Here is a 55393-nt window from a genome sequence, read left to right on the forward strand (position 1 = left end):
AATGATTGGTAATATAGCGCACGGGGTCGATGGATTCCTGCGTGGGGCCTGCCGTGACCAGCACATGAAGGCCGGCCATATCCTTTTCGCAGGCCAGTTCCTGGTAGACGTATTCCAGAATGATTTCCGGGTCCGGGAATTTCCCTGCGCCCGTGTCCCCACAGGCGAGATAGCCGGTGCTCGGCTCGATGATCGTAAACCCATATTTGCGCAGGATGTCCAAGTTGTCCTGCGTGATGGGGTTTTCGTACATCCTGGTGTTCATGGCAGGGGAAACCAGCTTTTTGCACTGGCATGCCAACACGGTTGTGGTGAGCATATCGTCCGCCAGGCCATGCGCCATTTTCGCAATCACGTTGGCGGTTGCCGGTGCGATCAGGCAGAGATCTGCGGCCTTCGCGAGAGAGACGTGCTCCACCTGAAACTCAAAATTGCGGTCAAAGGTATCCACCAGGCATTTATTTCCGGTCAAGCTTTCAAAAGTGATGGGATTGATAAAGTTTGTGGCGTTCTGTGTCATCAAGACATGGACGATACAGCCCTGCTTATGAAGCGCGCTGGCCAAATAGGCGGCTTTATAGGCGGCGATTCCTCCAGTGACGCCCAATAGAATGGTCTTTCCCTGTAACATTTTTGTTCCCCCATTTCTTGCAATTCAATCTTTCCAGTTCCACCATTTTAATTTTTCGGGATCGTGCTCTTCCTGCCCGGCGAAATATACCGCTTCCCGGAACACATAGAGCTGGCAGCGGTCTTCGATGCGTCCCTTGCGCAAGCAGTCCTTCCGATAGAGCTCTTCGGGGTCCTGCCCTCTTAACGACTCCACAGTTGGATATCCCAAATCGATGAGATCCTGCGCAATATTCTTTCCAACGCCCGGGATCGTTTGCAGGTCGCTTTCGGCCCCGGCAAAACGCAGCGCACGAAAACGCGCGTTTACGGACTGCTGGAACTGTTCGTCCGATTCATCGGGATCTTTCAGCGTCTTCCAGCGTTCACATGGGACCTGGGGGCATTCCCCGCAATGCTTCCAGCCGTTTTGAACCGTACAACAATGGTAGATAGGGCAGATGTCCCCGCCTGTGTAGGGCGCCCAATAGACCTTTCCTTTCAAGGAATGGCATCCGGCGCATTCCTTCCCAAGATGCGGGCAGCCTCCGCAGGATAAGCCGCAGACATTATACAGCACGATACTCCCTCCTTTGTATTTGAAATCTTGCTTTTTTATAGTATACCATGATTTTACACCAGCGTACAGCGGGAGGTGTTCTGCCCGCGCGCAACGTTGGAAATATATTGTTGATTTTTTAACGATCTTAGCGTATAATAAAGGCGAAAATTTGCGCTGCATCTTTTGGAAAAGAGCAGCAGCAGGAGGTAATAAAAGTGAATCGTCAAACCGCAAAGTACCGTGATTTTGTGCTGTTGGCCCTGTTTGCGGCCATCATCCTGTTGTTGGCCTTTACGCCGATTGGATATATCCAGCTTCCAATCATCAAGGCCACCATCGTCCATGTGCCGGTGATCCTCGGCGCGATTATACTCGGCCCCAAAAAGGGCGCTATTTTAGGCGTTCTGTTCGGGCTGACCAGCTTTATCAGCAACACCTTTATGCCCACGGCGCTCTCCTTTGCATTTTCGCCGGCGATCCCGCTCCCAGGGACGCCGAACGGCAGCATTTGGAGCCTGTTCATCTGCTTTGTGCCGCGCATTTTGGTGGGGGTATTCGCGTACTATGTCTTTGCGCTGTGCCAAAAGCTGATGAAAAAAAGCACAAAGGGCGAGTTTTTGTCCCTTGCAATTGGTGCATTGGTGGGGTCTTTTACAAACACCATTTTGGTTATGGGGAGCATCTTTGTCATTTTTAAAGATGCGTATGCGGCCATCAAGGGCATCCCCGCAGATGCCGTTATGGGGGCCATCCTTGCCGTTGTTGGCGCGAATGGCGTGCCGGAGGCAGTGGCTGCCATTGTGTTGACAGTGGCGATTGGCAAAGCCCTGTTGGGGTTGCAGAGAAAAGGGCGCGTATAAACGCAAGGTAGAAAGGATGATCGACCGATGATTCTTGCCATTGATGTGGGAAACAGCAACATTGTTTTGGGTGGCATTGACAATGAAAAAATCTATTTCACCGTGCGGCTTTCCACCGACCGCTTTAAGTCGAACGATGAATATGCGGTTTTAATCAAGAACTTGATTGAACTAAACGGATATGACCCGGCCGATATGGAGGGGAGCATCATTTCCACGGTGGTCCCCGCGCTGGCCACGACCCTGCGGCTTGCTTTGGAGAAGATCACAGGGAAACCCTGCATGGTGGTTGGCAGCGGCCTGAAGACGGGCCTGAATATCCTGATTGACAATCCGGCGCAGCTCGGCAGCGACCTGGTGGTTGACGCCGTGGCGGCCATTGCGGAGTATCCCAAGCCGATCGTGATCTTTGACCTAGGGACCGCAACGACCCTTTCGGTGGTGGATAAAAAAGGCAATTATTTGGGCGGTATGATTATGCCCGGCGTCGTTGTGGGCGTTGAAGCGATTTCCAACCGCGCGTCCCAGTTGCCACATATCGGCCTGGATGCGCCAAAGCGTTTGGTGGGGACCAATACCATCGACTGCATGAAGAGCGGCGCAATTTACGGGAACGCCGCCATGCTGGACGGCATCGTGGAGCGCGTGACAGAGGAACTGGGTGAAGCGCCCACTGTGGTTGCGACCGGCGGCCTTGCCCGCGTGATTGTGCCGCACTGCCGCAGGAAGATCATCTGCGACGATAACCTGATGTTGAAGGGCTTGTTGATCGTCTACAATAAGAACAAGCGGGGCTGATCCCGTTAGAAACAGAGGACTTCTTTCCTGGATTGGGAAAGAAGTCCTCTGTTTCTATATGCATCCTTTATTCTTCGATCGTGATGCGTCCGCGTTCGTCCATGTGGATTCCCTGTTCTTCACAGACGGTGCAGTTGAGCGCCTGGAGACGGTCCATGTATTCCGCGTAGGTGGCGCTGAGGATGCGCAGGTTTGGCAAAAAGACATCATAATATCCCGCTTCGGTCAGCCGCCTGCGGAGGGTTTGATGGGCGTGCAGGAATGGATTGAGCCGGGCGGTCCACTTCCTGCGCTTTCGTGCCTCCTGTAAAACGGTCTTTTTAAAGGCTTCCAGTTCCGCTTCGCTGGCATTCAAAAGCCGGTTGATCCCGGCGTTTGGATCAAAGGCCAACCGGTCGTAAGCTTCTCCCCATAGGCGGTCGGCGATACGAATGGCCAGAGGAATCTGAAGTTCCAACCCATCCAAAAAGGCGAGGATTGTTTGGTAGGCGTTTTGCTGTTCCTCGGTACGGATGGGTTCCTGCAAGTAGGGGAGAAAATGTTGAAATAAGACCCGTCCAAAGAACCCCGGAAAAGCGCTTTGCAGTTTTTGGCCAATGGGAGCGCTGTTCCATTCCTGGCGCAATTGCTCGATGGCATCGGGGGTATAATTCTGCGACAATTTTCCCAGCAATTCCACCTGGAATTGCTGGGCTTCCAACGCTCTCTGCTTCTGCGCTTGGATGGTTTTTAAAGCGGCAGGCTTGTCGGAGGCCCGCAGCACGGTTTCAATTTCCTTGGCACTGAGACCCAGGCTGCGCAGCAAGCCGATTTCTTTCAGCTTTTGGATATCCGCGTCTTGAAAATCGCGGTATCCATTTTCATCCGTTGGGACGGCGATGAGCCCCTGCTCTTCGTACCAGTTGATGGCCTTCTTGGTCAGGCCCGTTGCCTGACAAACTTCGTGGATACGCATAACGGTTCACCTCACGCGCTAAGTGTACCGCGTTCCCCAGGGGAACAGTCAAGCCTTTTGATCGATTTTTCTCTATTTTGTAAAGTACCATGCATAAGCGCGCTTTTCCAACGCTTTTACGAAGGCGTCCTTCCCGTCGCAGTACTGTTCGATGTCCTCCGGAAATTGTTGCGCCAGATGCTGCTTTAGATCGCCATAGAGCTGTGCCTCCTTTGGATGAACCCGCAGGTAATCCCGGACCGCCAAGTGGCGGTCGATGTTCCAATGGTCCTCTTCCGAAAAGGCGTGGATTTGGTGGGTGCGGTTTTCACCGCCTTTCCGGTAATAGCGGCGGCCGGGGATGCCGAATTCCCCCATGGCCTCATAGCCCAACGCTTCCATCGCAGGGGCAAACGCATCGATTGCGTTCACATCCCGCACCACAGCCAGGATGTCGATGATGGGCTTTGCAGCCAGGCCCTCCACAGAGGTGCTTCCAATGTGATGAACCGCAAGAAGCTCCGCACCGAAGGCTTTGCCGATTTTTTCTGTCTCCTGAGCAAACAGGAGCGGCCATTCCGGACGATAGAGAACCACACGGACATGCATAAAAACTCCCCCTTATCCTCAGTTGGCAAATGGCGACAGATGGTCCGCCGGTTGTTCCTCCCGGTTGGTGGGCGCAACGATGGCTTTCTTCTTCCACCCGCCGTGGAGATAGGCCACCAACACAATGAGAATCCCGATGGCCCAGCTGATGGGATAGGAGTAATAGATGAACTCCTTCCCCCAAACGCCTGCGATCCAATAGGCGATGGGAACCCTTGCCAGCCACAGGGAAAGCAGGCTTGCTGCCATGGGGACGATCATGGAGCCTGCCCCGCGCAGTACAGCGCTTAGGATGAACAGGATCGCACATAGGAAATAGAAGGGCAGCAGGGCATGCAGATAGTATACGCCTGCCTCAATCACGTCAGGGCTTTGGCTGAACATGCGCATCAACACATCGCTCAGCGGATAGACGACCACACTGATCGCCACGCTCGCTACAACGCACAGGATCAGACCGGCGCGGGTACCGCGGCGAACACGCTCCATGCGGGCCGCGCCGACATTTTGCCCGACGTAGGTGGTGACAGCGCTGGACATGCTCTGGATGGGGAGAAACACGAAGGTGTCGATCTTATTGGCACCGTTGAATCCGGCGGTAAAGGTAGAGCCATAGCTGTTCACGAGCGCCTGCATCGCCATAATACCGACTGCAAACAGCGCCTGCTGAATGCCGGAGGGAATTCCCAGCTGAATCGCTTTCTTAAATAGGGAGCGCTGAAACTGGATTTTAAAGAGCTGAATATGTAGGAAGGTATAGTGACGGTTGATAAAATACACGCCAAACAGCCATGAGGCGATCTGGGCGATGATGGTTGCGAACGCGACGCCAAAGACCCCCATCCCACAGAGTGTAAAGACCAGATCTAAAACGATGTTGATGCCAGCTGCAATTGAGAGGAACAATAGGGAGGTACGGCTGTCCCCAAGCCCCTGTAGGATGCCGGCGTTGATATTGAATCCGAGCGTGCCGATCATGCCGACAAAAATGACGACCATGTAGGTATCCGCCATATCCAACGTGCCGTCGTCCGGCACATTCATCAGGAGAAGAAGCGGCCTGCTACATAGGACGCCCACAATGGTGAGGGGGATAATGCCAATCATCATGGAGGTATAGATGGTGTTCACAGTGGCGCGGACTTGCTCAATGTCCCTTGCCCCGTAATATTGCGAGATCATGATGGTTGCGCCGGTGCTCAATCCCATGAATAAAGAACTCATCATAAAGGTGATGGGAAAACCGGTTCCCACTGCGGCCAGCGCCTTTTCTCCGATGAAGTTGCCCACAACGATGCTGTCGACCATGTTATAGAGCTGTTGAAAGACATTGCCTAGGAGCAAGGGGGCCGTAAACAGGAACAACAGACGGTAGGGGCTGCCGCTTGTCATATCCGTGGCATTAGAACGAAGCTTTTTCACAAACAATCCTTCCTTTTATTTTATAAGTTGGGCATAGAAAAGCCCTTTCGGAGATGCCGGTCAACGGCGCTCCCAAAGGGCTCGAAATGAATAGCGCAAGTATTGAAGAAGAAAATTATAAAAGTTTTTCCTTCATTTCGACCGCCTGACAGATCAAGTCAATGGAGTTCTCAATGCCAAAGGCAGAGGAGTCCACCAACAAATCATAGTTTTCTGGGTTTCCCCACTTTTGGTTGGAGTAGAAATTATAGTAGTTGGCGCGCTGTTTATCCTGCTTTACAAGCGTGTCAGCGGCTTTGGCCGGATCGACCCCATACTGTTTAATGATACGGTCCATGCGTGTAAAATGATTTGCATAGACATAAACATGCAGGCAATTCTTATTTTCACGTAAGACATAATCGGCACAGCGCCCCACAATAACGCAAGGCCCTTTTTCCGCCGCTTCCCGGATGACTTGGGACTGTGCAAGAAATACTTTATCATTGATGGGAAGGTTGTCTATGGGGGATACCTGGCTACCGAATGTATAGTTTCCCATCATCAGGGAATACAGGAGGCTATTGGTGGCCTTCTCATCCGCCTTCTCAAGAATTTCCGGACTCATCCCGCTCTGTTTTGCGGCCAGAGTAATCAAGTCCTTATTGTAAAAAGGAATGTCAAAATGCTTTGCAACCCTTTCTCCGATTTCCCTTCCGCCGCTGCCGTACTGCCGTGCAATGGTAATAATCGTGTGAATACGCATATGCTCGACCCCTCCTAATCAAAAACAGATTTCAGAGACCTTTAAAAATTTGCTAAAAATTTGTTTTTTTGTGAATTTTCTTTATTTTACTGCTCTTCTATTTGTTTGTCAAACGATCTTTTCTGAAAAAATACGCCCCGGATGAACAATCCGGAGCGCTTATTAGTTCCAATGCCTGTTAATCCGCATCAAATACACCGGTGGAGAGGTAACGCTCTCCGGTATCCGGCAGAAGGACAACGATCTGTTTGCCCTTGTTTTCCGGGCGCTTTGCCAGTTGCGTTGCAGCAAAGACTGCCGCGCCTGCGGAAATCCCAACCAGGAGCCCTTCCGTGCGGGCTAGTTCCTTGGCGGTCGCGTAGGCGTCTTCATTTGTTACGGTGAGAACCTCATCCAGAATATCGGTGTTGAGAATATCCGGCACAAATCCGGCGCCGATACCCTGGATTTTATGCGGGCCGGCCTTTCCCTGGCTGATGACCGGGGAAGAAGCGGGTTCCACCCCGACGATCCGGATGCCGGGATTGTGGGCTTTCAATCCTTCGCCTGCGCCGGTGATCGTTCCGCCGGTCCCAATGCCCGCGACAAAGAGATCTACCTTCCCATCCGTGTCTTCCCAGATTTCCTGGGCGGTAGTCGCCCGATGTGCAGCAGGGTTTGCCGGATTGGTAAACTGGCCGGGGATAAAGGAGTTCGGGATTTCCTTGGCAAGTTCTTCCGCTTTGGCAATCGCACCCTTCATGCCGGCCGCGCCTTCGGTGAGGACCAGCTCCGCGCCAAGGGCGGAGACCAGCCGGCGGCGTTCCAGGCTCATAGTTTCCGGCATGGTCAGGATCAGCCGGTAACCCCGTGAAGCGGCTACAAACGCAAGCCCAACGCCCGTGTTTCCGCTGGTGGGCTCGATGATCGTCGTATCCTGATTGACAAGGCCGCGTTCCTCGGCATCTTGGATCAGGGCAAAACCGACGCGGTCCTTGACGGAGGAAAGCGGGTTGAAGGATTCCACCTTCGCGATGAGCGTGGCCTCCAAAGCATGCTTCTTTTCATAGTTGGAGAGTTCCAACAGAGGGGTGTGGCCGATCAGATCGGTTAATTTTTTTGCGATTTTCATTTGCAGTCGCTCCATTCCATTCAGATTTGACAAAGAAATTTAAATTCCTATTAAAATAGTCAGGATTAATTTTTCCTTATTATATTCCATATATATGACAAAGTCAATAGGAAAAATCTAGTTTTTATTGCATTGAAATCGAAACCATAGTATAATGGTAAACAATAAAATGGCAGTAGAAAAAGGGGAAGCGCAATGAAACTTTCAACCAAGAGCCGTTATGCGCTTGAGGGCCTTTTTTATATGGCAATTGCAACCTTAGACCGGGCGGCGAGTATCAAAGAGATTGCAGCGGAAACGAAGATTTCCCCCGCCTATTTGGAACAGATCTTTTTTAAACTGAAACAGTTTGGGATTATCCGGACGGTGCGGGGCGCGCGCGGCGGCTTTCTGTTTGAGAAGCCGCTTTCGGAAATCACCGTTGGACAGATTATCCGGGCGGTGGAGGGAAGCCTTGTGCCGGTCAAATGCGTGGAGTCCCTCTCCGCATGTACCAGCAAGGTGCGGGGAACCTGCATCAGCCGCCAGGTATGGGTGGATCTCTCTGATGCGATTGCGCGGGTAGCAGACAGCCTGACACTGGAACAGCTGCGGAACGAATGGCTCGCGGAACAGAGAGGGGGGCAAGCCCTATGAAAATATCGACCCGGGGGCGTTACGGCCTGCGCGCAATGATCGATCTTGCCCTCCATGAAGATGAAGGGCGGGTGACGCTTGCGGGGATCGCCGCCAGGCAGGACCTGTCCCTCAATTATTTGGAGAGCATTTTTTCCGCGCTCAAGCGCGCTGGGTTTGTCATCGGGACGGCTGGTGCGCAAGGTGGATATTCCTTGGCACGCCCGGCGGATCAGATTTCGTTGCAGTCCATCTTGGAGGCTTTGGAGGGCGATCTGTCCGTTTTTGAGGAGGCCGACGTTGGGACGCCCATTCGCGCCTTTCTCAAACAGCATGTGTGGGACGTCATCGACCGCGAAGTGGAGAATACCTTGTATGCCACCACACTGGCGGATATGGTGAAGCGCATCCAATTGCAGGAATCGTCTGCGGAGAGTTCCGCATTATAAACAAGAGACAAAAAAGCCGCCGCCAATGCTTCTAACATTGGCGGCGGCTTTTTGTAAAATGAGACGAATTTTTAGACGCGCCAACGGAGCGCTTCTTGAAATTTTGCGGCAAAACGGTGCTCCTGCGTCCGGCGCACTTCCCGCAGCTCTGGATTGGGCTGTGTTTCCAGGAGGGTATCGACCGTCCGGTCCACCTCCAAATATTGCATAGCCTCCGGGCATTGGATCATTGGCATCCCAAAGCCGAGCGGTGTTTCCAGCAATTCAATCACCCTCGCATAGCGTTTGCCGGAAGGGGAGAAATATGCGTCAGTCTTCTTCCATCATCGCTTCACGCCGCAGCGGGCAATGCTCCAGCCGCCCGCATTCCTGCGCATATTTGCAGCTGCTGCTGGAAAATTTCCGTCCACGGTGGGGGATCAGCGTGTATGTAGCGCGGATCGAATGCTCTGCTTGTAAATACGGGCAATAGCCCGAGATGATTTTGATGGTTGTTTGTTCCATAGTGAAATCCCTCTTTCTGGAAAGAATCATACGCTCCTCAAGAAAGAATGTCAATTCCCAAATGCCCAAAGAGGCCACGGTACTAGCCGGGGCGTGCGACGCATATATATGGATGAATTCATTCGTAATGGAGGATTTCTCGTGGAAAAACGTGACAAGCACATAGAATCCGTGAAGGCATTTGTCTCTCCAGAACCATACCCGCCCATTGTGGTGGCTGGAAAAAACCGGTTATACGCCGGATTGATGCACATGAATATGTGTGCCGCACATAGTGAACTGACCGCACTGATGCAATATCTTTACCAAAGCTGGGTGATGAACGCAAACCATGCGGAGGCAGCCCAGGACTTACAGCGGATCGCCATGGTGGAGATGCATCACCTGAATATTTTTGCGCAGCTCGTCCAGCAGTTGGGCGGGGATCCGGTTTATGCCGTTTCGTTCCGGCGGCGCAGGCGGGTCTGGGATGGAATGATGGTTTCCCCATGCAAAAACTTTTTCCATATGATGCAGAACAACCTGCTCGCGGAGCAGGAGACAATCGACCGCTACCGGCGGCAAGCCGCAATGGTACAGGATGCCTCGCTCGCCGCGGTTTTGCTGCGCATCGTCGAGGATGAAAAGGTACATGTAAAGATTTTTCGGTCGTATTTGGATGTGTTGATTCAATAGGAAACATCCCGCGGAAGGCCAAGAGGCGTTTCGCGGGATGTCTTCGTTTATTCAGCCGGCTGCTTTTTGGAGAGATTTTCTGCGCACTGCTTCAGCTCGGTTTCGGTGCTTGCCCCCACGCCGGTCTGCATGATGCACTCCTGCACAAAGAAGGGCTGTGCGGAGAAGAATTTCTTCATCTGTGGATTGTTCAAAGCGGCGTTTGCCTTGTCTTCCGGCATTTGATTCACCTCCTGTCTGTCCGCTTTTTCCTGGGATTCGCATCCATACGTATTACACAGACGAATCCCAGAGAATCAAAGCGCACGATTATTCTTTGCAGGTTTTTCTGAAATACAGAAGGGAATATTTTGTTTTACAAAATTTGCTTGCAGATTGCCGCCGTATCTGGATATAATGAATGGGAGAAAGGACAAACAGGGAGGAAGAGCGATGAGTACAGCCGATCTGGTTCAGGCGCAGCGCGCCTTTTTCGACCATGGGAGGACAAAGAACCTTGCATTCCGCGCCGTGGCCTTGGAGCGATTGGAGCGCGAAATTCGCGCGCGGGAACATCGGCTATTGCGCGCTTTGCGGCAGGATCTGGGAAAATCCAATATGGAAGCCTACATGACCGAGATAGGCCTCACATGCAGCGAGCTGCGCTATATCGCTGCGCACATCCACCGATGGGCGGCCAAAAAGTGGGTCCCGACGCCTCTGAGCCAGTTTCCGTCCAGAAGCTTCTGCCAGGCAGAGCCCTACGGGGTGGTTTTGGTGATGGCGCCTTGGAATTACCCGTTTTTATTGAGCATGGAGCCGCTCATCGGCGCGTTGGCCGCAGGGAATACGGTCGTTCTCAAGCCTTCTGCCTATGCGCCCCATATGGCCAAAGAGCTAGAAGAGCTGCTTGGGGCTTGCTTCCCGCCGGAATATGTGGCGGTGGTGCAGGGCGGCAGGGAGGCCAACACGGAACTCTTGGAGCAGCGGTTTGACTATATCTTCTTTACCGGAAGCGTGGCGGTGGGAAAGCTTGTGATGGAGCGGGCTGCGGCGCACCTGACGCCGGTTACATTGGAATTGGGCGGGAAAAGCCCTTGCATCGTAGACCGGACAGCCAATGTGAAGCTGGCGGCAAAGCGGATTGTATTCGGGAAATTCCTCAATGCCGGCCAGACCTGTGTTGCACCGGATTACCTGCTGGTGCATCGGGAAGTGAAAAATACGCTGGTCGCGTATATGCGGAGGTATCTTCAGTTGTTCTATGGGAAAAAACCGCTGGAAAATCCCGATTATCCCAAGATTATCAATGAAAAGCACTTCCTGCGCCTGAAAGGGCTCATGGAAAACCAGCATATCCTGGTGGGCGGCGACGACAACGGGACCGATAAGATCGCCCCGACGCTGCTGGACGCCGTTTCCCCCGATGCGCCGGTGATGCAGGAGGAAATCTTCGGCCCGATCCTTCCCATTTTGACGTATGCAACGTTAGAGGAAGCGATCCGCTTTGTAAAAGCGCGCGAGAAGCCCCTGGCGCTCTATCTCTTTACCACGGACCGCACAACGGAAAAGCGCGTGTTGCAGGAAGTCTCGTTTGGCGGCGGCTGTGTCAACGACACGGTGGTGCACCTCGCCACGCCGTACATGGCATTTGGCGGCGTCGGCAAAAGCGGGATGGGGAGCTACCATGGCAAAAAGAGCTTCGATACGTTCAGCCATTATAAAAGCATTTTGAAGAATTCCAGCTTTCTGGATATGCCTGTGCGGTATCCTCCGGCCACTGCGAGAAAGGAACAGCTCCTGCGTTGGTTTTTGCGGTAAGCCGGTTTTCCGTTTAACAGCATAGAACGAAACAAAATGAAACCGTTGCAAAAGAAAAGCGCAGCAGCAATCCGCACAAAAATGCGGCAGCACTCAGAAGAATCGGCCCTCAAATGAAGCTGTTTTGGCTTCGTTCGGGGCCGATTTTTGTGCATGATTGGGGAGTATGGGCTATTTAGCAACCGCCCTTCCTTCGTTATAAATGAAATCGCAGATATTACACGCGCACAAGGTTGAGCAGGACCTCCACCATTTTGTCCATGCTTTGGACCGGGATATACTCGAACCGGCCGTGGAAATTGTGCCCGCCGGTGGATAGGTTGGGGCAGGGCAGCCCCATAAATGAGAGGCGCGCACCGTCCGTGCCGCCGCGGATCGGTACGACCAGGGGCTCTACCCCGGCGTCCCGCATCGCCTGCTCCGCGTCTTCAATCAGGAACATGTGGGGCGCAATCTGCTGCTTCATGTTGTAATAGGTGTCTGTCAGGTTGAGGACAACCGTCCCCGCACCGTATTTGTCGTTGAGATAGTCCGCGATCTTTTGGAAGCGCGCTTTTTTGGCTTCAAATTTTTCCATATCGTGGTCGCGGATGATATAGTGCAGGCTTGCCTGCTCTTCATGGCCCTGGATGCCCTCCAGGTGGCTGAACCCTTCATACCCTTCGGTAAAGGCCGGGTTTTCAAAAACCGGAAGCATGGAATGGAATTCCATTGCGATCAAGATGGCATTTTTCATTTTGCCCTTTGCCGTGCCCGGATGGACGCTCACCCCGTTGATGGTAATCTTGGCGTCCGCCGCGTTGAAGTTCTCATATTCGATCTCGCCGAGCTTGCCGCCGTCCACCGTATAGGCGTACTGCGCCCCAAAGCCCTTGACATCGAAGCGATCCGCGCCGCGGCCCGTCTCCTCGTCCGGCGTGATGCCGACTTTGACGGTCCCGTGAGGAATGTTCTCCGCAACCAGGCGTTCCAGTGCGGTGAAAATTTCCGCAATGCCCGCTTTATCGTCCGAGCCGAGCAGCGTCGTGCCGTCGGTCACGATCAGATCCTGGCCTTTGTAATCCAGAAGGCTTTCAAATTCCGCAGGGCGCATGACGATATTCTTTTCCGCGTTGAGGACAATATCCCCGCCGTCGTAGTTCTCGACGATGCGCGCACGCACATTCTCACCGCTGGCAGCGGGAGCGGTGTCCATATGCGCGATCAATCCCAGAACCGGGCGGTCGGTTTCACAGTTGGCCGGCAAGGTCCCGTAGACATAGCCGCATTCGTCCATGTGGGCGTCGGCCAGCCCCAGGCCGCGCAGCTCCTCCGCAAGCGCAGCGCCCAGGACTTTTTGACGGTCCGTTGTAGGGCATTTGTCCTCCGGCGCATTTTCGTCGGAGGTGGTATGGTAACGTACATATTGCAGCAATCGCTCGTAAGCTCGCATTTTATAGATCCCCTTTCGGTGAAAAATCCTTTTTCCTCATCATACGCCAAAATTCTCTAAAGTGCAATGTGGTTTTCACAAGAAGCGCCCTCACAAACATGCAGCTCGGTTCCGTAATGCTCGCTGGAAAAACCATTGTCGAAGAAGATGGAGAAAAAGGGCGTCATTTTGTTGTAAATTTCGGTGTCGGTTGGCTTGGGCAGGCCGAGAAGCATTTGGAGAAATTCCGGTGTGACCGACCCGGAAACGATCTTGCCGAACGCCCAATCGGTTTGCTTGTAATTGCCGTATTGCAGCGCAAGCGCGATCCACTCTGTTTCTTCGTTCCAGCAGTGGATTTCAAAGGAAGCGGCGGTTTTGGCATACTGCTCCACGAGGGCTTTCCACCGCTGGTTGTCCGGTTCGGTGGCGTCCAGGGCGAGGATTTCTATGGCCTTCATCTCTGTGCATCCCCCTGTTCTAGCGCGGCTTTGCGTTCCACGCCTTTGCTTGGCCCGAGCAAATCGCTCCACGCTGCGTGAAGCTGTTCCACGGCGGGGGCGATGTCCTCCAAGGGGATACCTGCAAAGCCCAACGTTACGCTGCCCGGCTCGGTTTCTGCAATCACACGGACCCCGCGCTGTATTGCCCGGCGGCAGAGGTCCTCCGAGGGTGTATTGCAAGGCAGGTACAAGGTCAGCCGGAGGGCCGTTTCCTGCAAGAAGAGGCGGCAGCGCCGTCCAAAGGCGCTTCGGACGGAACGGCTCAGTTCCGCGCTTTTCGCGGCGTAGAGCTTGCGCAAGCGGCGCAGATGGCGCTCCAACTGGCCGCTTTTGACATAGTTGCTTAGGGCGAGCTGTTCCACTTTTGAAGCCGTTTGGTTGTAGCTTTTGGCGCGGGAACGGTAATCCGCGAGCAGTGCCGGTGGCAGCGCCATATAGCCGATACGCACAGAGGGGAGCAGCAGTTTGGAAAAAGAACCGATGTAGGCCACCAGTTCCCCGTCCGCAATCCCCTGCATCGCAGGGATGGGCCGGGCATTGTAACGCAGTTCCCCGTTGTAGTCGTCTTCAATCACGAGGGATTGATGCGCTTTCGCCCATTCCAACAGGGCAAACCGGCGGCTCATCGGCATGGCGGTGCCGCTTGAAACGCTGTGGGATGGGCGCACCAATACCGCCCGGACGCCGCTCGCCTCCAGAGCGTCCATCCGGATGCCGTCCCGGTCGGTGGGCAGGCGCAAAACCGTAAAGCCGCAGTCCGCAAAAACGCGCTCCGCCTGCGGGAATCCGCGCTCGTCGATCGCGACGGTCTTTTCGGGAAGAAGGCCGCACAGCAGGTACAGGAGCGGCTGGGTGCCCGCGCCGACCACGATCTGTTCCGGGCTGGCTTTTACACCGCGGACGCCGTAGCAATAGGAGGAGAGCGCTTCCCGCAGGGCGGGTTCCCCCTGGGGATCGCCATAGGAGGTGAGCACCTCCTGCTGGGTGAGGACGTCGCGGATATGGCGGCGCCAGATTTTGATGTCGATGCACCCGCTGTCCACCGAATCGCTGCCGAAATTGTAGCGGACGTTGGGGCCTGGACGTTCCGCTTGCACGATCGTCTGGGGAGGCTCCAAATGGCTGGAGCGCTCCGGCCGGATGGCCCCGGCCTCTACGAAAAAGCCACTCTGCGGACGCGCGCGTACATACCCTTCGACGCAGAGCTGCTGATAGGCCATTTCCACCGTGGTGCGGCTCAGGCGTAAATCTTCGGAGAGCTTGCGGATGGAGGGGAGCTTTTCGTTCGTTGTGAGATGCCCCCGCTCGATGGATCTGCGCAGCGATTCATAGAGTTGCTGGTACAAAGGAGTATCGGATGCGGGATTGAGCATAAGAAAATCGTATGTCATGGAAATTCCTCTTCAAACTGTACTGGTCAATTTTTTATAAACTTTATATTTTAGTATGAACACTTTTACGCTATGATTATACCACAAACGAGCAAAGATGCAAGACGCTTTGCGGAAGATGTCTGGAGGGGAAGACCATGAAACTCAATTTAAACGAACGCAACACCAGCGTCAATCTGGCGCTCACCGGTCTGATGGCGGCGTTGGTCCTGGTGGCGACCATGTTCTTCAAGGTGGAGATCCCAGTGGGAACCGATAAGACCATGATCGGCTTTGCAAATGTATTTTGTATTTTGTCCGGCCTGTTGTTGGGCCCGGTTTACGGCGGCCTTGCAGCGGGGATCGGTTCTTGTATTTTTGACCTGATGGGCGGATGGGCGGACAGCGCGCCGACGACCCTGATCTTCAAATTTATGATGGCGTTTGTATGCGGATTGATCGCATGGGGCGGCGACCGGACCGCAAGAAAGCTCTCCCGCGTGATTGTGGGTGCGGTGAGCGGTTCCCTGTGCTACTGCGTGCTGTATTTGGGATACTCGTTCCTGAAGCTGATCCTGGTGGGTTCCGCGCCGGAGGCTGCGGCCATCGCCATGGTGACGAAGCTGGCAGCGACGCTGACCAATGCCATTGTGGCGGACGTGATCGCGGTGCCGTTCTTCTTTGCCATCCGCAAAGCTTTGGAGCGGGCGCATTTGCCTGTTGGCGGTCCGCGCCGGGCATAAAATGTTGAACGATCTTGAATAGACAGACAGCCGGTTGTATTGCGTTTGTGCATACAACCGGCTGTTGTTGCTTTCAGGCGGCTGGGCGTGTTATGTGGCAAAAACGCCCAGCCGTTTTAAAATGGTCACGCCGTCGCGCAGCCCCTTTTGATAGAGGTGGCGTTCCTGGTGTCCGGAGACGTCCAGCAGGAGGGAGAAGCATTCTTCGGCGAACTCTTTTTCGTCTGCGGCAAACATGGAATCGCAGTCGCGGTGCATCCGTTCCAGCTTTTCGGCCAACAGCGCGTATTGTGCGGTAGCGTGGAAGTCGTCAACGGCGCGTTGCAGGAGTTCATCCAGGAAAACGTCAAAGATTTCTTGTTCCGTCATGTACAGGTTCCTTTCTCTGTGAATTCCAACAACGCTTGAAAGGAATCACCGCGCATGGTATACTATTTACGCAGCAATCCGCTTTCGCGGTTGTTGGTTTTGGGGGAAGCGGCTTCGACTTAGAGAGGGGAGGCCGTTTCCTTTCATTTTTTGAGGCCGGAATACTTTTCGTGGATAGCCCTGCGGACAAATTCAGAACGGTTTGTACGCTCTACTTTACAACATTCGTCCAATTCAGTTAATGTTTCTTTGTCCATCTTGACACGCAGCATAAATGTTTTTGGGCTATCCGTAGGGCGGCCTAGTTTTTTACCTGGCACTTGAAGAAATACACCTCCTTTTCGTAGCACCATAATCATATTATAAATTTCGTAGCAACGTAAGTCAAAGAAAATGGAAAAAGTTGGGTGTGAAAAATCTTGACATCTTGTAGAGCTGCTGGAAATGTTAAGGTACAGAAGCATGCTTTTTCTATCGTTTTCACCATTTGTGGCGTTCCATCCTCAGAATACGCAGAAAATCCGGAAAATCCCTTGTGGAACTGCCTGTCAGAATGCTATAATAATCTTTATGAATTTCGACCTTAAAAAAGGGGATCTCCCCTGGAATGGAGCTTTCTAGGATGAAGGATACAGAAAAAAAACCTAAAAGACTTCATAGCGACATTGTGCGGGACAGCATCAACACCTTTGGCACCAACGTCATTGGTTCCCTGCTGTCCATCATCTCGGCCTTTTTTGTGCTGGGTGTGTTGGACCCGGCGGTCAAGGGGCAATATAATCAGGTACAGCTGGTCGGCAACGGGCTGTTTACGCTGTTTGGATTTAGCATCAATGCCGCGATGATCTATTTTGTCTCCCGCTATAAGATCAAGAACACCAAAAAAGCGATTGCAAAGTTGACTGTGGCGATGTCTGCCCTGATTTTGGCGGCGGGCGCCGTTGCCGTGCTGTTTATGAAGGAAATCTTTTTCTCCGGCAGTACGGCCTTCTATTGCTGGGCGGCGGTCGTGTATGGCTTGTTCTCCTTTTTAATGAATGTTTGCCTGGCGATTTTGCGCGGGGAAAACAAATTTAAAATGTTTAATACGATCAACCTTTTGCAAAAGGTGTTGTTGACCGCGTTCATGTTCTCCATGCTTGTATGGCCAAGTGCCATGCTGCTGGTTACCTCCATGATCGGCATCCAGGTGCTGATGATCCTCTTCGCCATGTATGGCATCAAGCGCTGGAATGGAAAGGAACCGGACCCCGCGCCGGAAGACGACCACTCGGTGCAGACGGGCGCGATGTTCCGCTATAGCTTAAAGTCGCATGTCTCGAATGTGATGACCTATATCAATTCGTATTTGGGATCGTACATTGTAAACGCCGTGTATTCCCTTTCGACCTTCGGCATTTACAATGCGGCTGTCACCATGATGCAGCAGGTGTGGCTGCTGCCCGACGCGGTGAGCCAGGTCATTATGAGCCGGATTGCAGCCATGCATGAAAAGGACGATAAAGTCCGTTTGACCTTGATGTCCTGTAAAGTGGTCACCTATATCACCATTGTTTGTGCGGTGCTGTTGGTGTTGGTGGCGCAGGTGTTTGTGCCGATTGTGTTCCCGAAGTACGTGGAGGCCATTGCGCCTCTGCGGTATTTGATTATCGGTTCGATTTTTATCTGCTATGCAAAGGTGTTGGCCAATTCCATCGCCGCCTATGGCAAGCCGGAATTGAACATTTTGCCGACCATCATCGGGATTATAGTCAATTTGAGCTTGTCGTTTGTTCTGATTCCGCCGATGGGCGTCAACGGCATTGCGCTGGCGACCTCCGCCTCGCTGACCGCGCAGGGGTTCACCTCCATGGTGATTTTCTGCCTGTTTACACATACCCCGTTCTATCGCCTTCTGATTCCGAACGGGGAAGAGATCCGCTCTGTCAAACAGATCTTTAAAAAATAATTTGTGAATTCAAGGAGAGAGCATCCATGAAAAAATACCTTTCTCTGTTGCTTGCGCTGCTGGTGGCGCTCTCGTGTACGTCTCTGGCGTTTGCGGCCGAAGAGGATGAAGAAGAGATTTCGCCGGAGATGAAGGAGCTCGGTGAATATATCATGAACCACCAGGCCGAGGCGTTTGACCTGGCGGTCGAGGGATATACCTGCCAGTCGGAAAAGGTGGAAGCCGAACTGCTCACGGACGGCACGGTGAACGTCACGGAATATTGGACGTATTCCTGCCGGAACTTTGAGAAGATGACAAAGTTTGAGCGCACGCTCGCCAAATCCGAAGACTATGAGATTTCGGATATCCGCGTGGTGATGGGCTCGGAGGAGCTGGAGCGCTTCAACAGCTACGAGGAGATTCAGGCGGCGACAGAAAGCGAAGGGGAAAAATACCCGGAGCGGAAGTACACGCTGGATGAAACCGACACGGGCTATGAGATCAACGCATATTTGAAAAACTGGAATGCCACCACGACGATCAAGGTGCTCTATACCGTAAAGGGCGCCGTGCAGTTCCACAACGATATTATGGAATTCAATTGGGAGCTGATTGGGGAGGACATCCCCTATGAAGCAGGGCTGTTGACCGGATACGTGATTCTGCCCTATGGAGCGCAGCGCGATGAGGTCAAAGCCTGGACGTACGACCAGGAGGACTATGAGCTGGTCATCGAAAGCGGCGAGCTGGTGGGTCTGACGGTCAATGAGGTCCCGGCCAACCATGCGGTAGACATCCGCGTGACCGCGCCGCTGTATTTGTTCCCCGATGCCGCGGACGCCTATAAGACCGGCCAGGATGCCTATATGCAGATTTTGCAGGAGGAAAACGACCCCGACCAGGACCCGGCATATACGGCGCGGGAGGCGCGGAAGGACCAGATCATCCGCATTGCGGCCCCGGTCGTATTGATCGGCGGCGCTGCCTTGATTTTGATTGTTTCCCGCATCCGCAGAAAGAAGAAGGCGTAAGGGAGGCCAAACGATGCAGAAGAAAACGCCTGCAAAAGCGCAGAAAGTAAAGCTGGCTCTCCGCGCAGCGTTCCCGATGACCATCCCCGTGATGGTGGGTTATCTGTTCTTGGGGGCAGCTTTTGGCATTCTGCTGGAGAGCAAAGGCTATGGCTTCGGGTGGGCCGCCTTGATGAGCGTGATTGTCTATGCGGGCTCGATGCAATTTGTGGCGGTCGATCTGTTGGCGACGGGAGCGGGCTTTTTGCAGGTGGCGTTGATGACCTTGATGGTCAATATCCGCCATGTGTTTTATGGCCTCTCCCTGTTGGGGAAATTTCAAAATTTTGGCGCGAAAAAGCCCTATATGATCTTTTCCCTGTCCGATGAGACGTTTTCTCTGCTTTGCAGCGCAGAGCCGCCCAAAGACGTAGACCGCAGTTGGTTTTTCTTTTTTATCGCCTTGTTGGACCAACTTTACTGGATTGTCGGTTCTGTCGTCGGAGGGCTGCTGGGTTCCTCCTTTTCGTTCAATACACAGGGCATTGATTTTGCGATGACTGCGCTCTTCGTGGTGATTTTTGTCAACCAGTGGCGTGAAACAAAAAGCCATGCGCCGGCCTTGGCGGGATTGGCATGCTCCGTTGTTTGCCTTCTCCTTTTTGGAGCGGATAATTTTATTCTGCCGGCGCTCATCAGTATGGTCGTGTTGCTGACCGTCGTTCGGAAACGGTTGGATCGACCGGAGGAGGAGGCTACAACATGACTGGGGCAATTCGTGCGCTGCTTGTGATTGCGTTAATTGCGCTTGTTACATTTTTCACAAGGCTTCTTCCCTTTGTCCTGTTCCCGGAGGGAAAGGAAACGCCGCCATATGTGCGTTATTTGGGGAAAGTTTTGCCTTTTGCAATCATTGCCATGCTTGTAGTATACTGTTTAAAGGGAACGAGCCTTCTGACGTGGCCATACGGCTTGCCGGAGCTGATTGCGGTGGCGGCTGTTGTGGCGTTGCATGTGTGGAAGAAGAACACCTTGTTGAGCATTGGCGTGGGAACCGTGTTGTATATGGTATTGGTGCAGTTTGTTTTTGCTACATAAGGGCTTCCGCCCCGGATGGGCGGGGAAAATTGAAAAGGATTGTGGGGGAGATCGGAATGATGGCCACCGAAAAGCTGTATGTGCAGATGCTGGGGGATTTTTCCATCCGGCGTGGCGACCGGGAAGTGGTGAAAAAAGGGAACCGCTCCAAAAAGATTTGGCACTTGATTGGCATCCTTTTGACGAATCGAGGGCAAAGGCTGGCTCAGGAAAAATTGATCCAGTTGCTATGGCGTGAGGGGGATGAATGCATTGACCCAGCCAACTCCCTAAAAAATTTGGTCTATCGCGCGCGGATGCTCTTGGACGATTTGGTGCTGGAAGATGAAGTGTGCGAAGAGGGAATGGAGTTTATCCGTTTTTCCGAAGGGGCATATATGTGGAACGAAGATATCCCGTGTGAAATCGACACGGAAGTGATGCCCCTTCTGGCAAAGCGCGGTTCGGATGAAGACCAGGCAATTGAAAGCCGGATTGCCTGCTACTCCCAGGCGGTAGAGCTGTACAACGGGGAATTCCTGCCGAATTTGGGGGAGGACGAGTGGATTTTTGCAAAGCGCGCACAGTATGAAAGCCTTTATGTCAGCTGTGTGTTGACCTTATGCCGCCTTTTGAATCAGTCGGAGCAATATGGGAATGTTATTTCAGTTTGCGAGCGTGCGGTGCGGTTTTGCCCTTATCAGGAAGATATCCATCATATCTTACTGAAGGCCTATCTGCGCACGGGGCAGTATGCCCAGGCGTTGGTACACTACGAGCACATTTCCGAATCCTTTAACCGGGAGCTGGGCATGGGGCTTTCGAATTCGATCCGCAATCTGCACCGCGAGATTATCCAAGGGCTCAATATGGTCGAAATTGATATGAATCAGATCAAGGAGGATATTCTTGCGGAGGAGACATCCGGCTCGACGCCGTTTTTTTGTGAGTATACGGTGTTCCGTGAGATCTGCCGGGTGCAGATGCGCGCCCGGGAGCGTTACAACCAGAGCGAGATTTTGATCCTGCTTACGGCGACGGACAAGAACGGGGAAATCCCGCCGTTGGAAAAGTTAAAAAATATTATGACCATCTTAAAGGAAGCGATTTCTGAGACGCTGCGCCGGAACGATATTGTCGCGCGGTATAGCCCTTCCCAGTTCATCTTGGGCCTGTTGGTGGCCGAGGAAGAGAACGGGCAATTGGTAGCCAACCGCATCCGGAATGCGTTTGAGGCGAAATGCCGCCGGAAAGGTGAGATTTATCTAAAAGAACAGATGATTAGCCTGCGTGCTGAGGATTCGCAGAACTGACAACCGCAGCCGAATCCGACGAAAGGAGAACCTATGAAAAAACGTTTGCGCAAGGGGATTTTTATAGCATCGCTCTGTGTTTTTATAGGTTCTATGAGTGTGCTCGGATATAAGGGGATCTATGAGCCCATGCAGAACCGGCATGCGGTCAAGCAGGTACAGCAGATTTATCACGCTGAAGAAGACGGGGAGGAGAAGGACAGTTCCCCTTCCTCACAGACGTCCGAGGAGGCTGTGCAGCGGAAGCGGGACGCCTTTGCCCAATTGAAAGCGGGCAACCCGGACACCATCGGTTGGATTCAGATTCCCAATACAGTGGTGGACTATCCGGTGATGCAGTCCTCAAAGGACAATCCGGAGCTATATCTCCGTCATGGATACGATAAGAAATACACCCAATACGGCTGCATCTTTTTGGATGCCAACTGTACCCCGGCTCAGGAAATGAAGAATTTGACACTCTATGGGCACAACATGAACGATGGGCAGATGTTTGCCGCGATCCTGCAATACACCGATCTGGAGTTTTATAAGAGCGCCCCGGTGATCGACTTCGATCTGGAAGGGGTGGAGGGCAAATGGAAAGTGTTCTCCGTGTTTAAGATCAATACACTCCCGGAACAGGGGGAAATCTTCGACTACGCCCAGCCGGATTTCGAGGACGATGAGGCGTTCACGGCTTTCATCGAAGAGATGCGCAGCCGGTCCATTTTGAATCTGCCGGTCGATGTGAATGCGGACGATCAATTGCTCACGTTGTCCACCTGCTCCTATGAATTTGAAGAGTTTCGCACTGTCGTGGTAGCCCGCCGGGTGAGGGAAGGCGAGAATGCGACCGTTGATTTGGACAAGGCGGCATACAATCCTTCCCCAGTTTACCCGGACTGCTGGGTGCAGAAATATGGGAGTTGACGAGAAACACAGGAGTGAATCATAGATAGAACGATTTGAATTTATCAAGACAGAGCCTTTTGTTCCTTTTGGCTATGAAAAAACGGTTATGCGGCATACGCTGCATAACCGTTTTTTGATTGATGGATTTTCCTCAGTCGATCGGGACCACGGAACCCTCATAGGTCTCATTGATATATTGCTTGACTGTGTCGCTCTTGAGCGCCTCCACAAGCGCCTGCAGTTCCGGGCGGTTTTCGTCGCCCTTGCGGACAGCGATCACGTTGGGATAGGCTGTTGTTGCAACGGAACCGCTCTCTTCCACGGCCAGTGCATCGCTCATCTTCAAGCCGCCGTCGATGGCATAGTTACCGTTGATCACAGCGAGATCGACGTCCGGCAGGATGCGGGACAGCTGCGCCGCTTCAATTTCGGTAATCTGGATATTTTTCGGATTGCTGGTGATGTCCTTTACGGTGGCGTTCAATCCCGCGGATTCATCCACCTCGATCAGTCCCTGATCCTGAAGAAGTAGAAGTGCGCGCGCCTCGTTGGTGGTATCATTTGGAACGGCGATGGTCGCGTTGTCCGGCAGGCTGTCCAGGGAGGTCGTCCGGCCCGCGTAGATGCCGAGCGGCTCGTAATGGATTGCGCCGATCGAGACCAACTCCGTTCCGTACTCCTCGTTAAAATTGTCCAGATAGGTCTGATGCTGGAAATAGTTGGCGTCCAGTTCCCCTTCGGAGAGCGCCAGGTTCGGCTGCACATAGTCGGAGAACTCCACCACATCCAGCTCATACCCCTGCTCCTTGAGGATATCGCTGGCAACCTCCAGGATTTCTGCGTGCGGAGCAGGAGACGCCCCGACCTTGATCACCTTGGATTCGGAATTGTCCGCATTTTCACCGGACGCCGCATCGCCGCCGGACTGACATCCGGCCAATACGGTGGCGGAAAGTGCAACCGCGAGAATGAGTGCAAAAATCTTTTTCATAGGATAGTTCCTCCTTTTGTTAAGGGCTTTGAAAGAACAGAGAATGCTCCTCTTTCAAAGCATTATTTGCGCCGGTCCAACCGCCGGGCAATCCAGAGGCCCAGTCCCTGGAATACCTGCACCACCACAATGAGCAGGACGACGGTGACGAGCATGATGTCCTCCTCACGGCGGTAATAGCCGAAGCGAATGGCGATATCGCCCAAACCGCCGCCGCCGACAAATCCGGCCATTGCGGTATAGCCGAGGATCGTCGTGATGGCAATGGCGCAGTTGAGGATCAACGAGGGGCGAGCCTCCGGCAAAAGGACTTTCCAAATGATTTGCAGAGCGGAAGCGCCCATGGACTGGGATGCTTCGATCACACCGACGTCCACTTCTTTGAGAGAACCTTCGACCAGCCGGGCGACGAAGGGCGCAGCTGAGATGGTCAGAGGCACGATGACGGCCGTAGGGCCAAGGGTTGTGCCCAGAAGCCAGCGGGTGAACGGCAGGACCGCGATCAATAAAATGATAAATGGGAACGAACGGGTCAGGTTGACGATCACGTCCAATATTTTATATAGGACAGGGTGGGGGCGGATCCCGTCCGCAGCCCACATGACGAGCAGCACACCCAACGGCAATCCGATGATATACGCGAAGAGGGTGGACCCCAACGTCATATACAGGGTTTCACCGACGCCTTGCAGCAACATTTGCAGCGTGGATTCATCCCACATTTCCGCTCACCTCCTCTACGGTCAGGCCCCGCATATGCAGATACCGCTGCATCTTATCCGCGAGGGATTCGTCTTCGGGCAGTTGGATGACAATCTGCCCAAACGCTTTTCCGTCCATGTTTTTAGTATCAGCAAAGAGAATATTTACAGGCGATTTATATTCGAGCACCATATTGGCGATTACGGGTTCAAAAGAGGAACTCCCGTTGAAGACAATGCGGATGGCGTGTTTGCCAGTAAACGTTTCAGTGGTATGCTTTCCTTCTGGGAACACCAGGTGCTGCGCAGCCGGCGTCTTGGGGTGGGAAAAGATTTCGGTAACGTCGCCGCACTCGGCAATTTTGCTTTCACTGATGATGGCCACACGGTTGCAGATCTCTTCGATCACGCGCATCTCGTGGGTGATGATTACAATGGTAATCCCCAGACGGCGGTTGATGTCCTTCAGCAGAGCCAAAATCGAGGACGTCGTATTGGGGTCCAAGGCGGACGTCGCTTCGTCACACAGGAGCACCTTTGGATTGGTGGCCAACGCGCGGGCGATTGCAATACGCTGCTTTTGCCCGCCGGAGAGCTGGGAGGGATAAGACTTCGCTTTATCCGACAAACCGACGAGTTCCAAAAGCTCCTTTGCGCGCTTTTTGGCGGTCGCCTTGTCCACCCCGGCGATTTCCAAGGGGAAGCAGATGTTCGCTTCCGCAGTCCGCTGCATCAGCAGGTTGAATTGCTGGAAGATCATCCCCATGGAGCGCCGCGCTTCACGAAGCTGTTTTCGATTTAGCTTGGAAAGATCCATGCCGTCGAACAGGACGGTCCCCTCCGTTGGGATTTCCAGCATATTCATACAGCGTACAAGCGTGCTCTTTCCTGCGCCGCTCATACCGATAATGCCGAAGATATCCCCCTGTTCGATTTTCAGGTTGATGTCCTGCAGCGCATGGACCTCCGCGTTTTTGCCCCGGAAGGTTTTGCTGAGGGAGCGAATTTCAATGATCGGTTTTCTTTCCACATGACACCCCTCTTTTCCGTTTCCATGTTCTTCTGCTGAACGCTATGCCGCAAAGCGTTCAAAACATTACTGATTTAATAGGAATTATACGGCACAATGACATGCGTGTCAAGTATTGTGCGCAGATTCTACCTTATTCAACAGGCGGTTCCCAACGGGCGGCCAGGGCTTTGATGGGGATTCCCTTTTCCGTAAACATCTTTTCGTGCTCCGTCGGGGCATCCTGCGCAAAAAAGCCTGGATTTGCATGGAGATCGGCGGTTTGGCGCAGAAGCATGAACCCGCTTTCCTTTATATATTCTAAGGTATCGGCAAATAGGCCGTCGTCGTCCGTCTTAAACCAGAGTTCGCCGCCCGGCTGCAAGAACTGCTTATAATCGTTCAAACGGCGCGGGTGTGTCAGGCGGCGTTTGTTGTGCTTGGCACGGGGCCACGGGTTGCAAAAATTGATACAGATGCGGGCGACGCCGTCCTCCGGCCGGAGCATGTTGCAGATTTGTTCCACGTTATAAGCGGTCAACCCAACGTTGTCCACTGGACGCCCGGCCCCAGCGAAGGCCGCTTCCACAATGCGCTTCGCGGGGGCTAATACGACGTCCTTCAAATCTACACCGAGGTAATTGACCTGTGGATTTTTTGGGGCCAGCCCTGCAATATACCAGCCCTTCCCGCAGCCGAGCTCCAAATGGATGGGTTGCTTTTTCGGAAACCAATCCTGCCATTTTCCGGCCATCCGTTCCGGACCACGCACAAAAAAGGGACAGGCATTCAGCTCTGGAGCTGCCCAAGGCTTATTGCGCATCCGCATGCGGCGTTCCCTCCGTATCCCAATTTTTGCACACGTCAACCCATTTTTGACTGTGGGAATATTGAAACAGTTCCTCGCAGCTCAGTTCAATTGCGGAATTGGGAGTACCGCAGGCTGGGAATACCGTCGAAAAGCGCTTCAAAGAAATATCGCAATATACAGCGGCCGTGTCCGGATTGGCAAAGGGGCAGACGCCTCCCACCGGATAGCCTGTAAGCGGTAAAACTTCATCGGCACTCAGCATTTTGGCTTTCCGGTGGAATTCCGCTTTGAATTTGCTGTTATCGATTTTGGCATCCCCGGCTGCCACGACAAGAATACAACCGCCGTCCGACTGTAGGGAGATGGTTTTGGCAATACGCGCAGGCTCTACACCAAGCGCTTGCGCTGCCAATTCGACTGTTGCGCTGGAGACATCGAATTCCTGCACACGGCCAGCCACGCCATAGGATTCTAGATACGTTTTTACTGCCTCAATAGACATGATAAATCCCTCCATGCTGCTATCAGATTGTATCGATTTTGCGGCTTTTTCAGTAACATAATTCTAACAAAGTATAGCATAAGAATAGACATTGGAAAGTGTCTAAAAAAGAATTTGTGAGATAAAACAAAAAATATAGGCTTTTTTTGACTTTTTGCTGCGGTTTTTTGAAATGTGTAAGGGAAAGAAAAAAATTAGCTTTTTTCGATGAATTTTCTAACAAATCATCCAAAGGAAAAACGCGGTAGCCATTTGCTTGTGCTGCGAAGAGTATGCTATACTATAGACCACATATGAGCAACGAAACCAGTGGTGGAGGAAACCAATGAACGAGCAAAGAAAACGGAAAGTTGGATGGGCTCTGGCGGTTCTGGCGGCGGTTTTGGTTTTAGTGGCTGTTGTAGTACAGTGGAACCGGTGGAAGGCAGAGCAACAACCGTTTACCAGCACGGAATTTGCAATGGGAAGTTATGTCCAACAAACTGTTTATGGCGATAGAAGGGAAGAAGCGGCGTCGGAAGCAGCCAACGCGGTGCAACGCTTAGAAAACCAGATTTCGTGGCGGATAGAGGGTTCGGATATCGCACGGTTGAACGAAGCTGCAGGGACGGATTGGATTGCTATTGATCCACAGACCGCAGAGCTGCTGGCACAAGCGTTGGATGTGGCGGAGCGCTCAAATGGGGCGTACGATCCGACGATCCTGCCGGTCAGCTCCCTTTGGGACTTTGGCGGGGAAAACCAACATTTGCCGGAAGCTGAACAGATTGAAGAATACCGTTCCTATGTTGGGTATCAAAATTTGCGTGTAGATGAACAGGCTTCGGAGGCTTCTTTGAAAATCCATGGTGCGGCGATTGATCTCGGAGGAATTGGAAAAGGCGCAGCGTGTGACGCTGCGGTTCAGATGTATCAGGAAAGCGGTGCGGAGGCTGGCATTGTCGCGGTGGGCGGAAGCATTGGCCTATATGGGGAGAAGCCGGATGGCAGCTTGTGGCGCCTAGGCGTGCGCGACCCAAATAGCGGCGACGATAGGGCGGAAGCGATGGGGCTTCTGGATCTGGCGTCTGGATTTGTATCCACGTCTGGCTCCTATGAAAAAACCTTCACAGAAAATGGGAAGACCTACCATCATCTTTTAGACCCAAAGACTGGTTATCCAGCGGAAAGCGGGCTTGTATCCGTCACCGTTGTGGCGAAGAGCGGCGCTTTGAGCGACGCCTTGGCGACAGCCGTGTTCGTGCTTGGGGAAGAACAGGGCATGGCCTTGCTGGAAGAGTATGGAGCGGGTGGGGTGTTAATCTCGCAAGATAACCGTGTTTTGGTATCCGACTCCTTGAAGGACGCTTTCCAGCTCACTTCAGATATGTATACCCTTGTATCATAAGAGGGGATTGGGTGGGCGCACTTGCTGGCAAAGTTGAAACTGTTGGGCCAGGGACAATCCTTGTAAATAGCAAAAATAAAGGGAAGGTCTTTCCCCGCTCCCAGTGTTCCAAAGAAATTAGATATTTCAATAGGAAATTAGGCACGGCCGGGATGATCGGCCGTGTGTTTGCTTGCGTTTAGGTAGGAATGTTTTGGCTTGTTTTGAAGATGGGATGAAGAGGCCACATGGGGTTCTATATAGAATGGATTGTTGAAGGCATCCTTTCGGATAGAATGGTACCATACCATATAGTGTACTTGCAATGTAGGCGTTTGTATGGTATATTTCTTGATTGCTTCTGATTGGGGTAGTGCCGGCACGCATATGAGGCCAATGCCTCAGGCAGCTGTGCCGTTACTCAATACAATATTTTGAACAACGGTCTTTTTAGGAAGAAAGTAAAAAATGAAAATGGAGGGAAAAGAATGGAATTTGCATTTCCAGAAAAGCCTTTCAAAACACATGGCGGGGCGCATGTGCCGCATTATAAGAACACGGCGCAGATGGAATCCAAAATAATGCCGCCTCCGGCGCAGGTCATCATCCCCATGCAGCAGCATGCTGGGGCCCCGTGCAAACCTCTTGTCCAAGTGGGGGACGAGGTGCTTGTAGGGCAAAAGATCGCCGACAGCGATGCGGTTGTCAGCGCGCCCATTCATGCCAGCGTTTCAGGCAAAGTGCATGCGGTCAACCAGGTGATGCTCTCTGGGGGCCAATATGTGGATGCGCTTGTGATCGACTCCGATGGAGAGATGAAGGTTTCTCCAGAGGTACATCCGCCAAAGGTGGATACCCGCGAGGAGTTTCTCCGTGCTGTGCGGGAGTCCGGCTTGGTTGGATTGGGCGGCGCTGGTTTTCCTACACATGTCAAGTTGAATGTATCCCCCGATAAGAACATTGACACGCTCATTATCAACGCTGCGGAGTGCGAACCATACATAACGGCCGACCATCGGGAAGCGCTGGAAAACACAAAGGCGGTATTTTCCGGAATCAATACGGTCCGGAAGATGTTGGGAATTGAGCGGGCGATCATAGCGGTGGAAGACAATAAGCCCGATGTAATCGAAGCACTGCGGAAGATGGAGAATGATGGACAAGCCAGCCCGGACAAAAACGTTTGTGTGTTGGCGCTTTCCGCTTCCTACCCGCAGGGAGCGGAAAAGGTGCTCATCAAGTCCTGCACCGGACGCGAGGTCCCCATGGGGAAGCTGCCTGCAGATGTGGGTTGTATTGTGATGAACATAACGTCCGTTGCCTTCCTGGCCGATTATCTCAGGACAGGGATGCCTCTGGTGAAGAAGCGCGTCACCATCGACGGCTCCGCCGTAAAATCCCCGCAGAACGTTATTGTTCCGATCGGTACGCCGATTGCAGAGATCATCCGCTTCTGCGGAGGGTATGCGGTTCCGCCGAAAAAGATCCTGATGGGCGGCCCCATGATGGGAATTGCCCTTACAGACGACAGCCTGCCGGTCATCAAGCAAAACAATGGTATCCTCTGCTTTGGAGAGGAAGAGGCGCGCCTGCATGAACCAACTGCCTGTATCCGCTGTGGCCGCTGTGTGAGCGGATGCCCAATGAATCTGGTCCCGACTAAGCTGGAAAAGTATGCGGAAGCCAAACGTGTGGAAGAATTGCAGGAATATTGTGTGATGGACTGTATGGAATGCGGTACCTGCGCTTATCGCTGCCCGGCCCACCGGCCGTTGGTGCAGGCCATCCGGCTAGGAAAGGCTCTTGTTAGAAATGCGGGAGGGAAGAAATAAATGGAGCAGAAATTGATTGTATCGTCTTCGCCCCATCTGGGGAGCGGAGCAACTACGCAAAAAATTATGCTGGACGTTATTATTGCCCTGATCCCGGCGGCAATTGCATCCTGTATTTTATTTGGGATTCAGGCGCTAATCTTGATCCTGACCTGTGTGATTTCCTGTGTGCTTGCCGAATATCTCAGCCGTAAGGTGATGAAACGCGACAACACCATTTTTGACCTCAGCGCGGTAGTCACTGGCCTTTTGCTGGCCTTCAACCTACCAGCGACGATCAACCCCCTGATTGCGGTCTTTGGGAGCGTAGTGGCAATTGTTGTTGTAAAGCAGATGTTCGGCGGCATTGGGCAGAACTTTGTCAATCCAGCTCTGACGGCGCGCATCGTGCTGATGTCGTCCTTCCCGGCGAAGATGAGCAATTGGGTGGTGCCCTTCTGGTACCGCAGCGGGAACCCCGACGCGATTACCACAGCATCCCCGCTTGGCCTGCTCAAGCAAGGGGCATCGGATCAGCTTCCCAGCCATCTGGACATGCTGCTTGGCGCGCGTGCCGGCTGTTTGGGGGAAACCTGTGCCATTGCATTGATCCTGGGAGGCATTTATCTGGTGGCCCGTAAGGTTATCAGCCCAGTAATCCCGTTGTGCTATCTTGGAACTGTAGCGGTGATCTCCTTGATCGCCGGCCGTGACGTAATTTTCGAATTGCTTTCCGGCGGCCTGTTGCTCGGTGCAATCTTTATGGCGACGGACTATACAACATCCCCCATCAACCGGAATGGCCGGATTGTATATGCGATCGGCTGCGGCATTTTGACAATGCTGATCCGGATGTTCGGTTCGTTGCCGGAGGGCGTGTCCTTCTCGATTATCCTGATGAACATTTTGGTGCCGCATATTGAGCGGATCACCCGCCCGCGTCCCTTTGGCGTCAAAAAGGAGAAGGCCAAAAAGGAGGCTGCACACGAATGAAGATAGATGCAAAAGAAGTCCTGCGTCCCACCATTACATTGACCGTGATCTGTTTTGTAGTCGCGGCGCTTTTGGCGGGGACAAACCTTTTGACCAAGGATAAGATTGCACAGCAGGAGGAGCAAGCTGCCAGCGAGGCGCGCGAACTAGTCCTTCCCGGCGTTGAAGAGTTTGAAGAGATGGAGGCCACGGATGCCGATGGGGAGAGCGTGGTTTATTATGTTGGAAAGGAAGGCGGGGAAGTGGCTGGCTATGTGTTTACCACTTCCGCCAGTTCGTATGGTGGACCGGTCCAGGTGATGACCGGCATACGGGCGGATGGGGAAGTATCCGGCGTGCAATTGCTTAGTATCGACGATACGCCGGGCCTTGGAATGAATGCGCAAAAAGAGGAATTCCGTGCGCAGTACCAACAGCCAATCCCGGAATCCGGAGCATTTGAAGTCATCAAGTCCGGGGAAAAACAGGACGGCCAGATTATGGCGATGACCGGTGCAACCATCACTACACAGGGCGTAACCGACGCGGTAAACGAGGCATTGGCCCTGTATGAAACCGTAAAAGGAGGCGCTTGAGGATGGAGAAAAAGAGATCCCTATGGAGTGAATTTACCAAGGGTATTATCAAAGAAAATCCTGTGTTGCGTTTGGTGCTTGGATGCTGCGCAACGCTTGCAGTCAGCACCTCTGCTAGTAACGCAATTGGAATGGGTTTGGCGACGACCTTTGTCCTGGTCTGTTCCAATGCAGCGATCTCCCTGCTGCGTAAGGTGATCCCGGATAAGGTTCGCATTCCGGCGTTCATCACAGTGATCGCAGGATTTGTATCGGTTGTGCAGATGTTTATTCAGGCATATTCTCCAGCACTTGACGAGGCCCTGGGCATCTATCTGCCTCTGATTGTGGTCAACTGTATTATCTTGGGGCGTGCAGAGATGTTCGCCAGCAAGAATAAGGTTCTCCCCTCCATTGTCGATGGCCTTGGGATGGGAATTGGTTTTACGACTACGCTGTTGGTGATGGGGATGATCCGTGAGTTCCTCGGTTCGGGTAGCTTGTTTGGCATTCCGATTACGGCCGGAGTGGTGGACCCCATCATTATCTTCATTCTGCCGCCTGGAGGGTTCTTTGTGTTTGGTATTTTGATTGCGGTAGCAAACCGGTTGTCGGGCGAGGGTTCGCGTCCGGCAGAGCTTGGCTGTCAGGGATGCCCGCTGGCGGCAAATTGCTCGAAGCTTCAAGAAAAGGAGGCTGCTAAGAAATGATTAAGAATCTTGTAGCCATCTTTTTGGCGGCGATCCTGACAGAAAACTATATTTTGAATAAATTCCTCGGTATCTGCCCGTTCCTCGGCGTATCGAAGAAGCTGAATACAGCGGTTGGCATGAGCATTGCAGTTACGTTTGTAATGGTGATTTCCACTGCAGTGACCTGGCCAATCTATATGTATGTGCTCGTCCCCAATCATTTGGAGTATCTACAGACCATCGTCTTTATTTTGATTATTGCGGCGCTGGTCCAGTTGATTGAGACCATCCTGCGCAAATTTATGCCGCCGCTTTATAATGCGTTAGGCATCTATTTGCCGCTGATTACCACGAACTGCGCGGTTTTGGGCATTACCATGCTGGTGCTTGAAAAGGGTGCTGCGGACCCGACTTTCGGATATGTGGAATCCTTGGTCAATGCGTTCGGCTCCGGTATTGGCTTTATGGTCGCTATGGTGATCTTTGCTGGTGTCCGCGAGCGCATGGAGACGAACGACATTCCAAAATTTCTCAAAGGCCTTCCCATCACCCTGATCGCAGCATCGCTTGTGGCGGTGTCCTTCCTTGGGTTCCAGGGCCTTGTCGACGGCTTATTAGGCTGAGGGGAGGAATAGAGATGAGTCAATTATGGGTTCCTGTTGTCATTGTGGTGGTGATCGGTTTGATTGCTGGCCTGGGCTTGGCAATTGCCTCGATTCTGTTGGCTGTACCAAAGGATGAAAAAGCGGAGGCCATTGAGGAAATGCTTCCAGGGGCCAATTGCGGTGCCTGCGGGTTTTCCGGATGTTCCGGTTATGCAAAGGCTTTGGCCCACGGAGAAGCAAAGCCCGGCCTCTGTGCCCCCGGTGGGGCAGAGGTGGCCAAGACCGTTTCCCAATATCTTGGTTTGGCGGATGTGGCTGTTGAAGCAAAAGTCGCAGTGGTCAAATGTCTTGGCAGCTATGACAATACAAGCGATAAGATGGAGTATGAAGGCATCCAGAGTTGTACTGCTGCTGCACAGCTAGCTGGAGGCGTTTCCAGCTGTCGCTATGGCTGTATGGGGATGGGCGATTGTGTACAAGCTTGCGCGTATGGCGCGATCGAAGTATGTAATGGGGTTGCCCGTGTCGATCCATCGCGCTGCAAGGGGTGTTCCATGTGTGTGAAGGCATGTCCAAAGCATCTTATCACATTGGTTCCCCTAAAGCGGCAGGCGATTGTCCGCTGCAGCAATTGCGACAAGGGTGCTTCGACCAACAAGGTCTGTAAAGTAGGCTGCATTGGATGTATGAAATGCCAAAAAGTCTGTGAAGTGGGAGCAATCAAAGTGGAAAACTTCCACGCTACTGTAGATCCAGAAAAGTGCGTGGGATGTGGAAAATGTGTGGAGGCATGCCCACGTCATTGCCTGGCGATGCTGGAGTAAATTTTGATGCCACTTTCCCATTGGTGAAAAGAAGAAGCCCTAAAATTCCGCTATCTTTAGTGTCTTTACAAAAGAGAACGGAAAAATAGGGCTTCTTTTTAAAAAAATTATGAAAAAAACAGTTGCTTTTTCATCGCTTTTGTTGTATAATCTTTACCGTTACATGCCGGTGTGATGGAATTGGCAGACGTAGTGGACTCAAAATCCACCGGTGGCGACACCGTGCCGGTTCGAGTCCGGCCACCGGCACCAGTTTGAATGTTCATAACGCAACTGAACATTCCTATGTAAAGGAGTAGTCCGAAAGGGCTGCTCCTTTTCTCATTTATCCGGCTTTTCCAACCAGATATTCTATTTCTACGCCCTGTCTGCTGTTGAGAACGACATTCTCCGGCAGAACGGGGCTTTTCGGCAAATCCAATACGCCGACAAACTTGTAGTGGATCACAAGGCGCTGCGTCCTGTTTTTTTCCTGTCCCCTGAATGTGGTAGACATCAATCCGTTCTACCAATTCGTGAAGCATAGTAGGCGTTAAGGTTTTCATCTGTATAAACTTCCGAACCGCTTTTAGAAACTGATTTTTTGAATACACCCGGCTGTCCTCTTTGTCGCAGATGCTTTCCAGCTCTGCGATTTCTTTTTTGAGGGATTGCTGCTCCTCGTCATACCTTTGCGACAGCTTCATGAAGCGTTCATCGGAGAGTTTACCGCTTACATTGTCCTCGTAGGTGCGCTCAAAAAGCATATCAACCTCACTGTATCGGGCGTTCAGTTCGGCCAGCTTCTGCTGGCGGAAGCGTTTTTCACGCTCATAATCCTGCGAGGTTTTCCGGGCAAGCAGTTCAGCAAACTCTTCCTCGTTTTCCTGTAGGTAGCTTACCATACGGTTCAGTTCCAAAAGGACAACCTGTTCCAACGAATCGGCACAAACGTAGTGCGTTTCATTACAGGTGCCACGGTTTCCCCGGTAGTTTGAACAGTTGAAATACTCAATGGCGCTGTTCGGATGATTGATATACTTCTACGTCTATTATACTGTAAGCACGGGTGCGATTCAACGATCAGTCATTGCTCTTTCTTCACTTAAACGGCATTCAAAAAGGCCGGGGCGCTGCTGTCCCGGCCCGCATGGTGGCGGACGGCGTCCTCCACCAGCTCGTCCATCTGTTTGCCTCCATCCGCAAAATGCTCAGAGATTTTGATGCAGAGATTCCCACAGTAGAAATACTTCGTGTCATCCGGGCCAACGACATAAAACGATGTGTTTTCCAAGGTCGGTTCCGGCCCCTCATACCGCTTGCTCCATGCTTCCAGGAGTTCTGCCGGCGGCTCGAAAACCGGGTCAAAGCAGGATTCGATGTCGATATACCCATCGTCCATTTCGTTAATAAAATCGTTTTGTTTTTTCATATAGCGACCTCCATCGATCAAAGTTCCATATCCTGCCCGCGGCGGTGGACAGGCTGTCTTGTTTGCGGGGTGTGGGTCAAAACGGCCACAAGAAAAGCCCGCACCCTTTCCGGTGCGAGCTTCACGGCGTCCAGATAGGGCTGGACGCTCTTTTTTAGTTCCTGATATTTTTCGCTCAGCGATTCATACCGCTGTTTCCAAATCGCGGCGCTTTTTTGGGCGGAAACCAGCCGTTCCTGCAACCTGCCGTTGTCGGCCTTGGCGGTAATGCTATTGACTGCGTAGGTTTTTAGTGTGCTGCACTCCTGCGGCGTCAGCGAAATGTTTCCCGTGATGGGATTTTTCTTGCCCATTGACTGGATCTCCTCTACGGTCAGGGCGACCGTGCGCTGTTCTTTGGTCTGGCCTTGGAGGGATTTCAGCTCCTTCGCCTTTTTCTGCGCGGCGGCCTCGGTGGCGTTCAGCGTATGCTCCGCCTGGGCCACCTGGGCGGTCACAGCCTCCAGCCGCTGCTGCTCCGCCTGCACCTTGAACTGGGTCACGGTCAGATGCTCTTCGGTGCTGCCTCGCTCGCCGCGTTCCACATCGGTATACCCGGCGGCGCGCATAAAATGGAAAAAATCATCTTGCAGCACACTGTAGGACTTTTTCAAGACGGGCTTTCCGTTCTTTTGCAAGACCGGGTTTCCATTGGCATCGAGGGCGGGCTTGGACATCCATTTCTTGCTCCGGCTGACCTGCATGACGGTCTCCTTCACTGTGCCGACCAAAGACTTGTCCTTGCAGCGTTTGCTCCAAAGGATCTGTTTTTCCACCACCGGCACATAGACCACATGGAGGTGGTAGTGATACACCTCCTGGCCCAGCGCCTCGGACATGGCCCGGTTGATCTCATCAGCGTGCATCACGGCAGAAAGGATATACTGCTCCCCGCCCACGATCTCCACGGCGGCTTTGTAGGCATCGGCGTAAAACTGCCTGGCAAATTCATAGCCGCCGTGGTTGTGGAAGTAGGCGGAGTTCACATCGAAGATCAGCTCGCCGAAGTGGGTGGCATCGGGTTTCAGCCCGCGGGTGGAGACGATTTTCTCCTGCTCCATCTGCCGGAACATCTCCGTGTAGCTGGCGGTGGGGGCTTTGAAGTGGATATTAAGCGGAGTGCGTTCCGGGACAATATCGGGGTTGCGGTAGCTGTCTTTTTCCCGTTCGTTGTGCTTTTGGGTGTTGCCGATGTCCTTGTCCGGGACATCCACATTTCTGGCGCTTGTACGGTCGATTCCATCATTTCTGGCCATAAAAATCAACTCCTTTCGTTGGGGCGTGGACGGCTGCGGGGCGGGGATGTACTTCCTGCGGGAAGTGTAATAACCCACTATAACACTTTCATCCCGGAGGGCTGCAAAGTGCCGTGGGCTCTCCGAGGGGGAGTTGCGTCCACTGCGGTGGCCGCCGCTGGATATGAAAAATCCACCCCCGCTGCTTTTACATATTCAGCACAAAGAGCTGCTCTCCTGTGCCGGAGCGCAGCCCTTTGGTGTCAGCGATCACGCGGAGGCCTTCGCTGACGGCCCATCACAAGCAGCGCGCTGCTTGCGATGGGGACGAGAGTCACGGTTTGGCGCGGCGCTGCCATACAATGTCGTACCCCAGGGCATCGGCCAGCTGCACAGTTCGGTGTAATTGGATACTGCAAGAGAATGGGGCGAACCGCTGCGTACGTACGTACAGCGGCTCAGCCCTGCAATCCTTCCGGCTTGTCCTTCGGTACGTACGTACGCAGCGAATCACCGGAAAACACCGACATATTCGGATGCACCAGCGCCTCGATCCCGAAAAATCCCCGCACCCGGCGACCGGCGGCGTTGGTCACATTGTTGCAGTATTCGAGATTGTACTTGCCTTGGCTGGCGATCACGGCATCGCTGAAGCTGCGGGGCTTTAGCGCAGTTAAGTCGTTTTCAGCGCAGAAAATTTGGTACACTTCATACAGCTCCTTGGAGCTGATGGTTGCATCCGCTTTCAGCCGGATATAGCCCTCGGATTCCAGAAAATCGAACACATTGTTGTTGTCCCGCTTGACGGATTCCCGGTTTTCTCTGGTGCGCTGGCTCTCGGTGAACTTGAAGTTGTTTGCCACCAGCCGCTGCAATCCGGCAAAGGCCCAGAGAAAGATGCCCTCGATCTCTGTTTTCATCTTCTCGGCAATGTCGGGGTCGTCCACACGATTTACCGGCTTCTCCTTCGTGGTTAGAACGAGCTGCCGCCGGTAAAAGCCGTCGCTGTGGTCAAAGAGGGCCTGCAAGTCGCCGTTGCTGAACGCCAGCAAGCGGGAAGACATCCACCCCTGGTAGCTCTGTTTGCCTTTGCGCTCCAAATCCATCTTGCCCTGTGCGGTGACGATGGATTTGACATAGTTTGTCTGGCGCAGCGCCTCCATTCGCATATCGTCATCGACACACAGCAGAATGTGTTCCAGGTCAGCGCGGGCGAAACGGTTTTCGGAGATTTTGCCGATGCTGCCGTCCTTCATGTTGCTGCCGAACAGGGCCGACAGCACCGCGCCGATCTGGCTCTTTCCTTCGCCGCCGCTGCCTTTGATGGCCATCATCCGCTGACCTTTGTTGCTGGGGACCAGGCAGTAGCCGATATATTCCTGCAAAGTGGGAATGTCCTCCGGGTAAAGAAGTCCATCCAAAAAAGCCAGCCAGCGGGTCGGTGTGGGGGCTTCGGGATTGTAGGCTACTGGCAGGCGGTTGCGAACGATCTCCGGCTTGCCCTCTATGAAGTTGCCGTCAAGGAACAGTGTCCCGTTCGCCAGATGGATGCGGTCTGTCTCCGGCGGAAAATCCTCCACCAGCGCCGCCAGCTTCATCAGCTCCACAATGTTGCTGATCTTACGCGGAATATTGCTCACCGCGCAGCAACGCAGTTCGTCAAAGATTTCGCTGCGCAGCGGCAAGTCGTTGGTCACTCGACCGTCAGGTGTGAAAAAAGCCCCGTTTGTGTAGATGATTTTGTGTCTGCTGAGGAAATCATCACAAAACAGGGCTTCGTTGATATGCTTGCCGTCAAACCAGATGGGCTGGTTGACCTCACGCGATTGCTCGTTCTTCATCACGGTGGCATACCTCCTTTTCCAGACATTTGAGCCGCTGTTCCAGCACGGTGATGTCGCCATCCTCCAGCAGCGTGTCCACCGCCTTCACACGTTGTTCTAATTCTGCATACATGAGAACGTCCAACAAGTGATTTACATACTCGATCATCTGACACGCCTCCACAAAGCGGTTGTCCAGGTCGTCCTCCGGTGATTGCGGGGCGTACTCGACCTTCCAGCGTTCCAACAGGCGCAGATAATCACACAGCACCCGCTGGCAGTACATCTCGTCATCCCGGAAGGCCCGCGCCAGCGGATAGGGCTTTTTCAGCGCCATCGCTGCCGGGGGCTTGTCCGGGTCGATGCCGAAGTCATAGGCCAACTTCTTTGCGGCCTCGTAGCTGCTCAGGCCAAACAGCCGCGCCACAAAGTCTATCACATCGCCGGTGGCCCCGCAGCCGAAGCAATAGAAGTAATCTCTGTTCAGCTTCATGCTGGGATATCGGTCATCGTGGAAGGGGCAGCAGATCATATCGCCCCGGTTGACCTTGCAGCCGTAGTGTTTGGCGGCTTGCTTTATTGTAACGGATGCTTTTACAAGTTCAAACAGATCCATCTTGTTCTCCTCCTTATCGATTGTCCGGCCAATATGCCGCGTCAAAAAAGATGCCCTTCGTTTCTGCCATTGAACCTCTCTTTCTTGCGCCTTCGGCACAGACGTTGTATAATGTGAACAGTTCCGTTTTGTGTAACTGCTAGAGCGCACAGCTACTTGCGGTGAATTATCATGGCGCGGTTCCTCCTTTCTCTTGCCTGTCAGCAATTTTGTAACCCGTTTATTTATTGCTTGGGTTACTTCCTCTACTAATAGGAGAAAAAGTGGGTGCAAAGCGGAACCGTTTTCGCAGAAGAACAAAATTGTTTTTTGAGGGAGGCGAGGTCATGGCGCTGATACTGGACGATGACAGCCTGCTGGATGCGGCGGATGGCTTCGCCGGGTGGGACGATGCGCTGGCAGACGATACACTGGCGCAGGAGCTGGAACAGGAACGCGCCGTAGAGCTGGAAAGCGAACTGGAGCAAGACGAACACCCCATCGACTACGACGCTGAACTGGAAAACGCGGAGGAAGAAGCCGCGCCCACCAGCGCAAAGCGGCTGAAACGGGAGCTGCGGGCCGAGGCGCTGCGCCGTTTGGAGGATGCCGCCCGGACAGCAGAAGACTTCGCCGTTGTGGTGGAGGAATGGAACAAGCTCGACCGCAACCGGGAGCGCCGGGAACGGGATCACGAAAACCTGCGCGGTGATGTGCCGCTGGAGTATCAAGCGGTGTCGGAGCCGAAGATCATACCGCGCTGGCTGAACAATCCGGCGGTACGGCAGCTGTCCAGCGGCAACTTTCTGGACATTCTCTTTGACTGCCCGTATGAGATGCACCAGCTGACCGCCAATGCGTTTCTGTCCCAGATGATCGAGGAACTGAGCGAGGATCACAAGGAGATTCTCTATTTTCTCTCGATTCGGTTGTACAGCACCGCCCAGCTGGCGCAGATGCGCGGCCAGTCTGACCGCAACATCCGCAAGGTGCGCAACACCATCCGAAAAAAACTGCAAAAGAAGCTGCATGCCCATCTATGCCAGATGCAGGACAAGGGCAAAAGCCTGACGCTGCGGGAGCGGCAGTTTCTGGAGGAATATGCCGCGCTGCTGGGTGCAAAAGGCAAAGACGCCGTGATACGCCGGGAAAACAAGACCAAACGGCGCAAGAAAAAAGCCGCCCTTGACGGCGGCAAAGACGGCTGATAGAATGGTAATATGGTTAATACAGATACGGGTTACATTGTATAGGGGTGAGGCCATGAAAAATCTGTTTGAGCAGTCGCACTCCCATTGGGTGCGATATGACCGCTATGAGCTGAAAACTGCCGCCGATGGGAAGCGGTACATCACACCGGCCAAAGGTGCGAAGCCCGATGTGTATAATCCCATGAACGAGATGCCCGGCATGGTGCTGGACGCCCTCAATGTCGGTATGTTGATGATGGGCCGCAGGACGGACGTTGACGTGGAAACGGAAATTTTGAATTTTGTCACAAAGTATGGCCTGCTGGGGTTGATGACGGCGCTGCCCACCACGCCGTCCTTCATGGACTATGAAGCGGTCTATCTGCCGAAGAACCACTTCATCAAGGCGGAGACGATGGAAACGGAGGATTACCTGGCGTTGTTCTATCCCTTTGACAAGCTGGATGTGGTGAAAAAGGGTGTGAAATCCGACTGGACGGTTTCCGGCGACCGCGCGATGATCGCGCTGACCATGACCTTTGCCGACGAGCCGATGGCGAAAACTATGAGCTTCCAGCGGGAGTACGCGGAACCCTATGACTGGGTGGCACAACAGTTCAAGGACTGGGCCTTCACGTTGACGACCTCCATTTTGTACTACCACGACTACGATTCCATCGACGAGGGAACCCGGAACCTGTACCGCAAGGCGATGGCGGTCTTTGGCGGGATCGCGCCCAGCTACCACATCGAGCTGCTGGAAAAGCCGACGATCTACTGGGACTTCCACTCACTTTTGCTGGGCATCCAGATGATGTTCAGCTTCATGTTGGTGGACGATGCAAGGCCGCTGCGGCTGTGCAAGCACTGTCAGAAAGTGTTTATGAGCAATCGAACGAACGCCGCGTTTTGCAGCGCACGGTGCAAGAACCAGTATAATGTCTATAAGAGCCGGGGAAAACATAAAGAACAGGACGGTGACGAAAATGCCTGAGAGCCAGAACACGGAATGGAAAAGCAGATGGAAAGACGAATATCTTGAATGGATTTGCGGCTACGCCAATGCGCAGGGCGGGAAAATTTATATCGGCTGCGATGACGAGGGAAACGTCGTTGGCTTGCCCAATGCCCGCAAGCTGCTGGAGGATATTCCCAATAAAATCCGGGACGCGATGGGTATTATTGTCGGCGTCAACCTGTTGGACAAGGATGGTAAGGAATATATCGAGATTGACGTACCGCCGTATCCTATCGGTATCTCCTGCAAAGGCGTCTACTACTACCGCAGCGGCAGCACCAGGCAGATTTTGACCGGCCCGGCGCTGGAAGCCTTCCTCATGCGCAAGCGGGGCGCGACCTGGGACAATTTACCGCTCCCGGCTTTTTCGATGAATGATGTGGACGATGAAGTTGTTGCCCACTTCAAGCAATGGGCCGCCAAAAAAGGACGCATTGACCAAAGCGTGTTGGATGAACCCAAAGATGCGCTGATGGAAAAGCTGCACCTGATGAACGGCCCGTACCTGACCAATGCGGCCATGCTGCTGTTCAGCAAAGACCCGGAGAAATGGCAACTGGGCGCATATGTGAAAATCGGCTACTTTGAAACGGACGCCGACTTGCTGTATCAGGATGAGATACACGGCTCTATTCTGGAACAGATCGACAAGATCGTAGAGCTGGTGTACCTCAAGTACATGAAGGGCAAAATCACGTATGAGGGGATGCAGCGGATCGAGCGCTACTTTGTGCCGGAGGAAGCCCTGCGGGAAGCCTTGCTGAACGCCCTGTGCCACAAGCAGTATCAATCCGGCGTGCCTATCCAGATCAGCGTGTATGAAGATAAGCTGTATATTGCAAACTGCGGATGCCTGCCGGAAAACTGGACGCTCGAAAACCTGATGAGCAAGCACGCTTCCAGCCCCTACAACCCCAACATTGCCCATGTGTTCTATCTGGCAGGCTTTATTGAGAGCTGGGGACGTGGCATTGAAAAAATCTGCTCTGCCTGTGAAAAGGACGGCGTGCCGCAGCCGGAATATACCATCAATCCCGGCGACATTATGATCAAATTCACCGCGCCGGAAGATCGGGTCATCCGTTCTGTTACCGGTAGGGTGACAGAAAAGGTAACAGATAAAGTGACAGATACCTTGGACGAAACATCGCTCAAAATCTTGAATCTTCTTGCAGTTGACCCGGCTTACACAACGACTTTTCTTTCTGAAAACCTGTCCTTGAGCCGGAAAACCGTATCGCTAAGATTGAAAATGCTCAAAGAGAACGGCTTAATCGAGCGTGTTGGTTCCGACCGCAAAGGATACTGGAAATTACTCAAATAAAACAAAGTGCCCTCGCGGCAGGCTGATAAGGCTTGCTGCGAGGGCATCGCTGATAATTCAATGGATATTTTTGCCGATTATTTGATTGTGTATGCCGTTGTGTGGTATACCTGTTTCGCTGGATCAGTAAGCGCTGGGCAATCTTTAGCTGAAACCGACCAGTTTTTTATGCGAAAGGCAATGATTCTTATTCGATGACTCCGTCCGTATCGAAGATGTGATCCAGCTCATCAGTATTGATCGCATGAGACACCTTGTCGCGGATCGCTGTCCGGTACATATCCAATCGTTTGAACTGGTTTCTTCCGGCTGAATCCTTGCTCATGCGGATAAGCTGGATTCTGCCGACACCCGGATTCTGTCTTGCGTATTCAGCAAAGCCCTTTGCTTTTCCGAGGTTATCCTTAAAGTCTGCGCTGTGTGGCTCAAGAATATCAATCACATAACCGAGGCGTTCGTCCTGACGAACTACGATAAAATCAGGATACGTCGGTTTGATTTCTCCATCAATTTCATATGGGATGCAAAGCGCCCACGACGCTCTGGAAGGATTACGAATCCAGCAGACAAAATCCGGTCGCTTTTCTTCCTCGGCAATCAGATCGGCCTCCCAGCCGTTTAGCTTCAGCTTTGCTGTTCCAGTGGTTTCGTTGACGAACAAATGGTCTCTGTATTCTTTGCCGCCAGCTTCATGTGGCACCTGAATTGTCTCAGGAAGGCGAAAATTGTGCTTACTTACCACATCGCCGTCGGACACAATGCTGTCGTAGTCACGGCGAATTTTTTCTGAGTCAATGGTGGCAATGTACCTGCGATAATCATCATTTAGTCCATGGAAACGTTTCTCCGCATAGGCATGAAGCCTATCCATACAATCTTCGTCAGCGACAAAAAGAATGACATCTACCTTAAAGGCTGTTGGGTCACTTAAGTCGCCATATTTATTGCCATACACCATGCCGATGCCTTCGCGCCCCAGTTTCACATCGGCAATCTGGAACTGACGCTCAATATCTGTATCGGTCGTCGTAAACATATCATGAACAGAATAGTTGTCCACGGTCTCACCGAAGACATCAAAAATTTGCGTGGACAGCTTGAACTGTTTTACCTGCTGCACAAGGTCATCGTACTTGTCCTTAGCTTTCAGACCTTCCACATAATCATGAATCATCTGGACAATCTCATTCTGCACCTCTCTGATTGCCTCACGGCGCAGTTTGGATGTGCTAAGCAGGTGCGCCATCCGATATAGCGATTTAAGATAATCGTTAATCCGGAGCGCTCTGACATTATAAGAAAGCAGACCGGCATCATTGATGAACTTCATAACTGCTTCACGGTCAAATAAATCCTCTGCCCGACTATCCGGAGCCGCAGTTTCAGATGTAACAGTTGCGCTCGGCTGAGCATCTGCTATCGGTGTAACATCTGGCTGAACGGCCTGTGGACTCTCGGTGCTCATCCGTGGGAGTGTCGCAGCAGGCTGTGCTGGTGTCACCTCGACTGCATCCGGAATTTGTGTTTGCTGTTGTACCGGAGCAGACTCACCCTGCGTATCTGTTATGGGTGCCAAAGGCTGTGTCTCAGTATTTTGATTTGCAAACACCTCCAAAGTCATCTGTCCCGGAATTGACGTTTGCGTTTTCTTCTTTGGTTTGACAGTTAAGGTCTCGAAGCGCTTTTCAGATAATGACTCACCAAAAACGTCTGTCAGAATATCTCCACCCTCAGTGCTCTGCAATGCCTCTACAACGTCTTTGACAGTTTCCTCGTTAAAGTACGGTAAATAGAGGTGCACATCATTCAGGACATCATCGACCTGAATATGCATCTGCATCGGGGTTCTGACCATGCGTCCGAGAAGTTGTGCGATATACGTGGCGTCATTTGCGTGTTTGAAGGACATCATGGTCTCTGCCCTTGGGCAATCCCAGCCTGTGGACAAATTTTCTTTAAAGAAGACAACACGGATATTCCGATCATCAGCGATGCGGGAAGGTTCCTCATAACGTACTTCAATTCCATTTACCGTAAGGGAGGCAGTTGTTCCTCCGAAAGTGTGAACTACCTGACCGCTTTCCAGCTTGAAGCCTGTCCGCTCCTCAATCTTTGCGATGCAATCATCCAGATTGGTATCGGTCAATTTACCGCCGGTTCCATTCAAAACCTGAATGATCAGAATTGGATTCACATAGGCGTAATGCTGCTCAAAACAATACTGCGTCCAGTGCTCCCACTTTTCCTTCCAATCGTCTGCTGCCGCCTGCAGGATAGCCATATCATTGTTGACCGCGCTGGCCTCCGGGTAAGTGATAACAATGCGGTCTTTTAAAAGTCCGGACGCCCGCACCTCGTCCGCAGTGACAATGGCCTTATGTATAGTTGAAGCTGTGCCCTCGACCAGAGCATTGAACCGTTGAGTCGTTGCGGACATACCGATCACCACAGGCATCGGCGGGATATGATCCTCGTCACTACCCTTGATGAACTTCTGCATGATTGTCGTGGCTTTGCTGGCTTCACGACCCTGCATACCACGATGTGCCTCATCGATAATGAAGTATAGGCGGTCACTCTTATCTCTGACGGTATTGGCCAGCGTTTCCCAAATGGTATAGGAACGGTTATCACCATTTTTGGTGAGCCTTGATGTAACAGATAGCTTCTGCGTATTTAAGAAATAGATATGCCCGTCCTCGAAAGTCTCCTTGTCAAAAGAGTCCTCCGTTACTGTCACACACTGCGAAAGGCGGATTTTATCGGCCTTAGAATCGATCTTCAGCTTGGACTGCTCGTTCAGCTGCGGAGAATCCGAAAGCCAGACAATGATTGCATTCGGTTGCTCTGCGTAGGAGTCATCGCCATATAGGATGCTTTCAATCAGCGCAGACATGATGATGGTCTTTCCAGCTCCGGTCGGAGCAGTAAAGGAAACCACCTGTGGCGCATGCGTTCTATGATAACTGCCCAAACTTCCGACCCATTACTTTATAGAAGCAAACACAGTAGGCTTAACCGCCCCATCTATCGTCCTGTTGGAGCAGCTTCGCACCTTGGATAAGCGTCGGTTGGAACGATATATCGGGCGGGTAGATTCCCACCATATCCGTGAGATCAATCGTGCGTTGGCTGTCAGCGTCGGTTTGATGGAGGAAATGCCGGAAAACTTAATTATGTGCCTTTGCCCGACCTGCGCCAACAATTTTTTTGGCACAGGTTCTTATTTTTTGCGCCGGATCAATGCCAATAGCACCGAAAAAGACATTTGCACCTACTGCGGCCAGCGCCGGGGCTTTGATTACGAGGTTGTGCAGAAGCCAAAGGATAATGAAAAGAAATAAGGGGGCTTGCGATATGGAACACGATCATTTACAGGAAAATACGGAATATGCGGTCAACAATGTCAAGTATCAGGTTTCAGCCAGCTTCCAAACCCCTGATGATAAAATCCCGACAGAGGATTTTGCAGACAAATTGAAACGGTTGATTTTGTCAGAAGATATTATGAACCACAGTGGAAAAAAGTAATTCGCACCTTTGCGTGCTTGAAAGGATAGCGGTACACTTAATATGAAATATATTTGTCTGACTGCCAGAAAGGAGGAAGTATGCAGTCAAAGAAAAACCACGGAATCACAGCTTTATATCCCCGTCTTTCTCGGGATGACGATGTTCAAGGCGACAGCAACAGCATTGTGAATCAGTATCACCTACAATGAAAATATGCTTTGCTGATTATTTTTTCTGCTGTCCCTGCGGAGCGTGGTTCTGCGGATTTCCTGCGGGCTGACCGCCTTTATTCTTCAATACAATGTCGTCTGCCTTGATGTACCATTCCACGTCTGCCCCTCGGTAGTTGGCGTTTGCCACAGTGTCGGCAACAGGATTGATAAGCTCCACCTCGGCGTTGTACGGATAGTCCTTGACAGGGATTTCCGCTGGGATAGATACCTGTATCGTGCGTTCCTGCTGACTGCACTTCAAATCATAGGTTCTACGCTTGATTTCCTCGGTGGTCGTCCCGTCCTCATTCTCCACACGCACCTCATGTCTTAATGCGGAGAACTTTAATACTCCGAAAGTCTTTTCCTTATCTAATACAATTCCATTCGCTAATCTCATAATCTGATACCCCCTTTACTTATTTTCCTCGGCTGGAAGCATATCATCAGCCGTTAAGATATAGTTTGTGTAGCCACGACCTCGCACATTCTTTCCCTCGGCGGTAATCTTAGGATTGATTAGCTTGACTTTTTGCTCATACTTGAAGCGTTTTTCCCCAGCCTTTGCGGGAAGCACCACGATAATGTCGTCGGCTCTCTGAATGTCGGAATACAGGTTATAGCTTCTTGTCACGGGAACAAAGCGACCATTGACACGCTGTTGCTCCACGTCATTTTCTCCTGCAAACTCCAAATTTCCAAAAGTCTGTGCCATATTTGGCACGATATATTTTAATTTCATGTGTTCTACCTCATTTCTTTCTGTGATTGATATGTGGGGAGCTACACTCCCCACGCCCCTAGTGGACTGTTCTTTTCCGTTGATCTGCAAGCAGAAGAACAGAAAAGAAACAGTTTCAATTTTCATTTCCTGTTACAAGTCCATACGGCGGGGAACGTGATTTCTTCATCATCATAAGCAGACCACCCGATTAGGAACGTCTACGCTTGAAGAAGTATGTTCCTGCCACGCCTGCACCAGAGAGGATAAGAAGCCCTAAGAATAAGGCAATGTTTGTATTGTCGCCTGTCTTTGGAGCGTCGCTTGTTTTTGTCGGTGTATCTGGTGTGGTCGGCTGTTCTGGCTCTGCTGGTTCTTCTGGCGTTTCTGGTACTTCTGTGATTGTTACCGTCTGCCCGCCGTCCTCAATGTCCTTATGCTCTGTAACCTTTGTCGGTTCATCTGGATTACTCAAATCGTATAATTCCTCAAAGGTCACAAGCTCTTTTCCGCCCAGCTCGGAAGCGTCGAAAGTAAAGGCAATCTGGACTTTCATGCTTTCTCTGTCGGCGGTAAAGGTATAGTCATTCTCGACACGCTCTCCGTTGATGATAAGCACGGCGTTTTCGTCCTTAATCATCTGCCAGCCTTTGAGCTGATACTTTGTGCCGATTTCCAATCCATCAAGGGTAACGGTATCAATGATTGTCACGTCTTTTCCTGCTTCAATCTCTTTCTTTCCGTCCTCGCTGGTCGCTGTGGTATGGATAGAGATGATACGCTCCGTGATAAGCACCGTCTGTCCCTCGTCGTCAATGTCCTTGTGTTCCGCCACCTTGACAGGCTCGTCCTCATTGGAAAGGTCGTAAAGTTCCTCAAAGGTTACAAGGTTCTGACCACCTAAATCAGACGCATTGAATGTATAGGAAATTTCCACTTTCATTTCTTCATCATCGGCGGTAAAGGTATTGCTTGACTACTGGGGAAGGCGCTGGAGAATGTAGCAGCCCATATGGAATCGTATATCCCCAATCTACAGGTAAGATTTTCAGAAGAGGATGGACATACTGCCACTTCGGAACCGCCATCAGTACGCAGTTGTTGTTCTCACACTGGTTAAAGGCGTTTACGTCATAGAAATTGAAATCCACAATTTCAATCTGTGGATAATTTTTCCAAAGGTTATCCCGAAGCAGGTCGACAGAATGACTCCACCCCCGCTGTATTAACATCAGTTTTTCCCCATACAGATCTTGTATGGTCAGAAAATCCTTTTGAGCCAACCGGTGGTGAACCGACACTGCACAACAGATAGGTTCCCGGGAAATTTCCAATCCCTCGCACTGGCGCAAATTCAGCATTGTCTCATCGAAGATGCCGGCCACTACGTCGATGTTCTGCCCGAGGTTTCCAAGAATCTCTCGCGCATTTTCGGGTGTGTTGTCGAAAGGTACCAGATGAAATTTCGTGCCAGGACAGTAATTCTGTAGTTTTGGCCATAGCTCCACTAGTACCTGGGCTGGCGTCATAGGGGAGGTGCCAATACGGATGACATCGTCTGTTTTTCGCATGGCGTTTCTTGCCCTTGTTACAGAATCCTTACAGTATTGAATCACATATTTTGCATCCTGATACAAAGATTTTCCTGCTTCCGTGAGCTGTATCCCCCGATGCGTACGGAGAAAAAGTTGTAAGCCTAGGTTTTCTTCCAGCAAATTGATCTGTTTGATAACAGCCGGAGGTGAAATAAATAACTTCTCCGCAGCTTTATTAAAGCTTCCGGATTCTGCCACACAAAGGAATGTTTCTAACTGAGGGTTATACAAGGGGCCCACCTTTCCTTTCACCAAGACATTGTGCAGTTGGCATTTTGTCTATATGTATAGGCCGTCCATCTTTATAGAACGCTTGCATCCACGCCTTGAGTAATTCCAGATGGGTGACCGCGTTTTCGCACGGCCTTATTCCCCATGATCTGGTCTCCCAAAGCTTTATACATTTATTCCTGGCTATTCTCAATTTATTTATCATTATATGCGGATAAAAAGAGGGGTGCAAGTCTGTAAAAGAAGTGGATGGTTATGCAACCGCCTTCCTGTATACATTTTTCAAAGAGTACGGGTGGCTTGAAAGGATTTTTTGAAAAAATCACTCTGTTCCCTTGACAAAATAAAAGACGGTGGTTATAATCGCTTTGCCAAATCCCAAATAGGGCGGATGAAGGAAAGCTATGGTGGGGCTGATTGTCCCATATCATCAGGTCCTGGGGACAGTTTTGCAGGAGGGGAATTTCAGTGAGTAAGGTGGAAACTGAGAAAAATGTGTTTGACACAGACCGGGTGGGTTCTGTGCTGCTGCATATAGCGCCACCGGTCATGTTGGCTCAGTTGATTCAATCCCTTTACAACATTGTGGATAGTTTCTTTGTGGGACAATACTCGGCAGAAGGCCTTACGGCCCTTTCAATCCTGTATCCTGTGCAGTTAATTATTACGGCGGTGGCGGTTGGTACAGGTGTAGGTGTGAACACCCTCATTTCCCGATATGATGGACAGGGAAAGGCCAAACGCGCTTTGGGCACAGCAGGGACGGGCACAATGTTGGCAGCAATCAGTTGGCTAGTTTTCGCAGTGTTGAGTGGGCTGCTGATGGCGCCATTTGTAGGTATATCGACACAATCTTCTGTAGTGGCGCAAGAAGCCCGGACCTATGGCTATATTGTGTGCATTGGAAGCTTTGGCGTATTTTTGGAGAGTACTTGGAGCAAAGTACACCAGGCCAGGGGAAATATGCGCCTGCCTATGGTGGCCCAGATCGCAGGTGCGTTGGTGAATATTGTTTTGGACCCCATTTTGATCTTTGGCCTGGGGCCTATTCCTAAGATGGGGATTGCAGGAGCTGCATATGCCACAGTGGCGGGGCAGATTCTAGCAGCAGTGATCACTTTTTCCGCCTGCCGTAAGCCGCCGGCCTGGCGGGAGATGCGCTTCTACACGAGGCGGATCTATCAGCTCGGATATGCCTCTATTCTGATGCAGATGCTTTATACAGTATATATCATTGCTCTAAACTTGATCCTCTCGGGTTTTTCTGACGATGCAGTGACAGTCCTTGGACTTTACTATAAAATCCAATCATTTTTCTTTATCCCCCTATCGGGGCTACAGACCTGTATCGTACCATTTCTAAGCTATACCTTTGCGAAAAAAGCATATCCCCGCTGCCAGAAGATTATAAAATATTCTGTGTTGCTCGCCGCGGGATTGATGCTGGTTGGTGTAGCTTGCTTTGAGCTGATCCCTGAAACGCTCCTGCGGATTTTTACGTCAAATGAACAGGTTATCCAGATTGGAATCCCAGCCTTCCGGATTATCGGCACCAGCTTTGTGCCCGCTGCATTTTCGCTGATTCTGCCGGTGTTTTTTCAATCCATTGGAGCGGCGGTTCCCAGCGTGATCCTTTCCTTGACCAGACAGATTGGTTGCTTGATCCCATTATTCTGGCTGTTTTCCAGGATTGGATTGGCCTATACCTGGATCGCATTTCCGGTGGCAGAATGTGTCACTGGGACTTTGGGGATGGCGCTGTACATACGTTGTATCAAAAGTTGGGGTTCGCCCCAAAAACAAACTGTGCAAAGCACCGGGCAAGGAGATGTTGTTATGAAGATGATTACCGCAATTGTAAACCGGCGGGATGCCGCAGACGCCTGCTCTGCTTTGACGGAAGCAGGATACTACTTTACCCGAATGGCCTCTTCCGGGGGATTCCTTTCAGGAGGGAATACCACGCTGCTGATTGGAACGGAAGAACGGTTAGTGCCACAGGTCATGGAGATCCTAAGACTGCACTGTTCCCGGAGGACAGAGGCGATTTCTTCACCAATTCAGCTTGCCACGCCGTCGGTATCCTATCCGGCGCAAGTGACAGTAGGAGGGGCAACTGTTTTTATTTCGGATGTGACAGCGTTCGAGAAGATATAAAAGCGATAGGAGATTGTTTAGCGGCATTCTAGGCTGCTTCGCAAGGAAGGCCGGAGACGGCTAGTAGTTTCCTTTTGCAATAATATACATGAAGGGTTGGCAATTTTGCCAACCTTTTTTGTTGCCCCATTTCGTGCGCTTTGCATGTTCGCGGGCATGGAAGAAGGATACCTTCCTACATGCCTGGCCATGCAGCGCGACAGAAGCGATCGGGGAGGGTTAGTATGTTTCAAATTTTAAAAAAATCTAGCGGAAGCTAGGCCAATAGCGCACACCAGAAGGCCGCTGGGAAGTAGTACCCAATAAGGACGGTCGGAAAATAGGTCGAAGAGTGCCCCATAGACGATTTGTCCAATGGGTTGGGCACACATCGAAAGGGTGAACACATAGGACATGACTTTTCCCATCAAGTGTTCCGGCGTCCTCGCTTGAATGATGGAAATGGCATAGGTGGAAAAGATGCTGCACCCAAACTGACAGATGCAGAACATGGCCAGAAGAATGATGTATTTCCCCAAAGGGCCAACCGGCAGCCCAAAAGCGATGCCAGCGGGAAACATACAAATACCAAAGGAGATAAAAATAGCGGCAAGGTTGTGTGGGCGCAGCTTTTGTGCGAATAGACCTACGCATAAGCTGCCCAGGATCGCCGCTACGCCCATAGCGCTTTCTGCCGCGCCGTAGAGCTCGGCTGAGAGGCCCAAAGCGGTTCGCACGAGATAGGGAAAGCCCACCACAGCGGTTCCTGCCACGAATAGGCTTACCAACGCGGCCAGTAAGAGCAACTTGAGGATGTTGGGCTGTTCCCAGCGAAGGAAGTGTATGCTGACGGAAAAATCCTCTTTTACGATCGTACCAATGCGCATGCTGCAGTCGGATTTTTGGTGCTCCAGGCGGATGAAACACTCTAGAACTGCGGTGAAAAAGAAGCAGACCACCGCCCCATAAAGGACGGGTATCAGGCCAAAGGCTGTATAAACGAGGCTGCCCCAAAATGGGGTGACCAGGGAGGCAATGGCCGCCACCTGATTGACCGCCGCGTTTCCTTTCATCAGGTTATCTCCGGAGAGCATCTGCGGAATGCAGGCCTGAACCGTGGGGGATTCAAAGGCACCTAACACAGAAAGGATCACCAATAAAGCGCCAATCACGAATATATCATAGCCAAACGGTAAGATCACAGTGGCGATTAATACGGATAATCCAGAAAACGTATCCAACGCTACCATAACATTGCGGCGATTGGCCCGGTCTGCCAAGATCCCTCCGAAGGGCGAAAGCAAGATGGTGGGCAGCATAGCCAAGGCCAAGAGACTCGCAAAAATGGAGGCCGAACCCGTTTGCTCCAACACATACATGGATAGCGCAAATTTCAGCGTAGAATTGCCGATCAGGGAGCTGACTTGGCCTAAAATTAGAAAAGTAAAATTACGGGTGAATAATTTCTGTTCCATCGTCACTTCCTCTGAGAAATGAACGCGGTTATTAGCTCTACTGCCAGGCCCGCCATTCCTAAACATGCGCACAAGATGGCAGAAACTTTGCGTCCGTGTTTTACCAAGTGATAGGCACTTATGATGAGGCCGAGTTCAATGGCGATCGTTATCCCCTTGGTGACAAAACGGAAAAGGAAATGTTCATTCCATGTGCGGGTCAATTCTCGCTCGAACGTATCTGCCGAAGCTTCTATCCAATCCTCAAACCGATTGGCTGCTTCTTCGATTTTTTGATCAAATATTTTTTCTTTCATGACAATACACCTCCATGTTTTCTATGTCATACAAACAGATTGCTGAACAGGAATTTCCGTTTCCCGCAAAGATGTTTAATAAGTTGTCCATAGGGAAGATCATTCTTCTGTAGCGCCCTCCTCTCCGAGCTTTTGACGGTGTGTAATGGATAATAGCATACCAATCATACCGTCTGAATGAATGTATATCTCTAAAAATAAAATTGCCGCAAAGCAATTTCATTTTTGATCTGGGATTTGCTCAAAGAATGCATCGATTACATCCAAAATTGTATCATCAAACAATGGAATCCCCATTTTTTCCAGCATATCCCCCAGAAAATAGAACTTTCGCTTCATCTCCTCTTTGGTAGCAGGAAAAACAGAGGGCAGCAGCCACAGACTAGTGAGCAGTGGCAATAGTTCGGCGATCTCTTTCGCATACGCAGTATGGAGGGAACCGTCCCGATTCCCCTCTTCGATCAACTCCAAGAAATATGGAGTCAGGATACGCCGGTTGGCATCGATCATGCTGACAAGAACCCTTGGATTTTTCGTGATCGGGATGGCTTGCGCCGTCATGCTTGTGCGTGCCGTATCGGCCTGGTTGATTCGAATGACCTCCCGGAGGAGATTGCGTTAAAATTTTATGCGCAAGTCTCCTATGGCGCGGAGATAGAACGTGTGACGGTCAACGGCGCAGAGTATGAAGTACAAAAGACGGAGGGGAGTTCTGAATATACGGTGCAGCTTCCAGCGGTGAATACGCCTGGAGTACAGGCGTTTCACATCACAAAAGTGAGCCTGAACAGCGGCCAAGAAGTGGAGGTTGACTATTGCATTGTGCAATGCCAGAAACTTTAAGGTACGCCTTTTTGCCAATTATATCGACACGGACTTCCGGTGCTGCGAGTCAATTGTCACGGTTTAACGATTCATTTCCATTGCTTCCACCGCTTCCCTAAGGGAAGCGGTACATACATTGCACATAAAAAAGGGAACGCATCCGAGAATGTTCTGGATGGTTCCCTTTTTACGTTTTATTTCTTTGTTTCAGCTGGCCGTCAACAGATCCGGGGCAGCTGGGCACCGGTGAGCTTTCCTAGGATACGGCTTCCCCCTAAGGCGGTGCGGAGCACGACATGCCCGGGACGGCTCTCCGTAACCCGGCCGATCATGGCCGCATGTTCCCCGCCGGAAGTTTGGTGCAGCGCGTCCAGCACGGCGCCCGCCAGGCCGGGGGAAACAACCGCCAGCATACGCCCTTCGCAGGCGCTGTAGAGCGGGTCCAGCCCCAAGAGGTCACAGGCGGCGGCCACCGCAGGATCGACGGGGATCGCGTCTTCCTCCAGTTCGATGGTCAAGGCGCTGCCTTCGACAAATTCGTTGAGCGTGGTGGCCACGCCGCCGCGGGTGGGGTCGCGCAGGGTACGCACACCGCCGGCTTCCAGCGCCGCGGCGCTGAGCTGGTGCAGCGGGCGGCAGTCGGAGAGAAGCTCGCCCGCAAAGGGGATTTCTCCCCTTGCCATCAAAACGGCCGCACCGTGGCAGCCGACGCTCCCGCTGACCAACACCGCATCCCCGGGACGGATGGCTTTGCGGGACAGCCCCGCTGCCCGCTGTGAACCGATGCCGGACGTGTTGATATAGATGCCGTCGCCCTTCCCACGTTCGACCACTTTTGTATCCCCCGTGACAATCTGCACACCGGCGAGCTGGGCGGTGGTTGCGATGGAATCCACAATGGTTTTGAAGTTCTCCATGGAAAAGCCCTCTTCGATAATGAACGAAAGGCTGAGATATTTGGGTTGGCCGCCCGCCATACAGACATCGTTGACCGTTCCGCACACAGCCAGTTTCCCGATGTCCCCGCCGGGAAAGCGCCAAGGGGTTACGACGAAACTGTCGGTGGAGTAAACCAGAGGGCCGTCCATCGATGGAAGCACAGCGCCATCGCCCAGATCTTCCAATGCGGGATTTTGAAACGCCGGAACCAGGACCGATTCGATCAATTGGGAAGTGCGCAGGCCGCCGCTTCCGTAGTCCAAGGTGATAATTTCTTCCATGGTATGATTCCTCCCTGTCATGTCTGATAGCGGTACGCCGCAGCGCAGGCCCCTTCACCGGAGACCATGCACGGGCCCACCGGATCGGCTGGGGTGCAGACCCGCCCGAAAAGGGGGCATTGTTCCGGCCTGCAAGCGCCGCGAATCACTTCGCCGCACTGACAGCCCGCAAGTTCCACCGTGGGAGATGGAGAAAAGCCGAACTTTTTTGCAGCATCCCACGGGGAGAACGCCTCCCGGAGGGCAAGGCCGCTGTTCGGGATGGTTCCCAAGCCTCTCCAAAGGCTGTCTGTGGGAAGGAATACCCGCTCCATAGCCGACTGCGCGGCGGGATTTCCCTCCGGACAAACCAGGCGCGTATATTCATTTTCCAGGGCGGGCGCCTTTTGCCGCAGCATCTCTGCCAGACGGTAGATGGAAAAGAGCAGGTCGGCGGGCTCAAAACCGCTGACGACGGCGGGGAGGCCGAATTCCCGCGGGAGAAAGGCAAACGCATCTGAGCCCGTGATAACGGCCACATGGCCGGGACACAAAAAGCCGTCTACCGCAAAATCCGGCGCGTGGATCAATGCACGCAGGGCGGGTTCGGTACTCTTGAGCAGGCACAATACGGAAAAATTGGAGGCACCCTGCTCTTTGGCCTCCAAAATGCAGGCGGCGGTACCGGGTGCGGTCGTTTCAAACCCGACGCCGAGGAAGATGACTTCCTGATCCGGGTGCTGCACAGCGATTTCCAGGGCCTCCATGGGGGAATAGACCGTCTGGACCTGCGCGCCCAAGGCGCGGCGGCGTAGCAGCGTATCCCCGCGCACCGAACCCGGTACCCGCAAAAGGTCCCCATAGCTCGCAAGGATCACATCCGGCAGACCGGAAAGCCGCAAAATTTCATCGATCGCCCCGGCTGGCGTGACGCAAACCGGGCAGCCCGGCCCGGAGAGCAGTTGAATGGATGGAGGCAGCAGCGAGCGCAGCCCAGCTTTGGCGATGGCCATGGTATGTGTGCCACAGATTTCCATCAGACGGATAGGGCCGGTCTCCTGGCTGATGTCCCAAAGCTCCTTCACAAGGCGCTGGATACCGTCCGGGCGGCGGAATTTCTCATCAAAGAGCATCGATGGCCTCCTGAATGCAGGCGAAGTTCTCCTCCGCCTGTTCTTTTGTCAGCTTTTGGATGGCAAATCCGGCATGGACCATCACGTAGTCGCCGGGTTTTAGGTCGGGAATGAAGTCAACACGGATGTTTTGGGAAAGCCCTGCCGCTGTCCCAACGGCGTGCTTTCCCGCGATGGATACAATTTTTAAAGGGACTGCAAGACACATAGTTGATTCTAGCTCCTTTTTGCGGTCGCGATTGCCAGCTGG

General features: G+C 52.3%; 62 protein-coding genes, 1 tRNA gene and 2 pseudogenes (2 of these 65 only partly in view). 28 read left to right on the plus strand and 37 right to left on the minus strand.

Going from position 1 to position 55393, the window contains the following annotated elements; all coding sequences use genetic code 11:
- Together coaBC and I2G69_RS14430 are read right to left on the minus strand one after the other, a co-directional pair.
- Positions 1–631, minus strand: partial view of a bifunctional phosphopantothenoylcysteine decarboxylase/phosphopantothenate--cysteine ligase CoaBC gene (gene coaBC, locus I2G69_RS07240; protein WP_087234798.1) — the 5' portion only. The gene continues 575 nt to the left of window position 1, outside the view; 631 of the gene's 1206 nt are visible here — the first part of the coding sequence; it begins with the start codon at positions 629–631; its stop codon lies beyond the left edge, outside the window.
- 24 nt (positions 632–655) lie between these two features.
- Entirely contained in the window at positions 656–1189 is a 534-nt protein-coding gene (locus I2G69_RS14430) for a helix-hairpin-helix domain-containing protein (protein WP_330396785.1), read from the minus strand.
- 197 nt (positions 1190–1386) lie between these two features.
- Between I2G69_RS14430 and I2G69_RS07250 the strand changes: the two genes are divergently transcribed.
- Both I2G69_RS07250 and I2G69_RS07255 read left to right on the plus strand, forming a co-directional pair.
- A complete protein-coding gene (locus I2G69_RS07250) occupies positions 1387–2031 on the plus strand; it encodes an ECF transporter S component (RefSeq protein WP_191395621.1) in 645 nt (214 codons plus the stop codon).
- Between the two features lie 27 nt (positions 2032–2058).
- Entirely contained in the window at positions 2059–2829 is a 771-nt protein-coding gene (locus I2G69_RS07255; protein WP_087234795.1) for a type III pantothenate kinase, read from the plus strand.
- A gap of 67 nt (positions 2830–2896) precedes the next feature.
- On the opposite strand, the gene I2G69_RS07260 is transcribed toward I2G69_RS07255, so the two are convergent.
- The 5 genes from I2G69_RS07260 to cysK all read right to left on the minus strand — a co-directional run bounded on the left by I2G69_RS07260 (position 2897) and on the right by cysK (position 7650).
- A complete protein-coding gene (locus I2G69_RS07260) occupies positions 2897–3784 on the minus strand; it encodes a MerR family transcriptional regulator (protein WP_195560506.1) in 888 nt (295 codons plus the stop codon).
- Positions 3785–3856: 72 nt separating this feature from the next.
- Entirely contained in the window at positions 3857–4372 is a 516-nt protein-coding gene (locus I2G69_RS07265) for a GrpB family protein (protein WP_195560507.1), read from the minus strand.
- Positions 4373–4390: 18 nt separating this feature from the next.
- Positions 4391–5794, minus strand: coding sequence for an MATE family efflux transporter (locus tag I2G69_RS07270; protein WP_191448726.1), 1404 nt, complete (start codon positions 5792–5794; stop codon positions 4391–4393).
- Between the two features lie 115 nt (positions 5795–5909).
- Positions 5910–6539: a cytidylate kinase-like family protein gene (locus I2G69_RS07275; protein ID WP_087234791.1), complete on the minus strand. Its 630-nt coding sequence runs from the start codon at positions 6537–6539 to the stop codon at positions 5910–5912.
- Between the two features lie 178 nt (positions 6540–6717).
- On the minus strand, positions 6718–7650 hold the full coding sequence (gene cysK / locus I2G69_RS07280; protein WP_195560508.1) for a cysteine synthase A: 933 nt from the start codon (positions 7648–7650) through the stop codon (positions 6718–6720).
- A gap of 195 nt (positions 7651–7845) precedes the next feature.
- Here cysK and I2G69_RS07285 point away from each other — a divergent pair, with 195 nt between their 5' ends.
- On the plus strand, positions 7846–8286 hold the full coding sequence (locus I2G69_RS07285; RefSeq protein ID WP_191406042.1) for an RrF2 family transcriptional regulator: 441 nt from the start codon (positions 7846–7848) through the stop codon (positions 8284–8286).
- Complete coding sequence (locus I2G69_RS07290) at positions 8283–8714, plus strand: RrF2 family transcriptional regulator (RefSeq protein ID WP_191521399.1); 432 nt, start codon at positions 8283–8285, stop codon at positions 8712–8714. Before I2G69_RS07285 ends, I2G69_RS07290 begins: the two co-directional genes overlap by 4 nt.
- Positions 8715–8785: 71 nt before the next feature.
- Here I2G69_RS07290 and I2G69_RS07295 read toward each other — a convergent pair whose 3' ends face one another.
- Positions 8786–8977, minus strand: a complete 192-nt coding sequence (locus tag I2G69_RS07295; protein WP_087234787.1) for a hypothetical protein — start codon at positions 8975–8977, stop codon at positions 8786–8788.
- 46 nt (positions 8978–9023) lie between these two features.
- The gene (locus I2G69_RS07300; protein WP_191395615.1) at positions 9024–9218 is read right to left on the minus strand and encodes a hypothetical protein; all 195 of its coding nucleotides are present in this window, start codon (positions 9216–9218) and stop codon (positions 9024–9026) included.
- Between the two features lie 141 nt (positions 9219–9359).
- Between I2G69_RS07300 and I2G69_RS07305 the strand changes: the two genes are divergently transcribed.
- The gene (locus I2G69_RS07305) at positions 9360–9893 is read left to right on the plus strand and encodes a ferritin-like domain-containing protein (protein WP_191521401.1); all 534 of its coding nucleotides are present in this window, start codon (positions 9360–9362) and stop codon (positions 9891–9893) included.
- Positions 9894–9940: 47 nt separating this feature from the next.
- On the opposite strand, the gene I2G69_RS07310 is transcribed toward I2G69_RS07305, so the two are convergent.
- The gene (locus I2G69_RS07310) at positions 9941–10114 is read right to left on the minus strand and encodes a hypothetical protein (protein WP_172749745.1); all 174 of its coding nucleotides are present in this window, start codon (positions 10112–10114) and stop codon (positions 9941–9943) included.
- Between the two features lie 211 nt (positions 10115–10325).
- On the opposite strand from I2G69_RS07310, the gene I2G69_RS07315 reads away from it, so the two are divergent.
- The gene (locus I2G69_RS07315) at positions 10326–11693 is read left to right on the plus strand and encodes an aldehyde dehydrogenase (protein WP_195560509.1); all 1368 of its coding nucleotides are present in this window, start codon (positions 10326–10328) and stop codon (positions 11691–11693) included.
- A gap of 217 nt (positions 11694–11910) precedes the next feature.
- On the opposite strand, the gene pepT is transcribed toward I2G69_RS07315, so the two are convergent.
- The 3 genes from pepT to pdxR are packed head-to-tail and all read right to left on the minus strand — an operon-like array spanning position 11911 to position 14998.
- Positions 11911–13125 carry a peptidase T gene (pepT, locus tag I2G69_RS07320; RefSeq protein ID WP_195560510.1) on the minus strand — a complete coding sequence of 405 codons (1215 nt, stop codon included), beginning with the start codon at positions 13123–13125 and terminating at the stop codon, positions 11911–11913.
- A 56-nt stretch (positions 13126–13181) separates the two neighbouring features.
- Positions 13182–13565 carry a hypothetical protein gene (locus tag I2G69_RS07325; protein ID WP_191521403.1) on the minus strand — a complete coding sequence of 128 codons (384 nt, stop codon included), beginning with the start codon at positions 13563–13565 and terminating at the stop codon, positions 13182–13184.
- On the minus strand, positions 13562–14998 hold the full coding sequence (gene pdxR / locus I2G69_RS07330) for a MocR-like pyridoxine biosynthesis transcription factor PdxR (RefSeq protein ID WP_195560511.1): 1437 nt from the start codon (positions 14996–14998) through the stop codon (positions 13562–13564). Before pdxR ends, I2G69_RS07325 begins: the two co-directional genes overlap by 4 nt.
- Before the next feature lie 137 nt (positions 14999–15135).
- On the opposite strand from pdxR, the gene I2G69_RS07335 reads away from it, so the two are divergent.
- Entirely contained in the window at positions 15136–15720 is a 585-nt protein-coding gene (locus I2G69_RS07335; RefSeq protein ID WP_087234780.1) for an ECF transporter S component, read from the plus strand.
- 90 nt (positions 15721–15810) lie between these two features.
- Here I2G69_RS07335 and I2G69_RS07340 read toward each other — a convergent pair whose 3' ends face one another.
- Positions 15811–16089 carry a hypothetical protein gene (locus tag I2G69_RS07340; protein WP_087234779.1) on the minus strand — a complete coding sequence of 93 codons (279 nt, stop codon included), beginning with the start codon at positions 16087–16089 and terminating at the stop codon, positions 15811–15813.
- Between the two features lie 143 nt (positions 16090–16232).
- A complete protein-coding gene (locus I2G69_RS14435; protein ID WP_330608928.1) occupies positions 16233–16553 on the minus strand; it encodes a ribbon-helix-helix domain-containing protein in 321 nt (106 codons plus the stop codon).
- Between the two features lie 158 nt (positions 16554–16711).
- Here I2G69_RS14435 and I2G69_RS07350 point away from each other — a divergent pair, with 158 nt between their 5' ends.
- The 6 genes from I2G69_RS07350 to srtB are packed head-to-tail and all read left to right on the plus strand — an operon-like array spanning position 16712 to position 22331.
- Positions 16712–18037 carry a lipopolysaccharide biosynthesis protein gene (locus I2G69_RS07350; protein ID WP_191405319.1) on the plus strand — a complete coding sequence of 442 codons (1326 nt, stop codon included), beginning with the start codon at positions 16712–16714 and terminating at the stop codon, positions 18035–18037.
- Between the two features lie 26 nt (positions 18038–18063).
- Positions 18064–19050: a DUF2207 domain-containing protein gene (locus tag I2G69_RS07355; protein WP_191395607.1), complete on the plus strand. Its 987-nt coding sequence runs from the start codon at positions 18064–18066 to the stop codon at positions 19048–19050.
- A 13-nt stretch (positions 19051–19063) separates the two neighbouring features.
- Positions 19064–19795, plus strand: coding sequence for an AzlC family ABC transporter permease (locus tag I2G69_RS07360; protein ID WP_195560512.1), 732 nt, complete (start codon positions 19064–19066; stop codon positions 19793–19795).
- A complete protein-coding gene (locus I2G69_RS07365) occupies positions 19792–20127 on the plus strand; it encodes a branched-chain amino acid transporter permease (protein ID WP_087234774.1) in 336 nt (111 codons plus the stop codon). Before I2G69_RS07360 ends, I2G69_RS07365 begins: the two co-directional genes overlap by 4 nt.
- Before the next feature lie 56 nt (positions 20128–20183).
- The gene (locus tag I2G69_RS07370; RefSeq protein ID WP_195560513.1) at positions 20184–21419 is read left to right on the plus strand and encodes a BTAD domain-containing putative transcriptional regulator; all 1236 of its coding nucleotides are present in this window, start codon (positions 20184–20186) and stop codon (positions 21417–21419) included.
- A 33-nt stretch (positions 21420–21452) separates the two neighbouring features.
- Complete coding sequence (srtB, locus tag I2G69_RS07375) at positions 21453–22331, plus strand: class B sortase (protein WP_195451204.1); 879 nt, start codon at positions 21453–21455, stop codon at positions 22329–22331.
- A gap of 133 nt (positions 22332–22464) precedes the next feature.
- Here srtB and I2G69_RS07380 read toward each other — a convergent pair whose 3' ends face one another.
- The 5 genes from I2G69_RS07380 to I2G69_RS07400 form a co-directional block, all read right to left on the minus strand.
- Positions 22465–23304 carry a MetQ/NlpA family ABC transporter substrate-binding protein gene (locus tag I2G69_RS07380; protein ID WP_087234771.1) on the minus strand — a complete coding sequence of 280 codons (840 nt, stop codon included), beginning with the start codon at positions 23302–23304 and terminating at the stop codon, positions 22465–22467.
- 62 nt (positions 23305–23366) lie between these two features.
- The gene (locus tag I2G69_RS07385) at positions 23367–24026 is read right to left on the minus strand and encodes a methionine ABC transporter permease (protein WP_087234770.1); all 660 of its coding nucleotides are present in this window, start codon (positions 24024–24026) and stop codon (positions 23367–23369) included.
- Entirely contained in the window at positions 24016–25035 is a 1020-nt protein-coding gene (locus I2G69_RS07390; RefSeq protein ID WP_087234769.1) for a methionine ABC transporter ATP-binding protein, read from the minus strand. The genes I2G69_RS07385 and I2G69_RS07390 overlap by 11 nt, the downstream gene beginning before the upstream one ends.
- 133 nt (positions 25036–25168) lie before the next feature.
- Positions 25169–25843 (minus strand): tRNA (guanosine(46)-N7)-methyltransferase TrmB, encoded by a 675-nt coding sequence (trmB, locus tag I2G69_RS07395; RefSeq protein ID WP_087234768.1) that lies wholly within the window; start codon positions 25841–25843, stop codon positions 25169–25171.
- Positions 25827–26327 carry a YbaK/EbsC family protein gene (locus tag I2G69_RS07400; RefSeq protein WP_195560514.1) on the minus strand — a complete coding sequence of 167 codons (501 nt, stop codon included), beginning with the start codon at positions 26325–26327 and terminating at the stop codon, positions 25827–25829. The genes trmB and I2G69_RS07400 overlap by 17 nt, the downstream gene beginning before the upstream one ends.
- A gap of 325 nt (positions 26328–26652) precedes the next feature.
- Here I2G69_RS07400 and I2G69_RS07405 point away from each other — a divergent pair, with 325 nt between their 5' ends.
- The 8 genes from I2G69_RS07405 (at position 26653) to I2G69_RS07440 (ending at position 33424) form a co-directional block, all read left to right on the plus strand.
- Positions 26653–27714, plus strand: a complete 1062-nt coding sequence (locus I2G69_RS07405) for an FAD:protein FMN transferase (RefSeq protein ID WP_087234766.1) — start codon at positions 26653–26655, stop codon at positions 27712–27714.
- Between the two features lie 467 nt (positions 27715–28181).
- A complete protein-coding gene (gene rsxC / locus I2G69_RS07410) occupies positions 28182–29525 on the plus strand; it encodes an electron transport complex subunit RsxC (protein WP_087234765.1) in 1344 nt (447 codons plus the stop codon).
- Positions 29526–30497: an RnfABCDGE type electron transport complex subunit D gene (locus tag I2G69_RS07415; protein WP_087234764.1), complete on the plus strand. Its 972-nt coding sequence runs from the start codon at positions 29526–29528 to the stop codon at positions 30495–30497.
- Positions 30494–31072 carry an RnfABCDGE type electron transport complex subunit G gene (locus I2G69_RS07420; RefSeq protein ID WP_087234763.1) on the plus strand — a complete coding sequence of 193 codons (579 nt, stop codon included), beginning with the start codon at positions 30494–30496 and terminating at the stop codon, positions 31070–31072. The genes I2G69_RS07415 and I2G69_RS07420 overlap by 4 nt, the downstream gene beginning before the upstream one ends.
- A gap of 2 nt (positions 31073–31074) precedes the next feature.
- Positions 31075–31761: an electron transport complex subunit RsxE gene (gene rsxE / locus I2G69_RS07425; protein ID WP_087234762.1), complete on the plus strand. Its 687-nt coding sequence runs from the start codon at positions 31075–31077 to the stop codon at positions 31759–31761.
- Complete coding sequence (locus I2G69_RS07430; RefSeq protein ID WP_087234761.1) at positions 31758–32366, plus strand: electron transport complex protein RnfA; 609 nt, start codon at positions 31758–31760, stop codon at positions 32364–32366. The genes rsxE and I2G69_RS07430 overlap by 4 nt, the downstream gene beginning before the upstream one ends.
- Positions 32367–32380: 14 nt before the next feature.
- Positions 32381–33172: an RnfABCDGE type electron transport complex subunit B gene (locus I2G69_RS07435; RefSeq protein ID WP_087234760.1), complete on the plus strand. Its 792-nt coding sequence runs from the start codon at positions 32381–32383 to the stop codon at positions 33170–33172.
- A gap of 165 nt (positions 33173–33337) precedes the next feature.
- Positions 33338–33424: transfer RNA gene (locus I2G69_RS07440), tRNA-Leu, on the plus strand.
- A gap of 224 nt (positions 33425–33648) precedes the next feature.
- Here the strand turns inward: I2G69_RS07440 and I2G69_RS14525 are convergent.
- The 5 genes and pseudogenes from I2G69_RS14525 to I2G69_RS07465 all read right to left on the minus strand — a co-directional run.
- Positions 33649–34056 (minus strand): annotated as a pseudogene (locus I2G69_RS14525) (DUF4368 domain-containing protein); the annotation flags it as partial.
- A gap of 200 nt (positions 34057–34256) precedes the next feature.
- A complete protein-coding gene (locus tag I2G69_RS14235) occupies positions 34257–34583 on the minus strand; it encodes a hypothetical protein (protein WP_243254912.1) in 327 nt (108 codons plus the stop codon).
- A 17-nt stretch (positions 34584–34600) separates the two neighbouring features.
- A complete protein-coding gene (locus I2G69_RS07455; RefSeq protein ID WP_195560515.1) occupies positions 34601–35878 on the minus strand; it encodes a plasmid recombination protein in 1278 nt (425 codons plus the stop codon).
- Between the two features lie 437 nt (positions 35879–36315).
- Positions 36316–37698 (minus strand): DNA primase family protein, encoded by a 1383-nt coding sequence (locus tag I2G69_RS07460; protein ID WP_195560539.1) that lies wholly within the window; start codon positions 37696–37698, stop codon positions 36316–36318.
- Complete coding sequence (locus I2G69_RS07465; protein ID WP_195560516.1) at positions 37676–38296, minus strand: CHC2 zinc finger domain-containing protein; 621 nt, start codon at positions 38294–38296, stop codon at positions 37676–37678. Before I2G69_RS07465 ends, I2G69_RS07460 begins: the two co-directional genes overlap by 23 nt.
- 326 nt (positions 38297–38622) lie before the next feature.
- On the opposite strand from I2G69_RS07465, the gene I2G69_RS07470 reads away from it, so the two are divergent.
- From I2G69_RS07470 to I2G69_RS07480, 3 genes are read left to right on the plus strand one after another with little or no spacing between them, the layout of a single operon-like run.
- Complete coding sequence (locus tag I2G69_RS07470) at positions 38623–39483, plus strand: sigma-70 family RNA polymerase sigma factor (protein ID WP_195560517.1); 861 nt, start codon at positions 38623–38625, stop codon at positions 39481–39483.
- 55 nt (positions 39484–39538) lie between these two features.
- The gene (locus tag I2G69_RS07475) at positions 39539–40459 is read left to right on the plus strand and encodes a hypothetical protein (protein WP_195560518.1); all 921 of its coding nucleotides are present in this window, start codon (positions 39539–39541) and stop codon (positions 40457–40459) included.
- Positions 40452–41807, plus strand: coding sequence for an ATP-binding protein (locus I2G69_RS07480; RefSeq protein WP_195560519.1), 1356 nt, complete (start codon positions 40452–40454; stop codon positions 41805–41807). The genes I2G69_RS07475 and I2G69_RS07480 overlap by 8 nt, the downstream gene beginning before the upstream one ends.
- A gap of 187 nt (positions 41808–41994) precedes the next feature.
- Here I2G69_RS07480 and I2G69_RS07485 read toward each other — a convergent pair whose 3' ends face one another.
- On the minus strand, positions 41995–44781 hold the full coding sequence (locus I2G69_RS07485; protein WP_243254913.1) for a DEAD/DEAH box helicase: 2787 nt from the start codon (positions 44779–44781) through the stop codon (positions 41995–41997).
- A gap of 55 nt (positions 44782–44836) precedes the next feature.
- On the opposite strand from I2G69_RS07485, the gene I2G69_RS07490 reads away from it, so the two are divergent.
- On the plus strand, positions 44837–45151 hold the full coding sequence (locus I2G69_RS07490) for a type II toxin-antitoxin system PemK/MazF family toxin (RefSeq protein WP_330610156.1): 315 nt from the start codon (positions 44837–44839) through the stop codon (positions 45149–45151).
- Positions 45152–45164: 13 nt separating this feature from the next.
- Positions 45165–45338 carry a hypothetical protein gene (locus I2G69_RS07495; protein WP_195560520.1) on the plus strand — a complete coding sequence of 58 codons (174 nt, stop codon included), beginning with the start codon at positions 45165–45167 and terminating at the stop codon, positions 45336–45338.
- Positions 45339–45545: 207 nt separating this feature from the next.
- Here the strand turns inward: I2G69_RS07495 and I2G69_RS07500 are convergent, their stop codons facing one another.
- From I2G69_RS07500 to I2G69_RS07515, 4 genes and pseudogenes are all read right to left on the minus strand, one after another.
- The gene (locus I2G69_RS07500) at positions 45546–45932 is read right to left on the minus strand and encodes a YdcP family protein (RefSeq protein WP_021401038.1); all 387 of its coding nucleotides are present in this window, start codon (positions 45930–45932) and stop codon (positions 45546–45548) included.
- A gap of 15 nt (positions 45933–45947) precedes the next feature.
- Positions 45948–46274 (minus strand): YdcP family protein, encoded by a 327-nt coding sequence (locus I2G69_RS07505; RefSeq protein WP_195560521.1) that lies wholly within the window; start codon positions 46272–46274, stop codon positions 45948–45950.
- 190 nt (positions 46275–46464) lie between these two features.
- A pseudogene (locus I2G69_RS07510) lies at positions 46465–47220 on the minus strand (VaFE repeat-containing surface-anchored protein); the annotation flags it as partial.
- Positions 47204–48079: a LysR family transcriptional regulator gene (locus I2G69_RS07515; RefSeq protein ID WP_195560522.1), complete on the minus strand. Its 876-nt coding sequence runs from the start codon at positions 48077–48079 to the stop codon at positions 47204–47206. The gene I2G69_RS07515 and the pseudogene I2G69_RS07510, both read right to left, overlap by 17 nt.
- Positions 48080–48547: 468 nt before the next feature.
- On the opposite strand from I2G69_RS07515, the gene I2G69_RS07520 reads away from it, so the two are divergent.
- Positions 48548–50236, plus strand: coding sequence for a cyclic-di-AMP receptor (locus I2G69_RS07520; protein ID WP_087232556.1), 1689 nt, complete (start codon positions 48548–48550; stop codon positions 50234–50236).
- A gap of 236 nt (positions 50237–50472) precedes the next feature.
- On the opposite strand, the gene I2G69_RS07525 is transcribed toward I2G69_RS07520, so the two are convergent.
- From I2G69_RS07525 to I2G69_RS07535, 3 genes are all read right to left on the minus strand, one after another.
- Positions 50473–51690 carry an MFS transporter gene (locus I2G69_RS07525; RefSeq protein ID WP_195560523.1) on the minus strand — a complete coding sequence of 406 codons (1218 nt, stop codon included), beginning with the start codon at positions 51688–51690 and terminating at the stop codon, positions 50473–50475.
- Positions 51691–51692: 2 nt separating this feature from the next.
- On the minus strand, positions 51693–51986 hold the full coding sequence (locus I2G69_RS07530; RefSeq protein ID WP_195560524.1) for a hypothetical protein: 294 nt from the start codon (positions 51984–51986) through the stop codon (positions 51693–51695).
- A gap of 219 nt (positions 51987–52205) precedes the next feature.
- Entirely contained in the window at positions 52206–52547 is a 342-nt protein-coding gene (locus tag I2G69_RS07535) for a hypothetical protein (protein ID WP_195560525.1), read from the minus strand.
- Between I2G69_RS07535 and I2G69_RS07540 the strand changes: the two genes are divergently transcribed.
- Complete coding sequence (locus tag I2G69_RS07540; protein ID WP_195560526.1) at positions 52536–52829, plus strand: hypothetical protein; 294 nt, start codon at positions 52536–52538, stop codon at positions 52827–52829. The genes I2G69_RS07535 and I2G69_RS07540 overlap by 12 nt on opposite strands.
- 200 nt (positions 52830–53029) lie before the next feature.
- Here I2G69_RS07540 and hypE read toward each other — a convergent pair whose 3' ends face one another.
- The 4 genes in view from hypE to hypF are tightly spaced (at most 17 nt apart) and all read right to left on the minus strand, a layout consistent with a single transcriptional unit that may run on beyond the window.
- Entirely contained in the window at positions 53030–54031 is a 1002-nt protein-coding gene (gene hypE, locus I2G69_RS07545) for a hydrogenase expression/formation protein HypE (RefSeq protein ID WP_195560527.1), read from the minus strand.
- A gap of 17 nt (positions 54032–54048) precedes the next feature.
- Positions 54049–55143 (minus strand): hydrogenase formation protein HypD, encoded by a 1095-nt coding sequence (gene hypD, locus I2G69_RS07550; protein ID WP_195560528.1) that lies wholly within the window; start codon positions 55141–55143, stop codon positions 54049–54051.
- Positions 55133–55351 carry a HypC/HybG/HupF family hydrogenase formation chaperone gene (locus I2G69_RS07555; RefSeq protein WP_087232544.1) on the minus strand — a complete coding sequence of 73 codons (219 nt, stop codon included), beginning with the start codon at positions 55349–55351 and terminating at the stop codon, positions 55133–55135. The genes hypD and I2G69_RS07555 overlap by 11 nt, the downstream gene beginning before the upstream one ends.
- Positions 55352–55359: 8 nt before the next feature.
- Positions 55360–55393: the 3' portion of a carbamoyltransferase HypF gene (gene hypF, locus I2G69_RS07560; protein ID WP_195560529.1), read on the minus strand. It continues 2228 nt past the right edge of the window; 34 of the gene's 2262 nt are visible here — the last part of the coding sequence; its start codon lies off the right edge, out of view — the gene reads right to left on this strand; its stop codon occupies positions 55360–55362.

The sequence above is a fragment of the Anaeromassilibacillus sp. D41t1_190614_C2 genome, assembly GCF_015558525.1.
GTDB lineage: Bacteria > Bacillota > Clostridia > Oscillospirales > Acutalibacteraceae > Anaeromassilibacillus > Anaeromassilibacillus stercoravium.

Excerpts from the sequence above, each read along its gene's own strand:
- I2G69_RS07385 (WP_087234770.1), bottom strand. The coding sequence starts at position 24,026 with ATGTGGGATGAATCCACGCTGCAAATGTTGCTGCAAGGCGTCGGTGAA.
- I2G69_RS07470 (WP_195560517.1), top strand. The coding sequence starts at position 38,623 with ATGGCGCTGATACTGGACGATGACAGCCTGCTGGATGCGGCGGATGGC.
- I2G69_RS07325 (WP_191521403.1), bottom strand. The coding sequence starts at position 13,565 with ATGAAGGCCATAGAAATCCTCGCCCTGGACGCCACCGAACCGGACAAC.
- I2G69_RS07460 (WP_195560539.1), bottom strand. The coding sequence starts at position 37,698 with ATGAAGAACGAGCAATCGCGTGAGGTCAACCAGCCCATCTGGTTTGAC.
- I2G69_RS07420 (WP_087234763.1), top strand. The coding sequence starts at position 30,494 with ATGAAGATAGATGCAAAAGAAGTCCTGCGTCCCACCATTACATTGACC.
- I2G69_RS07430 (WP_087234761.1), top strand. The coding sequence starts at position 31,758 with ATGATTAAGAATCTTGTAGCCATCTTTTTGGCGGCGATCCTGACAGAA.
- I2G69_RS07350 (WP_191405319.1), top strand. The coding sequence starts at position 16,712 with ATGAAGGATACAGAAAAAAAACCTAAAAGACTTCATAGCGACATTGTG.
- cysK (WP_195560508.1), bottom strand. The coding sequence starts at position 7,650 with ATGAAAATCGCAAAAAAATTAACCGATCTGATCGGCCACACCCCTCTG.
- rsxE (WP_087234762.1), top strand. The coding sequence starts at position 31,075 with ATGGAGAAAAAGAGATCCCTATGGAGTGAATTTACCAAGGGTATTATC.
- I2G69_RS07335 (WP_087234780.1), top strand. The coding sequence starts at position 15,136 with ATGAAACTCAATTTAAACGAACGCAACACCAGCGTCAATCTGGCGCTC.
- I2G69_RS07285 (WP_191406042.1), top strand. The coding sequence starts at position 7,846 with ATGAAACTTTCAACCAAGAGCCGTTATGCGCTTGAGGGCCTTTTTTAT.
- I2G69_RS07310 (WP_172749745.1), bottom strand. The coding sequence starts at position 10,114 with ATGCCGGAAGACAAGGCAAACGCCGCTTTGAACAATCCACAGATGAAG.
- I2G69_RS07475 (WP_195560518.1), top strand. The coding sequence starts at position 39,539 with ATGAAAAATCTGTTTGAGCAGTCGCACTCCCATTGGGTGCGATATGAC.
- srtB (WP_195451204.1), top strand. The coding sequence starts at position 21,453 with ATGAAAAAACGTTTGCGCAAGGGGATTTTTATAGCATCGCTCTGTGTT.
- I2G69_RS07300 (WP_191395615.1), bottom strand. The coding sequence starts at position 9,218 with ATGGAACAAACAACCATCAAAATCATCTCGGGCTATTGCCCGTATTTA.
- I2G69_RS07315 (WP_195560509.1), top strand. The coding sequence starts at position 10,326 with ATGAGTACAGCCGATCTGGTTCAGGCGCAGCGCGCCTTTTTCGACCAT.
- trmB (WP_087234768.1), bottom strand. The coding sequence starts at position 25,843 with ATGCGGATGCGCAATAAGCCTTGGGCAGCTCCAGAGCTGAATGCCTGT.
- I2G69_RS07530 (WP_195560524.1), bottom strand. The coding sequence starts at position 51,986 with ATGAAAGAAAAAATATTTGATCAAAAAATCGAAGAAGCAGCCAATCGG.
- I2G69_RS07265 (WP_195560507.1), bottom strand. The coding sequence starts at position 4,372 with ATGCATGTCCGTGTGGTTCTCTATCGTCCGGAATGGCCGCTCCTGTTT.
- I2G69_RS07360 (WP_195560512.1), top strand. The coding sequence starts at position 19,064 with ATGCAGAAGAAAACGCCTGCAAAAGCGCAGAAAGTAAAGCTGGCTCTC.
- I2G69_RS07415 (WP_087234764.1), top strand. The coding sequence starts at position 29,526 with ATGGAGCAGAAATTGATTGTATCGTCTTCGCCCCATCTGGGGAGCGGA.
- I2G69_RS07370 (WP_195560513.1), top strand. The coding sequence starts at position 20,184 with ATGATGGCCACCGAAAAGCTGTATGTGCAGATGCTGGGGGATTTTTCC.
- I2G69_RS07400 (WP_195560514.1), bottom strand. The coding sequence starts at position 26,327 with ATGTCTATTGAGGCAGTAAAAACGTATCTAGAATCCTATGGCGTGGCT.
- I2G69_RS14235 (WP_243254912.1), bottom strand. The coding sequence starts at position 34,583 with ATGAAAAAACAAAACGATTTTATTAACGAAATGGACGATGGGTATATC.
- I2G69_RS07380 (WP_087234771.1), bottom strand. The coding sequence starts at position 23,304 with ATGAAAAAGATTTTTGCACTCATTCTCGCGGTTGCACTTTCCGCCACC.
- I2G69_RS07495 (WP_195560520.1), top strand. The coding sequence starts at position 45,165 with ATGGAACACGATCATTTACAGGAAAATACGGAATATGCGGTCAACAAT.
- I2G69_RS07525 (WP_195560523.1), bottom strand. The coding sequence starts at position 51,690 with ATGGAACAGAAATTATTCACCCGTAATTTTACTTTTCTAATTTTAGGC.
- hypE (WP_195560527.1), bottom strand. The coding sequence starts at position 54,031 with ATGGAAGAAATTATCACCTTGGACTACGGAAGCGGCGGCCTGCGCACT.
- I2G69_RS07255 (WP_087234795.1), top strand. The coding sequence starts at position 2,059 with ATGATTCTTGCCATTGATGTGGGAAACAGCAACATTGTTTTGGGTGGC.
- I2G69_RS07455 (WP_195560515.1), bottom strand. The coding sequence starts at position 35,878 with ATGGCCAGAAATGATGGAATCGACCGTACAAGCGCCAGAAATGTGGAT.
- I2G69_RS07500 (WP_021401038.1), bottom strand. The coding sequence starts at position 45,932 with ATGAGATTAGCGAATGGAATTGTATTAGATAAGGAAAAGACTTTCGGA.
- rsxC (WP_087234765.1), top strand. The coding sequence starts at position 28,182 with ATGGAATTTGCATTTCCAGAAAAGCCTTTCAAAACACATGGCGGGGCG.
- I2G69_RS07340 (WP_087234779.1), bottom strand. The coding sequence starts at position 16,089 with ATGACGGAACAAGAAATCTTTGACGTTTTCCTGGATGAACTCCTGCAA.
- I2G69_RS07260 (WP_195560506.1), bottom strand. The coding sequence starts at position 3,784 with ATGCGTATCCACGAAGTTTGTCAGGCAACGGGCCTGACCAAGAAGGCC.
- I2G69_RS07480 (WP_195560519.1), top strand. The coding sequence starts at position 40,452 with ATGCCTGAGAGCCAGAACACGGAATGGAAAAGCAGATGGAAAGACGAA.
- hypD (WP_195560528.1), bottom strand. The coding sequence starts at position 55,143 with ATGCTCTTTGATGAGAAATTCCGCCGCCCGGACGGTATCCAGCGCCTT.
- I2G69_RS07290 (WP_191521399.1), top strand. The coding sequence starts at position 8,283 with ATGAAAATATCGACCCGGGGGCGTTACGGCCTGCGCGCAATGATCGAT.
- I2G69_RS07355 (WP_191395607.1), top strand. The coding sequence starts at position 18,064 with ATGAAAAAATACCTTTCTCTGTTGCTTGCGCTGCTGGTGGCGCTCTCG.
- pdxR (WP_195560511.1), bottom strand. The coding sequence starts at position 14,998 with ATGACATACGATTTTCTTATGCTCAATCCCGCATCCGATACTCCTTTG.
- I2G69_RS07435 (WP_087234760.1), top strand. The coding sequence starts at position 32,381 with ATGAGTCAATTATGGGTTCCTGTTGTCATTGTGGTGGTGATCGGTTTG.
- I2G69_RS07365 (WP_087234774.1), top strand. The coding sequence starts at position 19,792 with ATGACTGGGGCAATTCGTGCGCTGCTTGTGATTGCGTTAATTGCGCTT.
- I2G69_RS14435 (WP_330608928.1), bottom strand. The coding sequence starts at position 16,553 with ATGCTTCTGTACCTTAACATTTCCAGCAGCTCTACAAGATGTCAAGAT.
- I2G69_RS07275 (WP_087234791.1), bottom strand. The coding sequence starts at position 6,539 with ATGCGTATTCACACGATTATTACCATTGCACGGCAGTACGGCAGCGGC.
- I2G69_RS07505 (WP_195560521.1), bottom strand. The coding sequence starts at position 46,274 with ATGAAATTAAAATATATCGTGCCAAATATGGCACAGACTTTTGGAAAT.
- I2G69_RS07535 (WP_195560525.1), bottom strand. The coding sequence starts at position 52,547 with ATGACGGCGCAAGCCATCCCGATCACGAAAAATCCAAGGGTTCTTGTC.
- pepT (WP_195560510.1), bottom strand. The coding sequence starts at position 13,125 with ATGCGAGCTTACGAGCGATTGCTGCAATATGTACGTTACCATACCACC.
- I2G69_RS07405 (WP_087234766.1), top strand. The coding sequence starts at position 26,653 with ATGAACGAGCAAAGAAAACGGAAAGTTGGATGGGCTCTGGCGGTTCTG.
- I2G69_RS07465 (WP_195560516.1), bottom strand. The coding sequence starts at position 38,296 with ATGGATCTGTTTGAACTTGTAAAAGCATCCGTTACAATAAAGCAAGCC.
- I2G69_RS07555 (WP_087232544.1), bottom strand. The coding sequence starts at position 55,351 with ATGTGTCTTGCAGTCCCTTTAAAAATTGTATCCATCGCGGGAAAGCAC.